The 54,980-nt window shown below is 61.3% G+C and carries 61 protein-coding genes, 2 tRNA genes and 1 riboswitch (2 of these 64 cut by a window edge); of the genes, 44 read left to right on the forward strand and 19 right to left on the reverse strand.

From position 1 onward, the window contains the following. The 13 genes from coaBC to H8S45_RS08930 all read left to right on the forward strand — a co-directional run. A protein-coding gene (coaBC, locus tag H8S45_RS08870; protein ID WP_054326667.1) for a bifunctional phosphopantothenoylcysteine decarboxylase/phosphopantothenate--cysteine ligase CoaBC crosses the window boundary here: on the forward strand, positions 1-119 show its end. Its footprint begins 1,087 nt before the window's first position; 119 of the gene's 1,206 nt are visible here — the last part of the coding sequence; its start codon lies beyond the left edge, outside the window; it ends in the stop codon at positions 117-119. 69 nt (positions 120-188) lie between these two features. Next, on the forward strand, positions 189-2,642 hold the full coding sequence (gene priA, locus H8S45_RS08875) for a replication restart helicase PriA (protein WP_243182425.1): 2,454 nt from the start codon (positions 189-191) through the stop codon (positions 2,640-2,642). 25 nt (positions 2,643-2,667) lie between these two features. Next, a complete protein-coding gene (locus H8S45_RS08880) occupies positions 2,668-3,270 on the forward strand; it encodes a GNAT family N-acetyltransferase (protein ID WP_054326668.1) in 603 nt (200 codons plus the stop codon). A 6-nt stretch (positions 3,271-3,276) separates the two neighbouring features. After that, on the forward strand, positions 3,277-3,783 hold the full coding sequence (gene def, locus H8S45_RS08885) for a peptide deformylase (RefSeq protein ID WP_054326669.1): 507 nt from the start codon (positions 3,277-3,279) through the stop codon (positions 3,781-3,783). Next, positions 3,780-4,703: a methionyl-tRNA formyltransferase gene (gene fmt, locus H8S45_RS08890; protein WP_054326670.1), complete on the forward strand. Its 924-nt coding sequence runs from the start codon at positions 3,780-3,782 to the stop codon at positions 4,701-4,703. Before def ends, fmt begins: the two co-directional genes overlap by 4 nt. A gap of 10 nt (positions 4,704-4,713) precedes the next feature. Beyond that, positions 4,714-5,421, forward strand: a complete 708-nt coding sequence (locus H8S45_RS08895; RefSeq protein ID WP_054326671.1) for a zinc metallopeptidase — start codon at positions 4,714-4,716, stop codon at positions 5,419-5,421. After that, positions 5,414-6,763, forward strand: a complete 1,350-nt coding sequence (rsmB, locus tag H8S45_RS08900) for a 16S rRNA (cytosine(967)-C(5))-methyltransferase RsmB (RefSeq protein WP_054326672.1) — start codon at positions 5,414-5,416, stop codon at positions 6,761-6,763. The genes H8S45_RS08895 and rsmB overlap by 8 nt, the downstream gene beginning before the upstream one ends. Next, positions 6,760-7,806, forward strand: coding sequence for a 23S rRNA (adenine(2503)-C(2))-methyltransferase RlmN (rlmN, locus tag H8S45_RS08905; protein WP_054326673.1), 1,047 nt, complete (start codon positions 6,760-6,762; stop codon positions 7,804-7,806). The genes rsmB and rlmN overlap by 4 nt, the downstream gene beginning before the upstream one ends. A 125-nt stretch (positions 7,807-7,931) precedes the next feature. Further along, positions 7,932-8,684 (forward strand): Stp1/IreP family PP2C-type Ser/Thr phosphatase, encoded by a 753-nt coding sequence (locus H8S45_RS08910; protein ID WP_054326674.1) that lies wholly within the window; start codon positions 7,932-7,934, stop codon positions 8,682-8,684. A 6-nt stretch (positions 8,685-8,690) separates the two neighbouring features. After that, on the forward strand, positions 8,691-10,733 hold the full coding sequence (pknB, locus tag H8S45_RS08915) for a Stk1 family PASTA domain-containing Ser/Thr kinase (RefSeq protein WP_054326675.1): 2,043 nt from the start codon (positions 8,691-8,693) through the stop codon (positions 10,731-10,733). 17 nt (positions 10,734-10,750) lie between these two features. Beyond that, positions 10,751-11,650 carry a ribosome small subunit-dependent GTPase A gene (gene rsgA, locus H8S45_RS08920; RefSeq protein ID WP_207724479.1) on the forward strand — a complete coding sequence of 300 codons (900 nt, stop codon included), beginning with the start codon at positions 10,751-10,753 and terminating at the stop codon, positions 11,648-11,650. Next, positions 11,620-12,279 carry a thiamine diphosphokinase gene (locus H8S45_RS08925; RefSeq protein WP_054326676.1) on the forward strand — a complete coding sequence of 220 codons (660 nt, stop codon included), beginning with the start codon at positions 11,620-11,622 and terminating at the stop codon, positions 12,277-12,279. The genes rsgA and H8S45_RS08925 overlap by 31 nt, the downstream gene beginning before the upstream one ends. A 160-nt stretch (positions 12,280-12,439) precedes the next feature. Then, complete coding sequence (locus H8S45_RS08930; protein ID WP_243182430.1) at positions 12,440-13,633, forward strand: pyridoxal phosphate-dependent aminotransferase; 1,194 nt, start codon at positions 12,440-12,442, stop codon at positions 13,631-13,633. A gap of 38 nt (positions 13,634-13,671) precedes the next feature. On the opposite strand, the gene H8S45_RS08935 is transcribed toward H8S45_RS08930, so the two are convergent. Beyond that, entirely contained in the window at positions 13,672-14,304 is a 633-nt protein-coding gene (locus H8S45_RS08935) for a GNAT family N-acetyltransferase (RefSeq protein WP_054326677.1), read from the reverse strand. A 249-nt stretch (positions 14,305-14,553) separates the two neighbouring features. Here H8S45_RS08935 and purB point away from each other — a divergent pair, with 249 nt between their 5' ends. From purB to H8S45_RS08975, 8 genes are all read left to right on the forward strand, one after another. Beyond that, on the forward strand, positions 14,554-15,984 hold the full coding sequence (purB, locus tag H8S45_RS08940) for an adenylosuccinate lyase (RefSeq protein ID WP_107631031.1): 1,431 nt from the start codon (positions 14,554-14,556) through the stop codon (positions 15,982-15,984). Between the two features lie 92 nt (positions 15,985-16,076). Then, positions 16,077-17,366, forward strand: coding sequence for a protein translocase subunit SecD (gene secD, locus H8S45_RS08945; protein WP_054326679.1), 1,290 nt, complete (start codon positions 16,077-16,079; stop codon positions 17,364-17,366). Positions 17,367-17,384: 18 nt separating this feature from the next. Continuing rightward, on the forward strand, positions 17,385-18,299 hold the full coding sequence (gene secF / locus H8S45_RS08950) for a protein translocase subunit SecF (protein WP_054326680.1): 915 nt from the start codon (positions 17,385-17,387) through the stop codon (positions 18,297-18,299). 91 nt (positions 18,300-18,390) lie between these two features. Beyond that, complete coding sequence (locus H8S45_RS08955) at positions 18,391-19,182, forward strand: sugar phosphate isomerase/epimerase family protein (RefSeq protein WP_054326681.1); 792 nt, start codon at positions 18,391-18,393, stop codon at positions 19,180-19,182. A gap of 99 nt (positions 19,183-19,281) precedes the next feature. Continuing rightward, positions 19,282-19,737 (forward strand): transcriptional regulator NrdR, encoded by a 456-nt coding sequence (nrdR, locus tag H8S45_RS08960; RefSeq protein ID WP_054326682.1) that lies wholly within the window; start codon positions 19,282-19,284, stop codon positions 19,735-19,737. 274 nt (positions 19,738-20,011) lie between these two features. After that, positions 20,012-21,031 carry a methionine ABC transporter ATP-binding protein gene (locus H8S45_RS08965; RefSeq protein WP_054326683.1) on the forward strand — a complete coding sequence of 340 codons (1,020 nt, stop codon included), beginning with the start codon at positions 20,012-20,014 and terminating at the stop codon, positions 21,029-21,031. Next, on the forward strand, positions 21,018-21,671 hold the full coding sequence (locus H8S45_RS08970) for a methionine ABC transporter permease (RefSeq protein WP_054326684.1): 654 nt from the start codon (positions 21,018-21,020) through the stop codon (positions 21,669-21,671). Before H8S45_RS08965 ends, H8S45_RS08970 begins: the two co-directional genes overlap by 14 nt. Before the next feature lie 92 nt (positions 21,672-21,763). Next, complete coding sequence (locus H8S45_RS08975; protein ID WP_107631023.1) at positions 21,764-22,612, forward strand: MetQ/NlpA family ABC transporter substrate-binding protein; 849 nt, start codon at positions 21,764-21,766, stop codon at positions 22,610-22,612. 89 nt (positions 22,613-22,701) lie between these two features. Here H8S45_RS08975 and fabD read toward each other — a convergent pair whose 3' ends face one another. Then, positions 22,702-23,619 (reverse strand): ACP S-malonyltransferase, encoded by a 918-nt coding sequence (fabD, locus tag H8S45_RS08980; protein WP_054326686.1) that lies wholly within the window; start codon positions 23,617-23,619, stop codon positions 22,702-22,704. A 145-nt stretch (positions 23,620-23,764) separates the two neighbouring features. Here fabD and H8S45_RS08985 point away from each other — a divergent pair, with 145 nt between their 5' ends. From H8S45_RS08985 to H8S45_RS09035, 11 genes are all read left to right on the forward strand, one after another. Beyond that, complete coding sequence (locus H8S45_RS08985) at positions 23,765-24,754, forward strand: beta-ketoacyl-ACP synthase III (RefSeq protein ID WP_242977843.1); 990 nt, start codon at positions 23,765-23,767, stop codon at positions 24,752-24,754. A gap of 16 nt (positions 24,755-24,770) precedes the next feature. Next, positions 24,771-25,718 carry an enoyl-[acyl-carrier-protein] reductase FabK gene (gene fabK / locus H8S45_RS08990; RefSeq protein WP_186949959.1) on the forward strand — a complete coding sequence of 316 codons (948 nt, stop codon included), beginning with the start codon at positions 24,771-24,773 and terminating at the stop codon, positions 25,716-25,718. Positions 25,719-25,731: 13 nt separating this feature from the next. Then, positions 25,732-26,460, forward strand: a complete 729-nt coding sequence (fabG, locus tag H8S45_RS08995) for a 3-oxoacyl-[acyl-carrier-protein] reductase (RefSeq protein WP_107631022.1) — start codon at positions 25,732-25,734, stop codon at positions 26,458-26,460. 75 nt (positions 26,461-26,535) lie between these two features. Beyond that, a complete protein-coding gene (gene fabF / locus H8S45_RS09000) occupies positions 26,536-27,768 on the forward strand; it encodes a beta-ketoacyl-ACP synthase II (RefSeq protein ID WP_207724480.1) in 1,233 nt (410 codons plus the stop codon). A gap of 2 nt (positions 27,769-27,770) precedes the next feature. Beyond that, positions 27,771-28,241 (forward strand): acetyl-CoA carboxylase biotin carboxyl carrier protein, encoded by a 471-nt coding sequence (gene accB, locus H8S45_RS09005; RefSeq protein WP_186949964.1) that lies wholly within the window; start codon positions 27,771-27,773, stop codon positions 28,239-28,241. Positions 28,242-28,314: 73 nt separating this feature from the next. Then, positions 28,315-28,740: a 3-hydroxyacyl-ACP dehydratase FabZ gene (fabZ, locus tag H8S45_RS09010; protein ID WP_054326691.1), complete on the forward strand. Its 426-nt coding sequence runs from the start codon at positions 28,315-28,317 to the stop codon at positions 28,738-28,740. Between the two features lie 13 nt (positions 28,741-28,753). Further along, positions 28,754-30,100 carry an acetyl-CoA carboxylase biotin carboxylase subunit gene (gene accC / locus H8S45_RS09015; RefSeq protein ID WP_186949966.1) on the forward strand — a complete coding sequence of 449 codons (1,347 nt, stop codon included), beginning with the start codon at positions 28,754-28,756 and terminating at the stop codon, positions 30,098-30,100. A gap of 15 nt (positions 30,101-30,115) precedes the next feature. Continuing rightward, positions 30,116-30,994 carry an acetyl-CoA carboxylase, carboxyltransferase subunit beta gene (gene accD / locus H8S45_RS09020; protein WP_054326693.1) on the forward strand — a complete coding sequence of 293 codons (879 nt, stop codon included), beginning with the start codon at positions 30,116-30,118 and terminating at the stop codon, positions 30,992-30,994. Then, positions 30,984-31,805, forward strand: a complete 822-nt coding sequence (locus H8S45_RS09025; protein ID WP_054326694.1) for an acetyl-CoA carboxylase carboxyltransferase subunit alpha — start codon at positions 30,984-30,986, stop codon at positions 31,803-31,805. The genes accD and H8S45_RS09025 overlap by 11 nt, the downstream gene beginning before the upstream one ends. Before the next feature lie 4 nt (positions 31,806-31,809). Then, complete coding sequence (gene acpP / locus H8S45_RS09030; protein WP_054326695.1) at positions 31,810-32,037, forward strand: acyl carrier protein; 228 nt, start codon at positions 31,810-31,812, stop codon at positions 32,035-32,037. Between the two features lie 142 nt (positions 32,038-32,179). Continuing rightward, the gene (locus H8S45_RS09035) at positions 32,180-32,746 is read left to right on the forward strand and encodes a hypothetical protein (RefSeq protein ID WP_186949968.1); all 567 of its coding nucleotides are present in this window, start codon (positions 32,180-32,182) and stop codon (positions 32,744-32,746) included. 49 nt (positions 32,747-32,795) lie between these two features. Here the strand turns inward: H8S45_RS09035 and H8S45_RS09040 are convergent, their stop codons facing one another. Both H8S45_RS09040 and typA read right to left on the reverse strand, forming a co-directional pair. Continuing rightward, positions 32,796-33,182: a RidA family protein gene (locus tag H8S45_RS09040; RefSeq protein ID WP_054326698.1), complete on the reverse strand. Its 387-nt coding sequence runs from the start codon at positions 33,180-33,182 to the stop codon at positions 32,796-32,798. Between the two features lie 43 nt (positions 33,183-33,225). Then, a complete protein-coding gene (gene typA, locus H8S45_RS09045; RefSeq protein WP_054326699.1) occupies positions 33,226-35,052 on the reverse strand; it encodes a translational GTPase TypA in 1,827 nt (608 codons plus the stop codon). A gap of 359 nt (positions 35,053-35,411) precedes the next feature. On the opposite strand from typA, the gene H8S45_RS09050 reads away from it, so the two are divergent. Next, a tRNA-Gln gene (locus H8S45_RS09050) sits at positions 35,412-35,485 on the forward strand. Between the two features lie 85 nt (positions 35,486-35,570). Here H8S45_RS09050 and H8S45_RS09055 read toward each other — a convergent pair. Together H8S45_RS09055 and sigK are read right to left on the reverse strand one after the other, a co-directional pair. Next, entirely contained in the window at positions 35,571-36,419 is an 849-nt protein-coding gene (locus tag H8S45_RS09055; protein ID WP_107631018.1) for an aldo/keto reductase, read from the reverse strand. A gap of 72 nt (positions 36,420-36,491) precedes the next feature. Beyond that, positions 36,492-37,187, reverse strand: coding sequence for an RNA polymerase sporulation sigma factor SigK (gene sigK, locus H8S45_RS09060; RefSeq protein WP_107631017.1), 696 nt, complete (start codon positions 37,185-37,187; stop codon positions 36,492-36,494). 147 nt (positions 37,188-37,334) lie between these two features. Between sigK and yajC the strand changes: the two genes are divergently transcribed. The 7 genes from yajC (at position 37,335) to H8S45_RS09095 (ending at position 41,369) form a co-directional block, all read left to right on the forward strand. Further along, on the forward strand, positions 37,335-37,667 hold the full coding sequence (yajC, locus tag H8S45_RS09065) for a preprotein translocase subunit YajC (protein WP_054326700.1): 333 nt from the start codon (positions 37,335-37,337) through the stop codon (positions 37,665-37,667). 62 nt (positions 37,668-37,729) lie between these two features. Further along, positions 37,730-38,143 carry a TIGR04086 family membrane protein gene (locus H8S45_RS09070; protein ID WP_054326701.1) on the forward strand — a complete coding sequence of 138 codons (414 nt, stop codon included), beginning with the start codon at positions 37,730-37,732 and terminating at the stop codon, positions 38,141-38,143. Between the two features lie 12 nt (positions 38,144-38,155). Beyond that, on the forward strand, positions 38,156-38,299 hold the full coding sequence (gene scfA / locus H8S45_RS09075; protein ID WP_078096990.1) for a six-cysteine ranthipeptide SCIFF: 144 nt from the start codon (positions 38,156-38,158) through the stop codon (positions 38,297-38,299). Between the two features lie 81 nt (positions 38,300-38,380). Next, the gene (gene scfB / locus H8S45_RS09080; RefSeq protein WP_147574209.1) at positions 38,381-39,751 is read left to right on the forward strand and encodes a thioether cross-link-forming SCIFF peptide maturase; all 1,371 of its coding nucleotides are present in this window, start codon (positions 38,381-38,383) and stop codon (positions 39,749-39,751) included. Positions 39,752-39,860: 109 nt separating this feature from the next. Continuing rightward, positions 39,861-40,334: a hypothetical protein gene (locus tag H8S45_RS09085; RefSeq protein ID WP_054326702.1), complete on the forward strand. Its 474-nt coding sequence runs from the start codon at positions 39,861-39,863 to the stop codon at positions 40,332-40,334. A 65-nt stretch (positions 40,335-40,399) separates the two neighbouring features. After that, positions 40,400-40,939 carry a hypothetical protein gene (locus H8S45_RS09090; RefSeq protein WP_147574210.1) on the forward strand — a complete coding sequence of 180 codons (540 nt, stop codon included), beginning with the start codon at positions 40,400-40,402 and terminating at the stop codon, positions 40,937-40,939. 85 nt (positions 40,940-41,024) lie between these two features. After that, entirely contained in the window at positions 41,025-41,369 is a 345-nt protein-coding gene (locus H8S45_RS09095) for a TIGR04076 family protein (RefSeq protein WP_054326704.1), read from the forward strand. 92 nt (positions 41,370-41,461) lie between these two features. On the opposite strand, the gene thiC is transcribed toward H8S45_RS09095, so the two are convergent. The 3 genes from thiC to H8S45_RS09110 form a co-directional block, all read right to left on the reverse strand. Next, the gene (gene thiC, locus H8S45_RS09100; RefSeq protein ID WP_054326705.1) at positions 41,462-42,784 is read right to left on the reverse strand and encodes a phosphomethylpyrimidine synthase ThiC; all 1,323 of its coding nucleotides are present in this window, start codon (positions 42,782-42,784) and stop codon (positions 41,462-41,464) included. A 161-nt stretch (positions 42,785-42,945) separates the two neighbouring features. After that, positions 42,946-44,136: a 2-iminoacetate synthase ThiH gene (gene thiH, locus H8S45_RS09105; protein ID WP_054326706.1), complete on the reverse strand. Its 1,191-nt coding sequence runs from the start codon at positions 44,134-44,136 to the stop codon at positions 42,946-42,948. A 39-nt stretch (positions 44,137-44,175) separates the two neighbouring features. After that, the gene (locus H8S45_RS09110; RefSeq protein WP_054326707.1) at positions 44,176-44,940 is read right to left on the reverse strand and encodes a thiazole synthase; all 765 of its coding nucleotides are present in this window, start codon (positions 44,938-44,940) and stop codon (positions 44,176-44,178) included. A 99-nt stretch (positions 44,941-45,039) separates the two neighbouring features. Here H8S45_RS09110 and mscL point away from each other — a divergent pair, with 99 nt between their 5' ends. Further along, on the forward strand, positions 45,040-45,456 hold the full coding sequence (gene mscL, locus H8S45_RS09115) for a large conductance mechanosensitive channel protein MscL (RefSeq protein WP_054326708.1): 417 nt from the start codon (positions 45,040-45,042) through the stop codon (positions 45,454-45,456). Positions 45,457-45,508: 52 nt separating this feature from the next. Here the strand turns inward: mscL and thiF are convergent, their stop codons facing one another. Then, complete coding sequence (gene thiF, locus H8S45_RS09120; protein WP_054326709.1) at positions 45,509-46,144, reverse strand: sulfur carrier protein ThiS adenylyltransferase ThiF; 636 nt, start codon at positions 46,142-46,144, stop codon at positions 45,509-45,511. Positions 46,145-46,149: 5 nt separating this feature from the next. Continuing rightward, positions 46,150-46,344 (reverse strand): sulfur carrier protein ThiS, encoded by a 195-nt coding sequence (thiS, locus tag H8S45_RS09125; protein WP_054326710.1) that lies wholly within the window; start codon positions 46,342-46,344, stop codon positions 46,150-46,152. Between the two features lie 73 nt (positions 46,345-46,417). Next, positions 46,418-46,520: riboswitch (TPP riboswitch) on the reverse strand. Between the two features lie 87 nt (positions 46,521-46,607). Here thiS and dinB point away from each other — a divergent pair. Further along, a complete protein-coding gene (gene dinB, locus H8S45_RS09130) occupies positions 46,608-47,831 on the forward strand; it encodes a DNA polymerase IV (protein WP_054326711.1) in 1,224 nt (407 codons plus the stop codon). A 20-nt stretch (positions 47,832-47,851) separates the two neighbouring features. Here dinB and pdxR read toward each other — a convergent pair whose 3' ends face one another. From pdxR to H8S45_RS09165, 7 genes are all read right to left on the reverse strand, one after another. Next, positions 47,852-49,258 (reverse strand): MocR-like pyridoxine biosynthesis transcription factor PdxR, encoded by a 1,407-nt coding sequence (gene pdxR / locus H8S45_RS09135; RefSeq protein ID WP_054326712.1) that lies wholly within the window; start codon positions 49,256-49,258, stop codon positions 47,852-47,854. 34 nt (positions 49,259-49,292) lie between these two features. Further along, positions 49,293-49,670 carry a DUF5655 domain-containing protein gene (locus H8S45_RS09140; protein ID WP_242977842.1) on the reverse strand — a complete coding sequence of 126 codons (378 nt, stop codon included), beginning with the start codon at positions 49,668-49,670 and terminating at the stop codon, positions 49,293-49,295. 74 nt (positions 49,671-49,744) lie between these two features. Further along, on the reverse strand, positions 49,745-50,236 hold the full coding sequence (locus H8S45_RS09145) for a GNAT family N-acetyltransferase (protein ID WP_054326713.1): 492 nt from the start codon (positions 50,234-50,236) through the stop codon (positions 49,745-49,747). 37 nt (positions 50,237-50,273) lie between these two features. Then, entirely contained in the window at positions 50,274-51,218 is a 945-nt protein-coding gene (locus H8S45_RS09150; protein ID WP_054326714.1) for an AEC family transporter, read from the reverse strand. After that, entirely contained in the window at positions 51,211-51,675 is a 465-nt protein-coding gene (locus H8S45_RS09155; RefSeq protein ID WP_054326715.1) for a MarR family winged helix-turn-helix transcriptional regulator, read from the reverse strand. The genes H8S45_RS09150 and H8S45_RS09155 overlap by 8 nt, the downstream gene beginning before the upstream one ends. A 114-nt stretch (positions 51,676-51,789) precedes the next feature. Then, positions 51,790-52,686: a 4Fe-4S dicluster domain-containing protein gene (locus H8S45_RS09160; RefSeq protein WP_256435198.1), complete on the reverse strand. Its 897-nt coding sequence runs from the start codon at positions 52,684-52,686 to the stop codon at positions 51,790-51,792. Between the two features lie 237 nt (positions 52,687-52,923). Continuing rightward, entirely contained in the window at positions 52,924-53,772 is an 849-nt protein-coding gene (locus H8S45_RS09165) for a glycoside hydrolase family 25 protein (protein WP_159068082.1), read from the reverse strand. A gap of 122 nt (positions 53,773-53,894) precedes the next feature. Between H8S45_RS09165 and H8S45_RS09170 the strand changes: the two genes are divergently transcribed. Then, positions 53,895-54,308, forward strand: a complete 414-nt coding sequence (locus H8S45_RS09170) for a putative ABC transporter permease (RefSeq protein ID WP_054326719.1) — start codon at positions 53,895-53,897, stop codon at positions 54,306-54,308. 80 nt (positions 54,309-54,388) lie between these two features. On the opposite strand, the gene H8S45_RS09175 is transcribed toward H8S45_RS09170, so the two are convergent. Continuing rightward, a tRNA-Gly gene (locus H8S45_RS09175) sits at positions 54,389-54,462 on the reverse strand. Positions 54,463-54,653: 191 nt separating this feature from the next. On the opposite strand from H8S45_RS09175, the gene H8S45_RS09180 reads away from it, so the two are divergent. Beyond that, positions 54,654-54,980, forward strand: partial view of a hypothetical protein gene (locus H8S45_RS09180; RefSeq protein WP_107631004.1) — the 5' portion only. 558 nt of this gene lie beyond the right edge of the window; 327 of the gene's 885 nt are visible here — the first part of the coding sequence; it begins with the start codon at positions 54,654-54,656; its stop codon lies beyond the right edge, outside the window.

Genomic DNA, 54,980 nt, shown 5'->3' on the forward strand with positions numbered 1-54,980 from the left:
ACGTCGCGACGCTCCTGTTTGCGGATGGGCGGCGCGAGACCCCGCCTCTGATGAGCAAGGAAGCGCTCGCGGACGTGATTTTGGACCGGCTGCTCGCGATGCGGCAGGCGCGGGCGTGACCGCCCGCCGCGGGGATGGGATGCGTGTCCCCGCATGGCGGATATCAGGCGCATAAGGAGGCGTATCCATTGGCGGAAAAAATCTGCGCGGTCGCCGTGGATGCGGCGACCTATGCGATCGACAAGCTATATTCCTACCGTGTGCCGGACGAGCTGCGGGAACAGGTGCGGATTGGCACCCGTGTTCTCGTGCCGTTCGGCTTTGGCAATAAACGGGCGGAAGCGGTCGTACTCGCGTTCCGGAAGGACGACGGCGGGCATCCGCTCAAGCCCGTGGTGGAGGTGCTGGACGACGCGCCGGTGCTGGACGCGCGGCAGCTCAAGCTGGCCGCGTGGATGCGTGAGCGGCTGTACTGCACCTATTTCGACTGTGTGCGCGTCATGCTGCCCGCCGGGCTGTGGTTCAAGCGGAACGAAACCTACACGCTTGCGCCGGATGCCGACCTCGCCGCGCTGCGGGCGCGCGAAGGCGAGGCGGGCGCGGTGCTCGCGCTGTTCGACCGGCCGGGGCAGACGCTTGCGGCCTCGGATATCCGGCAGCGGCTGGGCGGCAGAAGCATGACCCGTGTGCTGGACGCGCTGGCAGGCGAGGGCGTGCTGACCTATCGCAGCAATACCGCCCAGCGGTCGGGCGATAAGACCGAACGGATGCTTTCCCTGGACGTGGAGGCCGGCGCTGCGGCGGCTCGGATCGGCCGGCGTAGCCCCGCGCGGCTGGATGTGGTGTCCATCCTTGCGGATGGCGGCTGGATGAGCTGGAAAGAGCTTTGCTACATGACGGGCGTATCCGACGCCGCGCTGCGCGATATGGTCAAAAAAGGGCTGCTGCGTATGCGGCACGAGGAGCGGCTGCGCGCGCCGGATTTTTCCGAGGTGCCGAAAGCCGCGCCGCCGGTGCTAAGCACGCAGCAGCAGCAGGCGTTCGACGGGCTTGCCGCGCTTCTGGACGAAAGGACGCCGCGCGCCGCGCTGCTGTTCGGCGTAACGGGGAGCGGCAAGACGCAGGTTTACCTGAAGCTGATTGCCAGAGCGCTGGGGCAGGGACGCGGCGCGATCGTGCTGGTGCCTGAAATCGGGCTGACGCCGCAGGTATTGCGCCAGTTTGCGGCTCAGTTCGGGGATGAGGTTGCGGTGCTGCATTCCGCGCTTTCGGTCGGAGAGCGGTACGACAGCTTCAAAAAGATACAGTCCGGCCGCGCGCGCGTGGTGATCGGCACGCGGTCGGCGGTGTTCGCGCCGGTGAAAGACCTCGGCATCCTGATTATCGACGAGGAGCAGGACGGGGCGTACCGGTCCGAGCAGTCCCCGCGCTACCACGCGCGGGACGTAGCCAAGTACCGCGCCGCGCAGGAGAACGCGCTGCTCGTATTCGGCTCCGCGACCCCGTCGGTCGAGACCTATTACGGCTCCCAGCAGGGGAAATATCCGGTGTTTACACTCAGCGAGCGGTTCCTCGGCGCGGGGCTGCCGGATGTGCTGATCGCCGATATGCGCGGCCTGGCCCGAGAGGGACGGGGGGGCGTGATCGGTCCGCAGTTGGAAAGCGAGCTGATCGGCGCGCTCGGGCGGGGAAAGCAGGCGATCCTGTTCCTCAACCGGCGCGGCAACAGCCGCGTGATCGGCTGCGCGATCTGCGGCTGGGTTCCGGAATGCCCGTCCTGTTCAACCAGCATGACCTATCATTCGGCCTCCGGACGGGCGATGTGTCATTACTGCGGGGCGTCGGTCAGGATCACCGGAAGGTGTCCGGCCTGCGGCGGGGAAAGCCTGTTTACCGAAACGCCCGGCACGCAGAAAGTTGAGCAGGAGCTGCATGAGAAATTCCCAGCCGCGCGCGTGCTGCGTATGGACGCGGACACCATGCACACCAAGGGCGCACATGAAAAGCTGCTTGCGCAGTTCGCCAAGGGCGAGGCGGATATCCTGCTCGGCACCCAGATGGTGACCAAGGGGCTGGATTTTGAAAACGTCACGCTGGTCGGCGTGCTGGACGCGGACCAGAGCCTGTATGCGCAGGATTACCGCGCGCGTGAGCGCACGTTTTCGCTCATCACGCAGGTGGTGGGGCGCGCGGGACGGCGGTTCGATACCGGAAAGGCGGTCATTCAGACTTACAGCCCCACGCATCCGGTCATCCTGGCTGCAGCGCGGCAGGATTATGAGGCGTTTTTCGAGCGCGAGCTGGAAACCCGCCAGGCGCTGCGGTGTCCGCCGGTATGCGACCTGACCGTGCTGACCGCGGCGGGTGAGGTCGAGCAGCAGGTGTTGAAAAGCCTGCTCGCCCTCAAGGCCCGCCTGCAAAGCCTGATGGAAGGGCAGTACGCAGATGTAAAGGCACCGGTGCTGGGGCCGGCGGCGGCGCAGGTGGTGCGGGTGATGGGGCGCTACCGCTATCACCTGACCATGCGCGCGAGGAACACCGCGCGGTGGCGCTCGCTGATCGCGGGCGTGCTGCGCGAATTCCTGCTTGACAGCAAAAACCGCGGCGTGACCGTGTTTGCGGATGAAAATCCGGACTTGTAGCACGCCGCGCAGGAGAGAAACGATTATGGAACAACAATGGACCATCCGGCTGTCAGCGCCACAGGACGCGGCCGCGCTGCTGGATATTTACACGCCGTACATCACGGATACGGCCGTAACCTTTGAATATGACGTACCCACGGCGGAGGAATTCGCCGCGCGGGTACGGGAGATATCCGCCTGGTACCCCTATCTGGTGTGCGAGCGGGCGGGGGAAATCGCGGGCTATGCCTATGCGCACCGCCTGCGCGAGCGGGCGGCATACGACTGGGCCGCCGAACTGTCCGTATATCTGGCGCGCGGGATGCAGGGGAAAGGGCTGGGTACTATGCTGTACCGCTGCCTGATCGAGCTGCTTGGGCTGCAGCATTTGCGCGGCCTGTACGGCTGCGTCACGCTGCCGAATGAAAAAAGCGAGCGGCTGCACAGAAAGCTTGGCTTTGTGGACGCGGGGATATGGCGCGCGTCGGGCTGGAAGGCTGGCACATGGCATGATGTCGGCTGGTTTGAAAAGCGTCTCGGCGGCGCGGGCGCGCCCGAACCGGTGATCGCTTTCCCGTTGCTGGACGAAAAGAAGATACAGGAATGTTTGCAACGCTACACGGAAATGCTGAATATGGAGGAATGAAACGCTATGGCACTTCGTAAAATTCTGACGCAGGGCGACGAGCAGCTTTTGAAGCGCAGCCGCAAGGTGGAAAAGTTCGACGCGCGCCTGCATACCCTGATCGACGATATGCGCGAAACGCTCGAGAATTCGGGCGGCGTGGGGCTGGCTGCGCCGCAGGTCGGCGTGCTGCGCCGCGTGGTCGTGCTGCTGGACGTGAACCAGGAGCCGGAAGAGATGGTCGAGCTGGTCAACCCCGAGGTGGTTGAGCAGAGCGGCGAGCAGCGCATCGTGGAGGGCTGCCTGTCCGTGCCGGGCGTGTACGGCTACGTCACCCGCCCAACCTGGGCCAGGATCCGCGCGCAGGACCGCGACGGCAACTGGTTCGAGCGCGAGGGCGAGGGCATCGTTGCCCAGTGCTTCTGCCATGAGACCGAGCATCTGGACGGACATCTGTTCACCGAAAAGGTGGAGGAGTATGTGGACATCGAGGAGCTGCAGCGCGAAGACGGGGAAGAGGGCGAGCCGGAATGAGGCTTGTGTTTATGGGCACGCCGGATTTCGCCGTGCCGAGCCTGCGTGCATTGCTCGACGCGGGGCATGAGGTGTGCGCGGTGTATACCCAGCCGGATAAGCCGCAGGGCCGCAGGCAGGTACTGACCGCGCCGCCGGTCAAGGAGCTGGCGCTCGCGCGCGGCATTCCGGTCTGCCAGCCCGCGACGCTGAAAAACGAGGACGAGCAGGAACGGCTGCGCGCGCTCGCGCCGGAGGCGGTCATCGTGGTGGCGTACGGCAAGCTGCTGCCGCGGGCAGTGCTGGACATCCCGCCGCGCGGGTGCATCAACGTACACGGCTCGCTGCTGCCGCGCTGGCGCGGTGCGGCGCCTATCCAGTGGTCGGTCATCGCGGGCGACGAAAAGGCCGGTGTGACCACCATGCAGATGGCCGAGGGGCTGGATACCGGCGGTATGCTGCTGACCTATGAGACACCGATCGGCGCGCGGGAGACCGCGGGCGAGCTGTTCGACCGGCTGGCACAGGCGGGCGCGGCGCTGCTGATCGAGACGCTGGAGCGGCTGGACCGTATCACACCCGTCCCGCAGGACGACAGCCGAAGCTGCTATGCGCATATGCTGGATAAGCAGATGGCGGTGATCGACTGGACCAAGCCCGCGCGCGCCGTGGACTGCCTGATCCGCGGGCTCAACCCCTGGCCGGTCGCGCTGACCACGCTCGCGGGCGCGCGGCTCAAGGTATACGCCGCCGAGCCGGTTTCCGGACACGGCCGGCCGGGCGAGGTGCTGGAAAGCGACCCGAAAAAGGGCCTCACCGTTGCGTGTGGCGAGGGCGCGCTCCGGCTGACCGAGATCCAGCCCGTTGGCGGCAAACGCATGGGATGCGCGGATTTCCTGCGCGGTCATGCGGTGGAGAAGGGAAACTTTTTAGGCAGATAAAGGAGTAGCTATGCCTTATTATGGTTTTTACGGGATTGATATGTATTATATCGTGCTGGTCGTACCCTGCATCATCCTGGCATTCTGGGCGCAGGCCAGGGTAAAGAGCACGTTTAACCGGTATTCGCAGGTGCTTAACCGCCGCGGCTTGACCGGCGCGCAGGCGGCCGAGGCTGTGCTACGCCAGAACGGCGTGACCGGCGTGCGCGTCGAATGGGTGGCGGGCAAGCTGACCGACCATTTTGACCCGCGCACCAACACCATCCGTCTGTCGAACGCGGTGTATTCCTCCACCTCGGTCGCGTCGGTCGGCGTGGCCGCGCACGAGGCAGGGCATGCGGTGCAGTACGCGGTCGGATATTTCCCCATCCGTCTGCGCGCGGCCATTATTCCAGTGACGCAGTTCGGCTCAATGGCCGCGTTCCCGCTGATTATTCTGGGGCTGTTTATGAATTCGGGCATTCTGATCGACCTCGGCATCTGGGCGTTCGCGCTGTCGACCGTGTTCCAGCTGGTGACCCTGCCGGTTGAGGTCAACGCGTCCAACCGCGCGCTCGCTGCGATCGAGCAGGGCGGCTTGCTGACCGAGGACGAGTATCCGATGGCAAAGAAGACGCTGACCGCCGCCGCAATGACCTATTTCGCGGCGCTCGCCGTATCGTTCGCGCAGCTGTTGCGCCTGCTGCTGATTTTCGGGGGACGGAACCGCCATGATTGATAAGCGTCCGCGCACCCCGCGCGAGGCTGCAGCATTTTCCCTGTTTTCCATGCAGGAGGAGGGCGCGTGGTCGGACGGGGCGCTGCACCACTACCTCGCCCGCGCGGGGCTGGCCGGCCGAGACGCGGCGCTGGCCGCGCGGCTCACCTACGGCACGGTGCAGAACGAGCTGCTGCTCGACTGGTACCTGCGGCAGTTTTCCAGCGTGCGGCTGAAAAAGATCGCGCCGCGCGTGCTGGCCTGCCTGCGCATGGGTCTGTACCAGCTCATCCTGTTGGACAAGATCCCCGCGCACGCGGCGGTATCCGAAACGGTCGCGCTGGTGCGGCGGTACTGCCGTGCGAACGAACGCACGACGTCGTTTGTCAACGCGGTGCTGCGCCGTGCGGCGCAGGTCGCGGAAGCCGGCGCGCTGCCGGCGCCCGACTGTCCGGATAAGGAGAGCTATTACGCGCTGCGGTACAGCCATCCTGAATGGCTGGTACGGCTGTGGTCGGCGCAGTTCGGCCTGAAGACAGCCGAGGCGCTCTGCCGTGCGGACAACGCGGACACGCCGGTTTCCGTACGTGTCAACACGATGAAAACCACGCCAGGGGCAGCCCGCCGCGAGCTGGAAGCGGCGGGGCTGACGGTTACGCCGCACCGCGACTTTCCGGAGATCCTGCTGTGTACCGGCGGGGATGCGGCCGCGCTGCCCGCGTTCGCCGAGGGGCGTATCACCGTACAGGACGCGGCGAGCGCGTTAGCGGCCGCGGTGGCCGATCCCCAGCCGGGGGACGCCGTACTCGACTGCTGCGCCGCGCCGGGCGGCAAAAGCTTTGTCATGGCCGAACGCATGTGGGGTAAGGGCAGCGTCATATCCTGCGATATTTATGAACATAAGCTCAAGCGCATCCGGGCGGGTGCGGCGCGGCTCGGACTGCCGAACATCCGCACCACCCTGCAGGACGCCGCCGCGCCGCGCGCGGACTGGGTCGGCACGGCGGATGTGGTGCTGTGCGACGTGCCGTGCTCCGGTTTCGGCATCATCCGCAAAAAGCCCGAGATCCGCTATAAGGATCCGGCTGGACTGGAGGAGCTTCCCGCTTTGCAGGCGGCGATTTTACAGAACTGCGCGCGGTATGTGCGGCCGGGCGGCACGCTAGTCTATTCCACCTGCACGATCCTGCGGCGCGAAAACGAGGACGTGGTGCGCGCCTTTTTGGAGCACAACGCGGATTTCGCCGCTGTTCCGTGGGCGCATCCGGTGTGCGGCGCGCGGAAGGACGGGATGGCGACTTTGCTGCCGCCCGTACATGATACCGACGGCTTTTTCATTGCCAAGCTGAGGAGAAACGCATGACAGAAATCAAATCCCTGACAATCGAAGAGCTGAAAAACGCGCTGGCGGACATGGGCGAGAAGCCCTTCCGCGCGGGACAGATCTTCAAATGGCTCCACCAGGGGGTAGAGTCCTTTGAAGAGATGTCCAACCTGTCCAAGGACCTGCGCGCGCGGCTGGCCGAGCGTTTCGTGTTGACCGTGCCGCAGGTCGTGCGCAGGCAGGTCAGCCAGGTGGACGGCACGGTCAAATACCTGTGGCGCCTGCGGGACGGGGACTGCGTGGAGTCCGTGCTCATGCACTATGAGCACGGCGTGTCCGTGTGCGTTTCCACGCAGGTCGGGTGCCGCATGGGGTGCCGGTTCTGCGCGTCCGGACTGAATGGGCTTAAGCGCCACCTGTCCGCGGGCGAGATCCTGGACGAGATTCTGTTCATGCAGAAGGACAGCGGCGAAGCGGTATCCAACATCGTGCTTATGGGTACGGGTGAGCCGCTGGACAATTACGACAATGTGCTCAGGTTCCTGCATTTGGTGAGCTGTCCGGAGGGGGTAAATATTGGACAGCGGCATATCTCCTTGTCAACCAGCGGAATTGCTGATAAAATAGAGAGGTTAGCAGGGGAGAAGCTGCAGATCACCCTGTCCGTGTCGCTGCACGCGCCGGACGACGAGACGCGCTCCTCCATTATGCCGGTGAACGAGGCGTATCCGGTCGAGCGGCTCATGCGCGCGTGCCGGTATTATTTCGATACCACCGGCCGCCGTATTTCCTATGAGTACATGATGGCGCGGGATATGACCGACCGCATCTGGCAGGCCGAAAAGCTGGCAAAGCTGCTGCGCGGCCGGCCGGCGCATGTCAACCTGATCCCGCTTAACGAGGTGGCCGAAAGCCCGCTGCGGCCTTCGCGGCCGGAGGTCGTGCGCCGCTTTCAGCAGGCGCTGGAAAACCGCGGCGTGACCGCGACCGTGAGGAGGCGGCTCGGTCCGGATATCGACGCGGCCTGCGGCCAGCTCCGGCGCAGGGAGCTTGGCCGGACAGCGGCGGACGGCGCAGAATAAACGGTTTGCCCGCAAAAGCGCGTCCCGTGCGGGGGCGCGGGGATCGGGGATGCGGATGAGGAGCGTGCGCATCCCCTGTAAACGGGGGCTGCGGCTCCCTGTCAAGACGCAGGAGGTGTTCTGTTGTGGAATGGTTCGGCTTGACCGATAAGGGGCGCGTGCGTCCGACCAACCAGGATATTTACCAGATCGAGGTGCGCGAGCCGAGCGAGTCCGCGCTGCTTGTGGTGTGCGACGGTATGGGCGGCGCGAACGCTGGCAACGTGGCGAGCCGCTTTGCCGCGCAGGTGTTCGTGGAGGAGGTGCGGCCCCAGTTGGATGGTGAGCTGGGGGAAAAAACGCGCCAGCAGGCGTTGACCGCGGCGCTCGACGCCGCAAACGGCACGGTGTTCGCCCTGGCGGGGCGGCAGCCCGAATTCCGCGGCATGGGTACGACGCTGGTCGCGGCGCTCGTCAAAGGGGAGCAGGCGACTATCCTCAACGTGGGGGACAGCCGCGCTTACCTGTTCGACGGGGAACGGCTGCGCCAGATCACCGAGGACCATTCCTATGTGGAGGAGATGCGCCGCCAGGGCCGTATCACCGAGGCGGATGCGCGCACCCATCCGCAGAAGAACCTGATCACCCGCGCGGTCGGCGTGGAACCGGACGTTGAGGGCGACCTGTTCGAGGTGCGCTTGAAGGAGGACGAGGTTCTGCTGCTTTGCTCGGACGGGCTGAGCGGCATGGCAGAGGACGCGCAGATCGCGCAGACCATCCGCAGCGCGAAAACGCTCGCGCTGGCGGGCGACGCGCTGCTGACCCTTGCGCTGGAAGGCGGCGGCCGCGACAATATCACCGTTGCGCTGTTCACCCGCGGCGCGGGAGAGGAGGCGTGACCGCATATGGATAAATACATCGGCAAACTGCTCGGCGGCCGGTACGAAATCATCGACGTGGTCGGCGTGGGCGGAATGGCGGTCGTCTACCGCGCGCGCTGCCATGTGCTCAACCGCTATGTGGCGGTCAAGATCCTCAAGGACGAATATGCCAGGGATCCGGATATCCGCAAGCGCTTTTCCATCGAGTCGCAGGCGGTCGCCAAGCTGTCGCACCACAATATTGTGTCGGTTTATGATGTCGGCAGCGACAACGGCACGGATTATATCGTCATGGAGCTGATGGAGGGCGTCACGCTCAAGGAATACCTGCAGAAAAAAGGGCATCTGCCTTGGCAGGAGGCGTTGTTTTTCGCGCAGCAGATCTGCCGCGCGCTGGTACACGCCCATTCCCGCGGCATCATCCATCAGGATATCAAGCCGCAGAACGTTATTATCCTGCGGGACGGCACCGCCAAGCTGACCGACTTCGGCATTGCCTCCTTTGCTACAACACAGGAGACCCGCGTCGTGCAGGAGGCCATCGGCTCGGTGCATTATATCTCGCCCGAACAGGCTAAGGGTTCCAAGATCGATTACCGGACGGATATCTACTCGCTCGGCGTCGTGATGTACGAAATGCTGACGGGCAAGCTGCCGTTTGAGGGCGAAACCGCGCTGCAGGTCGTTATGCAGCACCTGAACGCGGTGCCGCTTGCGCCGAGCGAGCGGCAGCCCGACGTTCCCAAGGGGCTGGACGAAGTCGTGATGCACGCGATGTGCGCGAATATCAGCAGGCGCTATACGTCGGCCGAAGAGCTTCTGGCCGACCTGGACCGACTGAAAGACGATGCGAACGCGCAGTTCCATTACAGCTGCGTGCCGGACGAGGCGGGCGAAACGCAGGTGCTGGGCCGCGAGGTGCAGCAGGCGGCGCGCCGCACGCCGGTATCGCCTGAGCGCGATCGGACAGGCGGTCGGGATCGCCGCGCACCGGCGCCCGAGCCGGAGCCGGAAGGCTTTTTCGAACGCTTGGCGGAGCGGCCGGGGCTGGCCGCGGGCATCGCGGTGGCTGTGTTTGCGGTGATCGCGCTGCTGGTGACGGGCATCCTGCTGTTCACGGGCGGCAACGGGGAGCAGAAGATCAGCGTTCCGGCGCTTGTGGGCCGTGATATCGAGGAGATCCTGGCGGATACCGAAGTGACCGGAAACTTCACGATTAAGGAAGCGGACAAGCGCGTTGCATCCAACCGGCCGGTGGGCGAGGTGCTGGAACAGGACCCGGGTACGGGCGAAAGCGCGGTCAAGGGTACGATCATTACCGTTACCGTATCCGCGGGCGGCGATAATGTGCAGAACACCTATAAGATCGTCGATTTCAAGGATAAAACGCTCGAATATGTGCAGGCCGCGCTGGCGGAGGAGGATATCACGCTCAAGACCGCCGAGGAGCCGTCGGACGAAGTGGAAAAGGGAAAGGTCACGCGAACCGACCCTGCCGCAGGGAAGGAGCTTGCGCGGGGCGCGACGCTGACCGTCTATATCAGCACCGGCAAGGAAGAAAAGGAGACGCAGGTACCCAACCTGTTCGGCATGACGCAGAGCGCGGCGCAGAAGGCGCTGGAGGAAAAGGGTCTCGCGCTCGGCTCGGTCAGTCCGGTTGAGAGCGATGCCGCGGCCGGCACGGTCATCTGGCAGTCCGTGGAAAAGGATTCCACGGTCAGCGAGGGTACCGTGGTCAACATCCAGATCTCCAAGGGCAGGACGCAGACGCCCGAGGGGGAGCCGGATAAGCCGGACGATAATCCGGACAGCGGCGAAACGGACAACGGAAGCGAGCCCGAGCCGCAGGAGCCGCAGGTCGGCTACGCGAGCGTTTCGGTCGCGCTGCCGGACAACACGGATATGGCGCATGTGGTCATTTCGGTGGACGGTATGGTGCAGTACGACCAGACGCATGCGACCGATTCGGGCAGCGTGACCGTCCGCGTGAAAGGCACGCCGGGACAGCATGAGGTCACGGTCAGCGTTGACGGAAACGCATCGACCTCCACCTACACGTTCAGTTGACAAAAGGGGCGTATTTTTTGATCGAAGGGATCATTCTCAAGGGCATCGGCGGTTTCTATTATGTGGATACGGCCGAAGGGCTGATCGAGTGCAAGGCGCGCGGCCGTTTCCGCAAGACGGTCGGCAAGCCGATCATTGGCGATCGGGTTATGCTGGAAATCCAGCCGGAGGATGGTACGGGCTACCTGACCGATATCCATCCGCGCAAAAACAGCCTAGTGCGTCCAGCGGTCGCAAACCTGGACCTGCTGGCGGTGGTCGCCTCCGCGGCCCCGCCGGTGACCGACCCGTTTTTGATCGATAAGGTAACGGCGATCGCGGTCCATAAGGGGATCGGTGCGCTGGTCGTCATCAACAAAACGGACGAGGACCCGGGGGACGATTTGTTCCGCATTTACGAAAAAAGCGGGATCGAAACGTTGCGCGTCAGCGCGCTGACCGGAGAGGGCATCGAGCGCCTGAAGGACCGCATCCGCGGCAGGGTGGCGGCGTTCGCCGGCAACTCCGGCGTGGGCAAGTCCAGCGTGCTCAACCGGCTGGACAGCGGCTTTGGCGCAGAGGTGGGTGCAATCTCCGACCGTATCGGCAGGGGGCGGCATACGACCCGCCATGTCGAGCTGCACCCTGTGGAGGGTGGTGGCTATATCGCGGACACGCCCGGCTTTTCCTCGTTCGAGACTGGACAGATGGATCTGGTGCTGGCCGAGGATCTGCAGTACGCGTTTCCCGAGTTCGTGCCCTATTTGGGCCAGTGCAGGTTTACCGGCTGCGCGCATGTAAAGGAAAAGGGCTGCGCGGTGTGCGCGGCGGTCCAGGCGGGGGAGATCGCGGAGAGCCGGCATGAGAGCTATGTCAAACTCTATGAGGGTGTAAAGGATCTGAAAGAATGGGAGCTTTTGAAAGGCGGCACGCGCTGATTTTCGCGGCCGCGCCGGAAACCGAATACGGCTATATCCGCGCGTTCCTGAAGGAGCATCCGGACGCGCTGATCGCCTGCGCGGACGGCGGCCTGCGCCATGCCCGCGCGCTCGGCCTGCATCCGGACTTCATGATTTCGGACTGCGACTCCATGCCGGAGGTCGAGGGGGCCGAGGTTGTGCGCCTGCGTCCGGAAAAAGACGATACGGACACGCAGGGCTGTCTGCGCGAGGTGTTCCGCCGCGGCTGCACCGAGGCGACGCTGGTCTGCGCGACTGGCGGGCGCATCGACCATATGCTCGCCAACCTGTCCCTGCTGGAGGAGGCGTATGCCATGGGTGGGCGCCTGACAGTGCTGGACCGGCAGAATCAAATCGTTTTGCATGAGGGCGGATGTCAAAAATTCAAAATGCCGCCGGAGTACGCCTATTTTTCGCTGGTGCCGCTCGACGCGGTTTTGACCGGCGTAAGTATCGAAAACGCCAAGTATCCGCTGCGCGACGCGGTCGTCACGAGGGCGGGAATGGTCACGATATCCAACGAAGCAATCGCGGACAGCTTTTCGGTAACCATTCGAGAGGGGCGCTCGCTTGTGATCTTTTCGCGCGACTGGACGCGCGTTTTGTGAAAAATTCACACCAAAACCGCCGCTAGGGGCGGTTTTTTTATCCCTTTCGTTTTTGCAATTTTTTGATAGCATACTTGCAAAATGAAAAAAGGAAGCATATAATAAGGATTGTAGAGAGAAACGGGAACAGACTTGTAAGGGAGAGTGCTGTATCGTGGCATTGAAGCCGATTTCCAAAATCGCCGCCGGCGTGCAGGCGTCCACCACGCTTGCGATTGATTCGCTGTTCAAGCAGATGAAAGCAGAGGGGAAGGACGTCGTCGGCTTCGGCGCGGGCGAGCCGGATTTCCCGACGCCCGAGCATATCAAGCAGGCGGGCATCGATGCGATCGAAAACAACTTTACCAAATATACGCCGGCCGCAGGACTGATGCAGCTCCGCGAAGCGGCGAGCTACCGCCTGAAGGCGGACTTTGGGCTGGAATACGCGCCCAGCCAGATCGTGGTCGCGTCCGGCGCGAAGCATTCGGTCTATGTGGCGCTGATGACGCTGTGCGACCTGGGCGACGAGGTCGTGATCGCGGCGCCCTACTGGGTCAGCTATTCTGAGATGGTCAAGCAGGCGGGCGCGGTGCCTGTGATTGTCGCCGCGGGCGAGGCCGAGGATTTCAAGATCACGGCGGCGCAGCTCGACGCGGCGATCACCGACCGGACCAAGGTGTTTATGCTCAATTCGCCCTGCAACCCGACCGGCATGGTCTATACGCGCGCAGAGCTGGAGGCGATCGCCGAGGTATGCTGCCGCCGCAACGTCTATGTGATCGCGGACGAGATTTACTGCAACCTGGTCTATGACGATATCGAGTTCGTATCCTTTGCTTCGCTGGGCGAGGATGTCAAGGAGCGGACCATACTGGTTAACGGCGTGTCCAAGAGCTATGCCATGACCGGCTGGCGCATTGGCTACACGGCCTCCAATCCGGAGCTGGCCCGTGTGATGGGCAATTACCTAAGCCATTCCACCTCGGCGCCCTCCACGATCTCCCAGCACGCGGCGATCGTGGCGCTGCGCGGCCCGCAGGAGGATATGCAGGCCATGAAACGCGCGTTTGAGAAGCGTCGGGATCATCTGGTCGGGCGTATGAACCGCATCGCGGGTGTTTCCTGCATCAAGCCGCAGGGCGCGTTCTATGTGATGATGAACATGAAAAGCTTCATCGGCAAGTCCATGTACGGGAAAACGATTGGGAGCGCGGAGGATTTCGCGCATCTGTTCCTGGAAAAAGGGCTGGTGGCGACCGTGCCGTGTACGGCGTTCGCGGCGCCTGGCTTTGTCCGCTGGAGCTACGCGACCTCGCTGGCCGAGATCGACAAGGGGCTGGACCGGCTGGAACAGTTCATCCAAAACGCATAATGACAGGAAAAGGGAGGACGGATGTCCTCCCTTTTGCATTATTCGAGCGGCTTGAGCAGGCGGTATTCCGTGAACGCGCCGCAGGTGTGAACCTGCTTGAGCTGGAAGCCGAAATGCAGGTAAATCGGCACATTCTCCCGTGAAAAGGTTTCGAGCGCGACTGTCTGGCAGCCCAGCGCCGCTGCGCGGGCGAGCGCGCCGTCCATCAGCTCGCGGGCGACACCTGTGCCACGGTGTGCCTTGGCGACAGCGAACTGCGCGATGTAGTACGGCCGGTTGCAATAGCGCCGGTACCAGTTCATGCTGTGTACGGCCATAACGGGCCGGCTGTTGCGTGTGAGCTGTGCGAGCAGGCGCTTGGGGATGCCGCGCAGCGCGCGGCCGCGCCGCAGCAGATAAATGATCTGCGCGAGCGGACCGAGCGGGGCGCGCCTGCACGGGTCGGTGCCGACCAGCGCGCCGGTGAGCGCACCGTCCGCAGTCTCGCAGACGAAAACATCGCCGTGTTCGAAGAAATAGTCCTGTCCGAGGCTGAGTATGGTCGGACCGACCTGGCGGGCGGTTTCCATATCCACGCCGGAAAACTGCTGCCGCAGCTCTTCCTTTTCATAAAACTGGTCGAACATCAGCGCGGCCAGCGCTGGAAGCTCGTCCTGACGGGCTTTTCTCATGTTGCACCTCCGGTTTGTGGCTGACTTGATGATAGCATGCAGGCCGTGGTCCGTCAAGCCGTGCCGCGGCGCTGTCAAATCAATGGCACGCACGGGGGATTTCTTTGTTTATTGTTACAATGTGTGCGCAAAACAAGGCGGTTTTGCTTGAAATGCGCGGGATGGGGTGATAAACTAAGAGCGGACTGTTTCAGTCCGTTCTTTTGTGTTTCCACAAAAAATGAAGATAGATCGGAAAGGACGACTGACATGAACAACGTGTACGAAAGCCCGCTTTCTTCGCGCTACGCTTCGGAGGAGATGCTGTATACCTTTTCCTCGGATATGAAGTTTTCTACCTGGCGCCGCCTGTGGGTGTCGCTGGCCAAGGCGGAGATGGCGCTCGGCCTGCCCATCACCCAAGAGCAGGTGGACGAAATGGAGGCGCATTTGACCGATATCGATTATGATACGGCCAAGGCGCGTGAGAAAGAGGTCCGCCACGACGTGATGGCGCACGTCTATACGTTCGGCAAGGCTGCGCCCAAGGCGGCGGGCATCATCCACCTCGGCGCGACGAGCGCCTATGTGGGCGATAACACGGATATCATCCAGATCCGCGCGGGCCTGCTGCTCGTGCGCAAAAAGCTGGCCGTGGTGCTGGACAAGCTGGCGCGCTTCGCGGACGCGCACAAGGCGCAGCCCACGCTGGGCTTCACCCACTTTCAGCCCGCGCAGCTCACCACGGTCGGCAAGCGCGCGACCCTGTGGATGAACGAGCTGCTGATGGATCTGGCCGAGGTTGAGTACCGCATTGAAAACCTGCGCATGCTGGGCAGCAAGGGTACGACCGGCACGCAGGCGTCCTTTATGGAGCTGTTCGACGGGGACGAGGGCAAGGTCAAGGAGCTGGAAGCGCGCATCGCGGCGGACTTCGGCTTCGCGGGTGTGGTGCCGGTTTCCGGACAGACCTACTCGCGCAAGATCGACGCGCAGACGCTGGCTACCCTGTCCGGCATCGCGCAGTCGGCGTCCAAGTTTGCCACCGACCTGCGTTTGCTGCAGCACCTCAAGGAGATTGAGGAGCCGTTCGAGGCGCACCAGATCGGCTCGTCCGCGATGCCGTACAAGCGCAATCCGATGAGGAGCGAGCGAATCTGCGCGCTGGCGCGCTATGTCATCACGGACAGCCTGAACCCCGCCTTTACCTCTGCTACCCAGTGGTTCGAGCGCACGCTCGACGATTCGGCGAACAAGCGCATCTCCGTGCCGGAGGCGTTCCTTGCGGTGGACGCGATTCTGAACATTATGATTAACGTGGTGTCCGGCCTGGTGGTATATCCCAAGGTCATCCACCAGCGCGTGATGAACGAGCTGCCCTTTATGGCGACCGAAAACATCATGATGGGCGCGGTCAAGCGCGGCGGCAACCGGCAGGAGCTGCACGAGCGCATCCGCGAGCATTCCATGGCCGCGGGCAAGCGCATCAAGGAGGAAGGGCTGGACAACGACCTGATCGACCGCATCGCCGCGGACCCGATGTTCGGCATGACGCGCGAGCAGATTATGGAGCACCTGGACCCGTCCGCGTATATCGGCCGCTGCCCGTCCCAGGTGGACGAGTTCCTCAGCGAGTGCGTCCGGCCGGCTATCGCGCCCTATCTGGACGGCGGGGACGTCACGGTGGAGATCAACCTGTAAGCGCGGTGGCCAGACACGGCAATATTGACTTTTCTGCGGTTTCGCAGTATACTAAATCAGTTGTGTAAGAAAACAAAGGAGGCTGTAAAACATTGAAAAAGAGTGTGATTTCTTTCATCGCAGTCATGCTCGTGATCGTTTTGCTCGGTCTTTGCGCGGTAATGGGCTTTACCGTTGCAGGGCGCACGATCATCCCTGCGGTGAATGATACCGAGCACGGCATCCGGCTCGGCCTCGATCTGGTGGGCGGTTCGCGCATCGTATATGAGGCGGAGCTGCCGGAGGGCTACGATACGGGCAACCTGTCCAGCGATATGGAAACGGCGCAGTCCATGATCCGTCAGCGCCTGACCAACAAGGGCTTCACCGAGGCGACTGTCGCGCTTTCGGGCGACAACCGCATCTCGGTCGAGATCCCGCAGATCACCAATCCTGAAGAAGCCGTGCAGACGTTGGGCTCGACCGCGCAGCTCGTGTTTATGGACGCGGACGGCAAGGAGTGGCTGACCGGCACAGATATCAAGCGTGCGACCGCCATGTACGGCCAGCCGACCGGCGCGGAACTGACGGACGAGCATTACGTCCAGATCGAGTTCACCGACGAGGGAACGCAGAAATTCTCCGAGGCGACCGCTTCGATCGCGGCGCGGAAAAATACGGACGGTATGAACTTCCTTGCCATCGTCATGGACGATCAGGCGATTTCCACACCGATGGTGGAGAACCAGCTGACGCAGAGTACCTGCGTGATCTCGGGCGGCAACTTCACGGCGGAAAGCGCCAAGGAGCTGGCGGACCTGATCAACGTCGGCCAGATGCCGTTCAGCCTCAAGCAGGTTGAGCTTCGCTCGGTTGGCCCGCAGCTCGGCGCGAACGCCCTGCAGACCTCGCTGCTCGCGGGCGCGATCGGCATTGTGCTGGTCTGCCTGTTCATGCTGATCGTTTACCGCATCCCGGGCCTGGTCGCCTGTCTGGCGCTCGGCTTCTATATTGTCATTGAAGCGGTCGTGTTCGGCCTGATCCGTGTCAACCTGTCCCTGCCGGGTATCGCGGGCATCATCCTGTCGATCGGCATGGCGGTCGATGCGAACGTCATTATCTTTGAACGCATCAAGGAAGAGCTGCGCGCGGGCAAGACCGTCAAGAGTGCTATCGACTCCGGCTTTAAGCGCGCGTTCACCGCGATCCTGGACTCCAACATCACCACGCTGATTGCGGCCGCGGTGCTGTTCTGGATGGGTACCGGCACAATCGTCGGCTTTGCGACCACGCTGGGCCTCGGCGTTATCATTTCCATGTTTACAGCCCTGACGGTGACCCATTTCCTGCTCAACCGCATGGTGGATTTCCATGTTCGCAGCCCCAAGGCTTACGGCGTTTAAGAAAGGAGGAGATAAATAATGAAACCCAAGTTTCCCATTCTGAAGAATTTCAAGATTTTTGGCATTATCTCCATCCTGCTGTGCGCGACCGGCTTGGTGGCTCTGATTGCGCTGCCGTTCGGCCAGAACTTCTTTAACCTGAGCATCGACTTTGCCGGCGGCACGGAGATGGAGTTCAACCTGCACAAGACGGTGGACCAGACGGTCCAGACTGAGGTGCGCGAGTTGTTTCAGGAGGTAACGGGCGTCGACCCGTCCTCGGTCACCTCGTCGGGCGACAGCAACGAAAACGTGCTGATCCGCTCTACCTCGATCGATTCGGAAAAGCGCGCGGCTGTCATCGACAAGATGGTCGAAACCTACAGCCTGGACAAAGATGGAAAAGATCTATACAACAATAACGACGTTTCCCCTTCGGTCGGCAGCGACCTACAGCGCGCGGCGTTCCTGTGCGCGGTAGTGGCGATCGTGCTGATGCTGATCTATATCACCATCCGATTTGAACTCACCAGCGGCCTGGCGGCGGTCACCTGCCTGATCCACGACCTGTTGATCATGCTGTCGGTCTATGTATGGTTCCAGATCCCGCTGGACACCGGCTTTATCGCTGCGGCGCTGACCATACTCGGCTATTCGATCAACGCGTCCATCATCGTATTCGACCGCATCCGTGAGAACCTGCGTGTGGCGCGCAAGGAGCCGTTTGAGGAGGTCGCGGAGCGCAGCGTCTGGCAGACCATGGGACGTACCATCAACACGACCCTTACCACGCTGTTCACAGTCGGCATGATCTTTGTTCTGGGCGTGCCGTCTCTCAAGCAGTTTACGCTGCCGCTGATCGTGGGCATCGTTGCGGGCGCCTGGTCGTCGATCATGCTGTCGGCAAGCTTCTGGTCGTTCTACCGCAAGCATTTCCGCAAGAAACGTATCTGAATAAAGGGAAAGAAGCGCGTACTGCGCGAAACAACGGACGGGGGTGCGGCGTGTATCCCCGTCCGGTTTTTTTGGAAAAGGAGGGACCCCCATGCGTCTGGGCATTTCGACTGCGTGCTTCTATCCGCAGCCGGTCGAGGAGATACTGCCCATCCTGGCCGGACTGGGCGTGCATGCGGTTGAGGTTTTCTTTAATACGGAGAGCGAGTTCTCGCCGCGCTTTTATGAGCAGTTGGGCGCGCAGGCGCGTCAACTGGGGCTGGATATCGTGTCTGTCCACCCCTACACCTCGCTGATGGAGGGGCTGCTCCTGTTCTCCGATTACCAGCGCCGCACAGAGGACGGGCTGATGCAGTACCAGCGCTATCTGGAATGCGCGGCGGCGCTGGGCGCGCGCTTTTTCACCTTCCACGGGGAGCGCGATATGGGGCATGCGGACGATCCGGCACGCTGGGCGCGCAAGTGCGAGGTATACCGCCGGCTGTGCGGGCTCGCAGCCTCCTGCGGCGTGACGCTCGCGCAGGAGAATGTGGCGTGGTGCCGTTCGCGCGACCCCGCATTCCTGAGCGCCCTGTACCGCGACGTTCCCGCGCTGCGGTACACGCTCGACATCAAGCAGGCGCACCGCGCCGGCCGTCACCCGAGGGAATTCATCGATGCAGTGGGGGAACGGCTGGTAAACATCCATATCAACGATTTCTCAGCCGAGCAGAGCTGCCTGCTGCCCGGGGCGGGAACGATGGATTACGCGGACTTTTTCTCACGCCTGCGCGCAGCCGGCTACAGCGGGCATGCGTTGATCGAGGTATACCGCTCGAATTTCACGGGACCGGACGACCTGGCGCGCGCCGTGAGCGTGCTTTCCCGCTTTTTGACGGTTTGACGGGGTAAATGCGCCCGCTATGGTTGACTTTTTTATACAAGGGGTGGTATAATAACCACAAATGATTCACATTTTATAGGATTGCGAGGGTGAAGCCCGATGAAATGTCCGTTTTGCGGCTATGAGGACAGCAAGGTAGTCGATTCGCGGCCGACCGACGAGGGGACGAGTATCCGCCGTCGGCGCGAATGTCTCAAATGCCTCAAGCGTTTTACCACCTACGAAACGGTCGAGCGCATGCCGCTCATGCTGGTCAAGCGGGACGGTACCCGACAGGCCTACGACCGCCAGAAGCTGTTGAACGGGCTGATGAAGGCCTGCGAAAAGCGGCCGGTTTCGCTCATGCAGCTCGAGCAGATCGTGGATAATGTGGAGCAGAAGGTGTTCGGCTCGCTCGAGAGTGAGGTATCCAGCAAGGTCATCGGAGAATTGGTCATGGAGCAGCTCCGCAAGGTGGACGAGGTGGCCTATGTGCGCTTTGCCTCGGTCTACCGCCAGTTCAAAGATATCAATACGTTCATGGAAGAGCTTAATACTTTGATTAAAGATAAATAAAAATCCTTGACAAATCCCGCAAAGAGCGGTACACTAATAACCAAGCAATATACTATAGAAATTGTAGGAAAAGGAGGAGACCGTAATGCTGGCACTGCGAATGTCCATGTGCATGATGTGCGGTTTTGCTCGTTTTTCTGCAATACAGCCGTAACAGGGCTGTTATGCTGCAAGCGGGCCGTATTTGTCATGCGGCGCGATGCGGTTCAGATGGAAAGCGAGCGGAAAGCAGGACTGCTTTCCGCTTTTATTTTGAAACAAGGGGGAATAAGGTTTGGAACAGGATGTTATTGTGCGAATCCAAAACCTGAATAAGACGTTCCGCGGGCGCGCGGGTACGGTTGTGGCGCTTGACGGTGTCAGCCTGGACATCAGACGCGGCGAGATATTTGGCATCATCGGCCTGTCTGGCGCGGGCAAATCCACGCTGGTGCGGTGCATCAATTTTCTGGAAAAGCCGACCGAGGGTACGGTCACGGTGGACGGGCAGGAGCTGGGGGCGCTTTCCAAAAAGGAGCTGCTGCAGGCGCGCCGCTCCATGGGCATGATCTTCCAGCAGTTCAACCTGCTGCAACAGCGCACCGCGCTGCAAAATATCTGCTTCCCGTTGGAAATCGCGGGGACGGGTAAGGCGGAGGCGGAAAAGCGGGCGCGCGAACTGCTCGATATCGTCGGCCTGAGCGACCGCGCGGGCAATTACCCATCCCAGCTTTCCGGCGGCCAGCAGCAGCGCGTGGCCATCGCGCGAGCCCTGGCGACCAACCCTAAGATCCTGCTCTGCGACGAGGCGACCAGCGCGCTGGACCCGACGACGACGCGCTCCATCCTCGCGCTGCTTAAGGAGATCAATCAGACGCTCGGCATCACGATTGTGGTCATCACGCATGAGATGGCGGTCATCGAGGAGATCTGTCAGCGCGTGGCGATCATCGATTCCAGCCGCATCGCAGAGGTCGGCACGGTCGATCGGGTGTTCACCCGCCCGCAGTCCGCGATGGCCAAGCAGCTGATCTATCCGGATGGCAGGCGGGAGCGCCTGGCCACGGGCAGGCATTACTGCCGCATCGTGTTTGATGGAAACTCGTCGTTTGAGCCGGTGGTATCCAACATGGTGCTGGAATGCAAGGCGCCGGTCAATATCATGTTTGCGGACACCAAGGATATCGACGGGAAGGCATATGGCCAGATGATCCTGCAGTTGCCGGAGGATGAACGCGCGGCAAAGCGGGCGCTGGCCTATCTGGAAACGCAGAACGTGCATGTAGAGGAGGGCGACGCGCATGCTTTCACCTGATTTCTGGGCGCAGGCCCTGTGGGAAACCTTGTACATGGTCGCGGTATCCACCGTGGTGTCCTATGCGATCGGGCTGCCGGTCGGCCTGCTGCTGGTGGTGAGCGATAAGGGCGGCATCCGCCCGATTCCGGTACTCAACACCGTGCTGGGCGTGGTTGTCAATATTCTGCGCTCGGTGCCGTTCCTGATCCTGGGCGTTATGATTACGCCGATGACGCGCGCGATCACAGGCTCCTCGATTGGCACGACCGCGATGATCGTGCCGCTGACCATGGCGGCCGCCCCCTATGTGGCGCGCATGGTAGAATCCTCCATCAAGGAGGTGCCGTTTGGCGTGATCGAGGCCGCGCAGTCTATGGGGGCAAGCCCGTGGCAGATCGTGTGGAAGGTGCTTGTGCCGGAGGCCAAGCCCTCGCTCATGGTCGGCGGCGCGATCTCGGTCGTCACTATCCTGGGCTATTCCGCGATGGCCGGCTTTATCGGCGGCGGCGGCCTGGGCGCAGTGGCAGTCACCTATGGCTATAACCGCTATCAGTTCGATATTATGCTGGTTGCGGTGATCATCATTGTCGTGGTCGTGCAGATCTTCCAGGAGGCCGGCCTTTGGCTGGCGCGCCGGCTGGATAAGCGCAACCGGTAAAGCAATTTGTTTTGTTATCATTAAATTAATGATATGGGGGCGGCGCTGCGGCCGCGCGCCGTCCCACCAATGAGAAAAGGAGAGAACTGATTATGAAAAAGAAAATCGCAGCTTTGCTTGCGGGCGCGCTGTGCCTGACAGCGCTTGCAGCCTGCGGCGGGAACAGCCAGGACCAGGACGCGGATAACGGCGGCGCATCGGATGACGCGGCAAAGACCATTACGGTCGGCGCGTCGCCCACGCCCCATGCGGAGATCCTGAAGGCGGCAAAGGACGTGCTGGCCGAGGCGGGCTACACGCTCGAAGTGGTGGAGTTCACCGACTATGTGACCCCGAACACTGCGCTGGTTGAGGGCGAACTGGACGCGAACTATTTCCAGCACATCCCGTACCTGAACAACTTCAATAAGGAGAACAACGGCGACCTGGTCCCCGCGATCGAGATGCACTATGAGCCGTTCGGCATTTACCCGGGCAAGACCGCGACGCTGGACGAAGTGGCGGACGGCGCTACCATCGCCGTGCCGAACGATGGCTCCAACGAGACGCGCGCGCTGCTGCTTCTGCAGGACGCGGGTCTGATTAAGCTTAAGGACGGGATCGACCCGACCTCGGACGCGACCAAGCTGGACATCGTGGAAAACCCGAAGAACCTGGATATCCAGGAGATCGCCGCGGAGCAGCTCCCGCGTTCGCTGCAGGACGTTGACCTTGCGGTCATCAACGGCAACTATGCCCTGCAGGCCGACCTGAACGCCAAGGAGGACTCGCTCATCACGGAAAATCCGGAGTATGCGCAGGTATACGTCAACGTGATCGCCTGCCGCAGCGGCGACGAGGACAGCGAAAAAATTCAGGCGCTGGCCGAGGCGCTGCAGAGCGATACGGTCAAGCAGTTCATCGAGGAAACCTATAAGGGCGCCGTGGTGGCGACTTACTAAAACAGGCCATCAGACAGGGAGGCAAAGCCGCCCCGTTTGGAGGATGGATCAAAAAAAGAACCGCTGGAAAGCGGTTCTTTTTTTGATTCTCATTCTGCTGCGGCCTGTACGCCCGCCATGTCCTGCACGGGCTTGCACGCCAGCTCCTTGCTGATCTTGCCCGCGAAGCCGGTGAGCGTTTTGCCCGGGCCGATCTCGCACGCGGTGGTAAGGCCCGCCGCCATGCCGTTGCGGACGAGCTGCGTCCAGCGCACGGGAGAGATCATGTGTTGCTCCAGATGCGCGGGCAGGTCGGCGCAGTCGAGTACGTTGCCGTCCAGGTTGGAGTAGATATCCATTCTGGGCGCGGAGAAAGTAAAGTCCGACACATAAGCGCGCAGCTCGGCCGCCGCCTTGGCCATCAGCGGCGTGTGGAACGCGCCGGAAACCGCGAGCGGGAGCGCGCGCCGCGCGCCGGCCGCCTTGCAGTTCTCAACCGCCTCGTCCAGCGCCTTGCGCTCGCCCGCGATGACGAGCTGGCCGGGGCAGTTGTAGTTGACCGGACGCACCAAGCCGCCTGTCACCTGGGCGCAGGCCTGCTCGATCGCCGCGTCGTCCAGCCCGAGGATGGCGGCCATGCCGCCGTCGATCGAGTCCGCCGCCTGCTGCATCAGTTTGCCCCGCATGGACACGATCCTGACGCCGTCCGTGAGCGACACCACGCCGGCTGCCGCGAGCGCCGTGTATTCGCCCAACGAGAAGCCCGCCGCGGCCTTGAAAGATACGCCGGCCTCCTGCAGCGCCGCGAGCGCGGCCATCGAGTGCGTAAAAATCGCGATCTGGCTGTTTTCCGTGCGGGAAAGCGCCTCCTTATCGCTGTCAAAGCAGAGCTTTGCAACGTCCAGGCCCGCCCCGTCGCTGGCCTCTTCAAAAACCAGCCGTGCGGCCTGCGAATTTTCGTACAGGTCCCTGCCCATGCCCGGGGCCTGCGCGCCCTGGCCGGGGAAAAATGCAAAACCGTATTCCATTTCGTTCCTCCAAATACCGATGCCAGACCTCGGAAAAGGTTGACATTTTCGTGTCCTTTTATTATAATAGTCAAGGATTACTTTGTCAATCAAACTATTGTCGCTTTTCCACGGTTTTTGGGAGAGCGATTTGATTTTAGGGAGCGTGGCTATCATCAACACTCAACTGATCGGCACGGGATCGTGCATTCCGGAGTTTGCCCTGACCAATGCGATGCTCGAGCAGATGGTCGACACCAGCGACGAGTGGATCGTCAAGCGCACCGGCGTGCGCGAGCGCCGCATCGCCAGAAACACCCGCACATGGGAGTTGGCGCTCGGCGCAGCGCAGAACGCGCTGGCGGACGCGGGAATCACGGCGGAGGAGCTTGACCTGCTCCTGGTCAGCACCTGCACGCCGGATACCAACACGCCCAACACCGCGAGCGTCCTGCAGGACAAGCTGGGCGCTCGCCAGGTTGGCGCGATGGATATCAACAACGCCTGCGCGGGCTTCATCTCCGCGACCGACATCGCGGACAGCTACATCCGGTCGGGCAAGGCGAAGACCGTACTCGTCGTTTCGGCGGAAACGCTGCACCGCATCACGGATTACACCGACCGCTCCACCTGCATCCTGTTTGGCGACGGGGCGGCCGCAGCGGTCTACCGCGCGACCGAGGACGCCGCCGTGGGCATCCAGTCCACGTTTATCGCGGCGGACGGCTCGGGCGCGGAGTACCTGTACATGGAGGCGCTGCCGGTCGAAGACCCGTTCGCGCCCGAGCGGACAGTCGACCCTAAGGCGCGCTTCCTGAAAATGCAGGGCGCGGCGGTCGTGCGGTTCACCGCGCGCGCGGTTCCGCTGGCAATCGATACCGCGCTGCAGCGCGCGGGCGTTTCGGCCGAGGAGATCGACTGGGTGGTGCCGCATCAGGCCAACCTGCGCATCCTGGACGTGATCGCCAAGCGCTACCATCTGCCGAAAGAAAAGGTCTATGTGAACATGGACCGCTTCGGCAACACCTCTTCGGCCAGTGTGCCGATCTGCCTGGACGAGATGCGCCGCAAGGGCCTGCTCAAAGCGGGCCAGACCATCGTCTGCACCGGCTTCGGCGGTGGGCTGACCTACGGCGCGTTTGTACTCAAACTGTAAAAGGGGAGCGAATCAAATGAAGACCAAGATCACAGAACTTCTCGGTATTGAATATCCGATTGTGCAGGGCGCGATGGCGTGGATCGCGGAGCACCACCTCGCGGCGGCGGTGTCCAAGGCGGGCGGCCTGGGCATCATCGCGGGCGGCGCGGCGCCGGTGGATTATATCCGCGATGAGATCCATAAGGCGCGCGCGATTACGGATAAGCCGCTGGGCATGAATATCATGCTGCTCTCCCCGAACGCAGACGACCTCGCCCAGCTCGCCATCGACGAGAAGATCGAGGTGCTGACCACGGGCGCGGGCAATCCGGGCAAATATATGGAAGGCTGGAAGAGCGCGGGCATCAAGGTGATGCCGGTCGTCGCGTCGGTCGCGCTGGCCAAGCGCATGGCGCGCGCGGGCGCGGACGCGGTTATCGCGGAAGGCATGGAGGGCGGCGGCCACATCGGCGAGCTGACGACCATGCCGCTTGTGCCGCAGGTAGTGGACGCGGTGGATGTGCCGGTTATCGCGGCGGGCGGTATCGCGGACGGCCGCGGCATGGCCGCGGCGCTCCTGCTGGGCGCGGAGGGCGTGCAGTGCGGCACGGTGTTCCTCGCGTCCGACGAGTGCTATATTTCGGATAAGTACAAGGAGCTTGTGCTCAAGGCGAGCGATATTTCCACGGTTGTTACCGGACGTCCGTCCGGCCATCCGGTGCGCTCGCTCAAAACGCCGATGGCGCGCAAGTGCCTGGAACTGGAGAAGATCGGCACCGAGCAGTCGCTGGAGGAGCTGGAGGCTGCGACCGCGGGTTCTCTGCGCAAGGCGGTGCAGGATGGGAACTATGAGGAAGGCACGTTTATGTCCGGCCAGATCGCGGGTATGCTCACCGAGCTGCGCCCGTGCGCGGATATCCTGCGCGGCATGACTGAGGGAGCGGAGCAGCTGCTCCGCTCCGCATATCAGCGTTTTGAATAAGGAGAGCGGGAACATGGGTGTTGCAATTGTAACTGGCGGCTCGCGCGGCATCGGCGCGGCCATTTCGGAAAAGCTGGCAAAGGACGGCTATGATGTTGTGATCAACTGTGCCTCCTCGGTGGAGAAGGCGGAGGGCGTCGCGGAGAAGTGCCGCGCGCACGGCGTCAAGGCGGTCGTAAAGCAGTGGGATGTCGCGGATTACGCGGCGTGCGAGGCGGCGGTCAAGCAGATCAAGGAGGAGCTGGGCGTGCCAGCGGTGCTGGTCAATAACGCGGGCATCACGCGCGACGGGCTGCTCGTCCGCATGAAGCCCGACCAGTTTGACGCGGTCGTTTCGACCAACCTGAAGGGGACTTTCAACATGACCCAGATCGTCGGCGCGATGATGCTGCGCGCCAAGGCGGGCAGCATTGTCAGCCTGTCGAGCGTGGTCGGTATTTCGGGCAATGCGGGGCAGGCGAATTACGCGGCTTCCAAGGCGGGCGTGATCGGCCTGACCAAATCCGCGGCCAAGGAGTTGGGGGCGCGCGGCGTGCGCGTCAACGCGGTGGCGCCGGGCTTTATCGAAAGCGATATGACCGACGTGCTGCCGGAGGATGTGAAGAAAGGCATGCTGGCGCAGATCGCCATGAAGCGCTGCGGCCGTCCGGAGGAGATCGCGGATATCGTTTCGTTCCTTGCGTCGGACGCGGCCTCGTATATCACCGGACAGGTCATCGTTGCGGACGGCGGCATGCTTTGACCTGCCGCACGGAAGCAGAAGGGCGGGACACGCGCAGGCGGCACGTCCCGGGAAAACGAGGAAGAAGGAGATGCTTTGATGGAACGGGTAGTTATCACTGGTATGGGTGCGGTCACGCCGGTCGGCAACGACGTCCAGACGTTTTGGGAGTCGCTCAAAGCCGGTAAGTGCGGTGTTGGGCCGATCACCAAGTTCGATGTATCGGAATTTAAGGTAAAGCTGGCCGCCGAGGTCAAGGACTTCGACGTGACGCAGTATGTAGATAAGCGCGAGGCGCGCCGGATGGACGTCAACTGCCACTTTGCGCTGGCGGCGGCGCAGCAGGCGGTCGATCAGGCGGGTCTCAGGGAAGGGAACTTCGATCCCTACCGCACGGGCGTGATTTACGGCTCGGGCGTGGGCGGCCTGCAGATCGCCGAGCAGGAGATCCCCAAGCTGAACGAAAAGGGGCCGGGGCGCGTGTCACCGCTGTGCATTCCGGAGATGATCGCCAACATGGCGGCGGCGTATATCTCCATGCGGTTCGGCTTCAAGGGCGAGAATTTCTGTCCGGTTTCCGCCTGCGCGACGGGCAACCATGCGATCGGCGAGGCTATGCGCGCCATCCGGCATGGCTATCAGGACGTCGTGGTCTGCGGCGGCACCGAGAACGGCATCATCCCGATCTCGATGGCCGGCTTCCAGAACATGAAGGCTGTGCATATGGGCGAGGATCCGGCGTGCGCCTCGATTCCGTTCGACGCCCGCCGGTCGGGCTTTGTGATGGGCGAGGGCGCGGGCTGCCTGGTGCTTGAGAGCCTGACGCATGCCCAGGCGCGCGGCGCGACGATCCTTGCGGAGATCGCGGGCTACGGCGCGACCGGAGACGCCTACCACATCACCAGCCCCTCTCCGGACGGAGAGGCCGCTTCGCGCGCCATCCTGGGCGCGATCACGGATGCAGGCCTGACCCCTGCGGATGTGGACTATATCAACGCGCACGGCACGTCCACCCCGCTGAATGAAAAGTATGAAACCATCGCCATCAAAAAGGCGTTTGGGGACGAGGCGTACAAGGTCAAGGTGTCGTCCACCAAGTCGATGACCGGCCACCTGCTGGGCGGCGCGGCCGCGGTTGAGGCGATCGCGTGCGTCATGGCGATCCGCGACGGTGTGGTGCCGCCGACCATCGGCTATCAGGAGGCGGATCCGGACTGCGATCTGGATATCACCCCGAATCGGGCGGTTGAAATGCCCGTGAACGTGGCGATTTCCAATTCGCTGGGCTTTGGCGGCCATAACGCCTGCATCCTGATTAAGAAGGTGTAAATATGGATATTAAGGAACTGAAAGACGTTGCCATCGAGCTGATGGATGCGCTCAAGGCCAAGGGCCTGGGCGAGGTAGAGATCGAGCTGGACGACGTGAAGCTGAAGATCAAATCCGCGCCTCCCGCGCCGGTTGTGGCGGCTCCCGCGGCGCCGGTGGTGGCAGCGCCGGCGGCTGCCCCCGCTGCCGCGTCGGAGGACGAGGCGCCCGCCGCGGCTGCAGCCGAGGACCTGCCCGAGGGTACGCCGGTCAAGAGTCCGCTGGTGGGAACGTTCTATTCCTCCCCGTCTCCGGACGCGCCGCCGTTCGTGCTGGTCGGCCAGAAGGTCAAGGAGGGCGACACGCTGTTCATCGTGGAAGCGATGAAGACCATGAACGAGATCAAGTCCCCGTGCGACGGAACGGTCGTGCGCATTCTGGCGCAGCCGGGCGATATGGTCGAGTATAACCAGACCATCGTTGTGATCGAATAAGGGAAACGGCAGCCGGTCCGCCGCGGGACGCGGCAGGAAAGGGCTTGCGTTTTCACAGGAGAGGGATTATAATATGCTGAACAAAGAACAGATCATGGAGATCCTTCCGCACCGCCCGCCCATGCTGCTGGTGGACGAGATCCTCGAAATGGACGAGGAGCACGCGGTAGGCACGCTGCACCTGACGGGCGACGAGTTTTTCTTCCAGGGCCACTTCCCGGGCAACCCGATCATGCCCGCCGTGTTCCGGCTGGAGGCGCTGGCGCAGGTCGGCGGCGTGGCGCTGCTGTCCATTCCGGAATTCAAGGGGAAGACCGCGGTGTATACCGGTATTGATAAGGCGAAATTCCGCGCCATGGCCAAGCCGGGCGATACGCTCCGGCTGGAGGTGCGGTTTGTCAAGCGTCGCGGCCCGATGGCGGTCGCCGAGGGCGTAGCCTGGGTCGGCGACCAGAAAGCCGCCGAGGCGGAAATCAAGTGCATGGTCATCATGGACTAAGGCAGGGGAAACAATGTTTCAAAAGGTACTCATCGCGAACCGCGGCGAGATCGCGGTCCGCATCATACAGGCTTGCCGCGACCTGGGCATTATTTCGGTCGCGGTATATTCCGAGGCCGACCGCGAGGCACTGCACGCGCAGATCGCGGATGAAGCGGTGTGCATCGGGCCGGCGCGCGCCTCGGAAAGCTATCTGAATATGGAGAACATCATCTCCGCGGCGCTGGCCTCGGGGTGCCAGGCGATCCATCCGGGCTTCGGCTTCCTGTCGGAAAATCCGGATTTCGCCGAGCTTACCACCCAGGCCGGACTGGCGTTCATCGGGCCGACCTCGGCCACCATCCGTCTGATGGGCGATAAATCCGAGGCCAAGCGCAACGCCATCGCGGCGGGCGTGCCGGTCGCGCTCGGCACGGACGGGCCGCTGCGCGATTTCGACGAGGCGATCAGCGAGGCCGAGCGCATTGGGTATCCGGTTATGCTCAAGGCCGCGTCGGGCGGCGGCGGCAAGGGGATCCGCGTGGCGCACAGCGTTCGGGAGCTGAAGGACGCCTACGACAGCGCGGCGGCGGAAGCGGTCGCCAATTTCGGCGACGGGCGCCTGTATATGGAAAAGTACATCCAAAATCCGCGCCATATCGAGGTGCAGATCATCGGGGACAATTTCGGCAACGTGGTACACCTGTTCGAGCGCGAATGCTCGGTGCAGCGCCGCCATCAGAAGCTGATCGAGGAAAGCCCGTCCGCGTTCGTCACACCCGAACTGCGCGAAAGGATGACCAGGGCCGCGGTCGATCTGGCCAAGCGCGTGGGCTACCGCAACGCGGGTACGATCGAATTTCTGGTGGATAGTGACCGCAACTTTTATTTCTGCGAAATGAATACCCGCATCCAGGTAGAGCATCCTGTTACCGAACAGGTGACCGGTGTGGACCTGGTGTGCGAGCAAATTCGGGTCGCGGCGGGCCGGCCGCTCTCGTTCGCGCAGGAGGATTTGACGCTGCGTGGCCACGCGATCGAGTGCCGCATCAACGCCGAGGACCCTGCCCGCAATTTCGCGCCCTGCCCGGGGACGCTGGTGTCCATGCACCTGCCGGGCGGACCGGGCGTGCGCATGGATACGGCGGCCTATCAGGGCTATCAGATACCGCCGTTTTATGATTCCATGATCGGCAAGCTGATCGTTTACGGCGCGGACCGGAAGCAGGCGATCGCGCGCATGCGCCGCGCGCTGGCCGAGACGCTGTTCGAGGGCGTCGTGACCGGTACGGATTACCAGATGCACATTCTGCGCTCCAAGGCCTTCGAGGAAGCGCAGTTCAACGTCAATTCGATCGCCAACGGCGATTTTGACCACTAATAAGGGGGGAACGGTATGGGACTGATCGACCTTTTCCAGAAAACGCGCGAAACCTCCATGGAGATGAAGCCGCAGGAGGAGGAAGGCGTCAAGGTAGTCAAATGCAAGGGCTGCGGCGCGGAGATCAAGGCATATGCTTACGGGAAAAACCTGTACGTCTGCCCGCACTGCGGCCGGTACGGCCGCCTGCTGGCGCGCACCCGCATCCGGCAGGTCGCGGATAAGGACAGCTTTACCGAGCTGTACGGCGACCTGGCGCCCGCGGACCCGATCGATTTTCCAGGCTATGCGGACAAGGCCGCGGAGCTGGCCGAAAAGGTCGGCATGCTGGACGCGGTCAAAACCGGCGTGTGCCGCATTGGCGGCGTGGAAACCTGCATCGGCGTGATGGACAGCCACTTCATGATGGCGTCTATGGGTTCGGTTGTGGGCGAAAAGCTGACCCGCCTGTTTGAATACGCGACCGAAAAAGGGCTGCCCGTGGTGGTTTTCACCTGTTCGGGCGGCGCGCGTATGCAGGAAGGGATGTATTCGCTCCTGCAGATGGCCAAGGTGTCCGCCGCGGCGCGGCGGCACTCGGATGCAGGGCTGCTGTATATCACCGTGCTTACCGACCCGACGACTGGCGGCGTGACCGCCTCGTTCGCGATGCTGGGCGACATCATCCTCGCCGAGCCGCGCACAACCATCGGCTTTGCGGGGCGGCGCGTGATCGAGGGAACCATCGGCGAGACGCTGCCGGAGGATTTTCAGTCCTCGGAGTTCTTGCTTTCGCATGGCTTCTGTGATAAAATAGTTCCGCGCAATCAACTGAGGGGAACTTTGGAGAACCTGCTCAAGCTCCACTGTGCGCCCAAGGGGAAGAAACGGCAGGTGTGGCGCCATGAAGAATAACAGGCCGGCAAGCGAAAAAATGCGCATCATACACGATACCAAGCGGCCTATGTTGAGCGACTATATCGAGACGCTGTTCGATGATTTCATCGAACTGCACGGCGACCGCTATTTCGCGGACGACCACGCGATCATGGCGGGCATCGGCTGGTTGAACGGCACGCCGGTAACCGTGATCGGCCACCGCAAGGGCCGCACGATTGAGCAGAATATGGACGCGAACTTCGGCATGGCCAATCCGGAGGGCTATCGCAAGGCGCTGCGCCTTGCGCACCAGGCGGAAAAGTTCCGCCGCCCAGTCATCAATTTTGTGGATACCTCGGGCGCATACCCGGGCGTGGGCGCGGAGGAGCGCGGGCAGGGCGAGGCGATCGCCCGCTGCCTTTATGAGTTTATCGAGCTGAAGACGCCGGTGATTTCAATTGTCACGGGCGAGGGCGGCTCGGGCGGCGCGCTGGCGCTGGCTGTGGCCGACCGCGTGCTGATGCTGGAAAACGCGATCTATTCGGTCGTTTCGCCGCGCGGCTGCGCGTCTATCCTGTGGAAAGACCCTACGCGCGAGGGAGAGGCCGCGGACGCGCTGCGCATCACCGCGCAGGACCTGTACGAATTCGGCATGATCGAGGGCATCATACCGGAGGGGCAGTCGGGCTCACAACTGATCCGCAACGTGGGCCGCGCGCTGCGCGACACGCTCGCGGAACTGGCGGCCGAGCCGGATATGGATACGATGCTGCAAAAACGGTATGAAAAATTCCGTAAGATCGGAGTTTTCAGACAAATAAAACAAGAAGAAATCGAAGGAGTGTAGACCCATGTTTGAAAAGATCTGCGAGCTGCTGGCTGACAAGTTTGACGCTGATGCTTCTACCATGACCATGGACACCAAAATCAAGGAGGACCTGAACGCGGACTCCCTCGACGTTGTCGAGCTGATGATGGACTTGGAGGAGAACTTTGGCATTACCATTTCCGATGAGGAAGCGACCCAGATGAGCACCATCGGCGATATCGTCAAGTATATTGAGGAGCATCAGGACTGATTTTGCCAAAGCGGAAAAAGGCTTCGGAACCCTATGGTTCCGAAGCCTTTTTTTGCTCTGCCGGACGCTGCCGGCTTTACCTGTTTTTTGTTGCAACAGGGGATGGTATCTGTTATAGTGAAAGAAAAGGGAGGAGATCGGGATGGAAGAGAATTTAGAGGGAATCCAGCGGCCGGTTTACCGGAACCTGCGGATCATCTGGCAGGTGCAGGTGATTGGCTTTGTGTTTTCGTTTTTTGATAACATTCTGGTCACGGTGGCCGGCATTGTTTTGCTTATCGTGCGGATTGTGCAGGTGCGCGCGCTGGCCGACGTATCGGATGGGATGGCGCGCGCATACCGTGTGCTGATCACCGGACTGGCGCTGACGGTTGGGTGTTCGTTGCTCGGGCTGCTGGCGTTCGGCTCGATACTGAGCGTTATCTTTGCGCTGGCCGCGCTGGCAGGGGCAATTGTACTGCTCGTTGCAGATTATTATTTTTTTTTCGGACTGGACGACTTGGCTGCCTTGCGCGGCTATGCTTATCCGCAGGGTCGTATCAAGCGGTGTTTCTGGCTGTCGCTGATTGGCGGGGTGGTCGTCGGAATCACAGAACAGTTGGGGGCGGCTTGGTTTGCAGAAGCATGCAATATTGTGATAACGGTTATCACGCTGGTGCTGCTCTGGCAGTACCTTGAGGCGGTCAAACAGGCCGAGCAGAACGCATAGCAAAAAGAGGACGGAAATTTTTCCGTCCTCTTTGCTTGTCCATCCGTCCTCAGCCTCTGACCGCGATGACTTCCACCTCGACCTTTGCGCCGAGCGGCAGCGCCGCGACCTGCACGCAGGAGCGCGCGGGCGGATTTTCGGGGAAATACTTGGCATACACGCCGTTGAACGCCGCGAAATCATTGATGTCGGACAGGAAGCAGGTGGTCTTGACCACACGGTCGAACGCCACGCCGCCCTGGGCGAGTACATAATGCAGGTTTTTCATGACCTGTTCGGTCTGCTCCTCGATGGTAGCGGCCTCGATCTTGCCGGTCTTAGGGTCGATCGGCACTTGGCCGGAGGTGAAGATCAGGTTGCCCGTGACAACGGCCTGGGAATACGGGCCGACCGCCTTGGGCGCGAAATCGGAATGAAGAACTTCTTTAATTGCCATGGTGGAAAAACTCCTTTATTGAAATGGTTTTGGTTGAACAGGATTATTTTTTGCCGCCCTTTACCTTTTTCAGGCGCTCGGTGTTGGACAGGATCTTTTTGCGGACGCGCACGCTCTTGGGCGTGATCTCGAGCAGCTCGTCGTCCGAAATGAATTCCAGCGCCGCTTCGATCGACATCTGGCGCGGCGGGATCAAGCGCAGCGCGTCGTCCGAGCCGGAGGCGCGCATGTTGGTGAGCTGCTTTTTCTTGCACACGTTGACCGCCATATCGTCTCCGCGCGGGTTCTCTCCAATGACCATGCCCTCGTACACCTGTGTGCCTGGGCCGATGAACAGCGGGCCGCGCTCCTGCGCGTTGAACAGGCCGTAGCCGACCGCCTCGCCGGTTTCAAACGCGATCAGCGAACCGGTGGTGCGCTTGGAGATATCGCCCTTATACGGCTGGTAGCTGTGGAACACCGAGGACAGCACGCCCTCACCCTTGGTATCGGTCAAAAATTCGGTGCGGTAACCGAACAGGCCGCGCGCTGGAATGAGGAATTCGAGACGCATGCGGTCCGCGCCCTTGGGGTTCATGGAGACCAGCTCTCCCTTGCGGTTCCCCATCTTTTCCATGATCGCGCCCACCGCGTCCTGCGGAACATCCGCGATCATGCGCTCGACCGGCTCGCAGGTTTTACCGTCGATCTCGCGGAACAGCGCTTTGGGCGCGCCGACCTGGAACTCGTACCCCTCGCGGCGCAGGTTCTCGATCAGGATGGACAGGTGCATCTCCCCGCGGCCGCACACGCGGAAGGAGTCCGTGGTGTCGGTCTCGTTGACGCGCAGGGACACGTCCTTCAAAAGCTCGCGGAACAGGCGCTCGCGCAGATGGCGGGAGGTGACGAACTTGCCCTCGCGTCCGGCAAACGGGGAATCGTTGACCGAGAAAGTCATCTCGACCGTCGGCTCGGAGATCTTGACGAACGGCAGCGGCTCGACCGTGTTCGGGTTGCACAGCGTTTCGCCGATGGTGACGTTTTCAATGCCTGAGAAGCACACGATTTCGCCGGCGGTGGCCTCGTCCACCGGCTTGCGCTCCAGTTCCTCGATGGTGTAAAGCGTGACCACCTTGGCATTGTACGGCTGGGTCGTGCCGTGGTAGTCGCACACCGTGACCTGCTGGCCCACCTTCATCGAGCCGCGCTCGATACGGCCAATGCCGATGCGGCCTACATAGTCGTTGTAGTCGATCGAGGAAACCAGCATCTGCGTCGGGCCGTCGGTATCCACCTGCGGGGCTGGAATGTGCTCCAGAATCTGTTCGAAGAGCGGGGTCAGGTCGGTCCCCTCGGCGTTCGGGGACATGGAGGCCGTACCCGCGCGGCCCGAACAGTAGACGATCGGGCTGTCGAGCTGCTCGTCGGTCGCGTCGAGGTTCAAAAGCAGCTCGAGTACCTCGTCGCCGATCTCGTTCAGGCGCGCGTCCGGACGGTCGATCTTGTTGACCGCAATGATGATCTTGTGGCCGAATTCCAGCGCCTTCTGCAAAACAAAGCGGGTCTGGGGCATGGGGCCTTCGGCTGCGTCCACCAGCAGGACGACGCCGTCCACCATCTTGAGGATGCGTTCGACCTCGCCGGAGAAATCGGCGTGGCCCGGTGTGTCAACGATGTTGATTTTGACGCCTTTATAGTGTACCGAGGTGTTTTTTGCAAGGATGGTGATGCCGCGCTCGCGCTCGATATCGCCCGAGTCCATCACGCGCTCCTCGACCACCTGGTTCTCGCGGAACGCGCCCGCCTGCTTGAGCATCTGGTCGACCAGCGTGGTCTTGCCGTGGTCGACGTGCGCGATGATGGCGATGTTGCGCAAATCGTTTCGGATCATGTATATTCCTCCATCAGCGGAAAATTTTCGTGCAGATATTATTATACTGTTTTTTTAGTGGTTTTTCCACTTGTTTTATCATCAAAAATAGTGCGATATAAAGGTATAAAACTGTCAATATTTGCGATTTCCGCACGGTTACGCAACGCTTGCGGCGGGGAACGGGAAGACGCGCCGGCCCTGCGTCCGCGCTTGCGGCTGGGATTGTAGTATGGACGGAAAAAACGCGCCCTATGCCGCGGCGGCACCCGCCTCGCCGGACGGAGCGAAAAAAATTAAAAAAATTTGGATAAAAGCTTGACTTTGCGGCAAAACCTATTGTATAATACTTTCTGTCAGTTTGACTGGCAAGCATTGATAGCCGAATTGTGTAAAGGTAGCACGACAGACTCTGACTCTGTTTGTGAGGGTTCGAATCCTTCTTCGGCTGCCACTGAAAAAGCAGCTTTCCTTTGCGGAAAGCTGCTTTTTTTCTGATTCAGACACAGGCTTGCGCGCGGGTCGTGCCGCCCTTTCCATTAATATACCAGGTGATCGGGGTCAAGTCCGGACCATCCGCAGCCGGTCAGGGCGTCCAACGTCCGCATATCTGCTTCGTCAAGCGAAAAATCAAAAAGCCGTGCGTTTTCCGCAATGCGGGCGGGCGTGACGCTTTTGGGAAGCGGGATCACGTCATGCTGCAGCGCCCAGCGCAGACAGAGCTGCGCGACCGAGCGGCCGTATTTTTCCGACATGGCCTGGATTTCTGGCACCTGGAATATGCGGCCCGAGCCAAGCGGGCTCCAGCCCTCGACGGCCATGCCGTGCGTGCGGCAGAACGATACGGTTTCCTGCTGCGCCATGCCGGGATGGAACTCGATCTGGTCAACCATGGGCTTGACCGTACAGGAGCGCAGGATGTTTTCGATATGCCTGGGCCGGAAGTTTGACAGGCCGATCGCGCGGACCTTGCCGGCCTGATACAACGCCTCAAACGCGCGCCAGGTTTCAAGGTTGACCTCCTGCCAGTTGTCAAAGTATTTGGGGTCGTGCGGCCAGTGGATCAGGTAAAGATCCACATAATCCGTTCCCAGCGCGCAGAGAGAGCGGTCGCATGCGGCGAGCGTGGAACGGTAGCCCTGATCGGGATTCCACAGCTTTGTGGTGAGGAAAAGCGCGCCGCGCGGGATGCCGGAGGCGGCGACGGCCTCGCCCACGGCCTGTTCATTGTGGTAGGCGGTTGCGGTGTCGATATGCCGGTATCCCGCGGCGAGCGCAGCGGCAACCGAAGCGGCCGCCTGACTGGCGGGCGTTTTCCATGTGCCGAAGCCGACACAGGGGATGGCGGTGCCGTTTGCAAGCGGGATGCGGTCCTGGATATGGTTCATGGCGCTGGCTCCTTTTTCACATCTTTTCCTCAGTATAGCATAAACCGCGCCGCGCGGCAACAAAAGGCGCCGCTACGCCTGTTTAAGCGCGTCGCGCAGCTTCTCCAGCGCCCGCTTTTCGATGCGGGATACATAGCTTCGGGAGATCCCGAGCTGCTTGGCGATCTCCCGCTGGGGCAGCGGGGCGGGCAGTCCCAGACCGTAACGCAGGCGGATGATCTCACGCTCTCGCGGGGAGAGACTGTGAGCGAGCGCTTGGTGCATGGCGTCATACCGGTCGTGGTCGTCAACCGCGGAAAGCCCGTCGTCCTCACAGCAGATTACGTCCTGCAGCGCGAGCGCGTTGCCGTCCCCGTCGGTGTCCAGCGCGTCCGAGAGCGACAGCTCGCCCGCGGATTTCCGCTTTTGGCGGAAGTGCATGAGCAGCTCGTTTTGGATACATTTGGAGGCATAGGTGGCCAGCTTGATGTTTTTATCCGGCTTGAAGGTGTTGACTGCCTTGATCAGCCCGATGGTGCCGATCGAGATTAAGTCGTCCTGTTCGGCGCTGGCGGCATAATATTTTTTGACGATATGCGCGACCAGCCGTAGGTTGTGCTCGATCAGCAGCGCGCGGGCCTTTTCATCCCCCTCCTCCTGCATCCGGCGCAGTAGCCGGCTCTCTTCTTCCGGCGTGAGCGGCTTGGGGAAGGAACCGTCTGCGCCCTGCACGCGCAGGACGAAGAAAAAGAATGCGCCGCCGAGCGCGAGCAGGGCGGGAAACAGCATAGGGCATGCACCTCGTTTCGGTTGGAATACCGCTACCCTATGCGCGCCGCAGGATGTCCTATGCCTGAGAAAATAGGGCTTGTATTTTGGCAAAATATCCAGTATAATATTAATACTAACGGCAAAATGCACGAGGAGGTGTAACAAATGCCAGGTGGACAGGAATACCTGAATGCAATCATGAGCTTTGCTCCGCTGGTCATTATCATCGTTCTGTTCTATTTCCTGCTGATCCGTCCGCAGCGCAAGCGCGACAAGGCGGAACGCGAGATGCGCAACTCGATTGCGGTGGGCGATGAGATTTCTACGATCGGCGGCTTCATTGGCCGTGTCGTCAACATCAAGGACGACGTGCTGATCATCGAGTCGTCGAACGACCGCACCAAGCTCAAGATTTACCGCTGGGCGATCCGCGGCAAGGAGGCCGAGCCGACCGAAACGGTCGAAGCCCCCAAGGATGCCAATAAGGACGCTAAGTAATATCCTTGATTCTTGCCGAATATGCTAAACTATCATATGTTCGGCGGGAGGATGCGTAAGCTATGAGAAAAACCAATGAGGGCCGGTCGCCGGCCGGCATTTTGTTGCCGTCCGCAGCGGCTGGCTTGTTGACAACCCTGTTTCTGATGCTGGTGGGAGCGGTTTTTGTCCAGCGCGGGACGCTGGAAGAAGGGCTGATCGCTCCGGTTGCCCTGGCCTTTCTGGCGCTTGGCTGTCTGGCAGCGGCGTTTATTTCCGCAAAGCGCGCCTCCGGCGGCAGATTCTTCTGGGCGCTCGGCGCGGGGATGTTGGTTTTTCTGATCCTGCTGGCCACAGGAGCCGCGCTGCTCGACCAGCCGGCACATATCGTACGTATTGCGATCAGCCTGCTCTGCGCGCTGGCCGCTTCGGCGCTCGGCGGCTTGGCGGGCGCCAGTATGCGCAAGAAAAAGCGTTACAGTCATTTGAAAAAGTAGGAGGGAATTATCATGAAGCATGTATCCACGCTGACCTCTGCCACCCTGAAGCAGACCGCGGCCCACGGCGGCTGCGGCGAATGCCAGACTTCCTGCCAGTCCGCCTGCAAGACCTCTTGCACGGTGGCCAACCAGAAGTGTGAACACGCGAAGTAACCGCGGGTTCCATGAAGTCAATCGCAAGGCGTGCCGGTCAAGGCGCGCCTTGTTTGCTGTATTATCGGAGGAAATAATAAAATGATCCATCGTTATGTGAAAAACGGGCTGCACTTCGTGCTGGATGTCAACTCCGGCGCGGTGCATGTGCTGGACGAGCTGTGCTATGCCGTGTCCGGTCTGATCGATGCCGATATGGCGGAAGCATGCCCGCAGGCGATCGTGGACGCATTGCCGCAGTATCCGGCGGAAGAGGTGCGCGAGGCCTATGGCGAGCTGTACGAGCTGAAGCGGGCTGGCCTGCTGTTTGCGGAGGACGACTATATCGATGTCAGCCGCTACATACCGGTCGGCGCGCCGGTCAAGGCGCTTTGCCTGCATGTCGCGCATGACTGCAACCTCAGGTGCAAATACTGCTTTGCATCCACTGGCGATTTCGGCCAGGGGCGCAAGATTATGCCGCCGGAGATTGCGAAAAAGGCGATCGATTTTGTGATCGCGCGTTCGGGAAAGCGGCATAATATCGAGGTGGACTTCTTCGGCGGCGAGCCGCTGATGGCGTGGGATACGGTTGTCCAGACGGTCGATTATGCCCGCAGTCTGGAGGAAAAGCATGGCAAAAAGTTCCGCTTTACCATCACCACCAACGGTTTGCTGCTTGATGCGGACAAGCAGGCGTATATCAACGAGAATATGGATAACGTCGTGCTCTCACTCGACGGGCGCCCGTCGGTCAACGATGAGTTCCGCAAGACCGTGTCCGGCGCGGGCAGCTATGACGTGATTGTACCTAAGTTCAAGGCGCTGGTCGATGCCCGTGATCCGGAAAAGGACTATTATGCGCGGGGTACGTTCACCTCGCACAACCTGGACTTTGCCGAGGACGTCGTCCATATTGCGGACGCGGGCTTCAACCGCCTTTCGGTCGAGCCGGTCACAGCGGACCCGGGCTGCGGCTATGACCTGACCGAGGCCGACCTGCCCCAGATAGAGGCCGAGTACGACCGCCTGACCGAGATCATGCTGGAGCGGAGAAAGGCGGGGAAGCCGTTCTCATTTTTTCACTTCATGGTCGATCTGGACCAGGGACCGTGCGTGGTCAAGCGGCTGCGCGGCTGCGGCGCGGGCTACGAGTATGTCGCGGTCACGCCGGACGGCGACATCTATCCCTGCCACCAGTTTGTCGGCAAGGAGGAATTCAAGCAGGGCAGCGTACTCGACCAGTCGTTCGATATGGACATCGCGGCCCGTTTTGCTGGCATGAATATTTATTCGCGCCCCAAGTGTCAGAAATGCTGGGCAAAGTTCTACTGCTCGGGCGGATGCTCGGCGGCAAATTACAATATGAACCACGATATGAACGATTCCTACGATCTGGGCTGCGAAATGGAGCGCAAACGCCTGGAATGTGCAATCTACTTGAAAGCAATGGATAAAATGTGCAATAATTGAGCACAGTGCCGATTAAGGTGAAGTTTTTGTAAAATTCGTTGCAGATGTGGTATATTGTGCCGTATAATGAATACTGTATTTTTCAGTGCTTCGTAAAGGAGATGATGGTATGCCGCATAATATCCGTGTAGCTGTAATCGGTGAGGATGAATATGTGCCGCGCCTAGTCCGCGCGATTCTGGACCGGCAGATCATCCCCGCCGGCAATATGTTCCTGTCCGAGCAGGACAAGGCGGCGGTCGAAGCGGCCGCGGGGCGCGGTGTGCAGCTCTGCGAAAGCAGCGCCGCGGCCGTGGTCAACAGCGAGATCGTGCTGGTCTGCGCATCCAGGCGTGAGATGGGGACCGAGCTTGCGCCGATTTCCCAGTGTACCCGCGGGCGGACGCTGGTCACCATCTGCGACAGCGGCGCAGTGGATATCGCGTTCGTCAAGGAGCGCGTGGTCTTTGGGACGGAGATCATCGCCGCTACCATCCACCGCGGCGAGGACGGCGGCCTGTATGCGACCTATGCGATCGACGACGGAGTGCGGCTGTTCCTGCACCAGCCCTGCCGCGATATGGTGGACGCGCTCTGCCGCTGAAGCGGGTTCTAAAAATTCCGAACCGAGAATATGTTGTTTCATGACCTTCCGTGAGGGGGAGACGTATGAAGAAACAGCATATTCTCGGTTTTTTTGATTCCCTGGTGCGCACGCCGGCGTTCCTGTTCCTGTGCGCCATGTTTTTGTGCGGCGCGCTGGCGGGCGGACTCACCGGCCTGCATGCCAGCGAGGGAGACAGTGCGGTCGAGCTGACCGCCATGCTTGCAGCGCTGCCGGGGCAGGCGGTGAAAAGCGTGCTGTGCGCGGTGCTATGGGTGGCGCTGCCGCTAGTATGCGTGCTGCTGCGTCCGGCGGCGTTTTTCCTGTCCGGACTGGCAGCGGCGCGCGGCTTTGTGCTTGCGCTGACCGTAGCGGTCGGCGTCGGGCGGGAGGAAAGCCTGCTGCTTTCGCTGTGCGCGGCCGGCATACCCGCTGTGCTCAGCGTTTCCGCCCTGCTGGCGGCCTGCGCGATGGTGTGGCAGAGCGGGGAAACGACGGGGCGGTATTCGCTGCGTACCTGCCGCACACCGTATGCGCTCTGTATCCTGCTGGCCGTCTGCGGCGCGCTGCTCCGCGTGGGCTTTGCCGCGCTGTGGAGCCTGTGACGCGTGGCGGGACCGGATATTTCCCGACGCGGGCTTGCCCGCGCTTTCCCTTTTATAGTACAATGGGAAAAGGAGGGATAAGGATATGAACAAGGTAAAAATCACGGTGCTGAAAACCACGCTGGATGAAGAGCTCGCGCGGGAGTATGGGGCCGAGGGGCTGAAGGCCTGCCCGATGCTCCGCGAGGGACAGGTGTTCTACGCTGATTACGCCAAGCCGGACGGGCTGTGCGACGAGGCGTGGAAAGCCATCTACCAGTATGTATTCGCGCTGGCACACGGCGCGGGAAAGGAAACGTTTTATTATGGCGACTGGATCCGCAAGCCGGGCGTAGCGATCTGTAGCTGCAACGATGGGCTGCGGCCTGTCATCTTCAAGCTGGAGGCGACGGAGGAGCGGTCGGAAATCGATTATACCCCCTGCCGGTAAAAAGGCTGCCGCGTGGGAAGCGTAAAAAACAGGCCGCGCCGCGGCCTGTTTTTCTTATCTTCTGGAAGGCGGGCCTGCCGGAACGGTCTGCATCAGCAAGCGCCCTTTTCGCTGCAGAACGCAATCTTTTTCCCTTCCAGAATGAGGTTGGTCGTGCGCACGGCGCACATTTTGCCGCACATCGAGCATTGGTGCCGTTCGCTCGGCGGCACCTGGTTGTAAAATCGCTCGGCCTTTTCCGGATCGAGCGCGAGCGAGAACTGTCGTTCCCAATCCAGCCGGTGACGGGCCTCGGCCATAGCGTTGTCGCGGTCGCGCGCGCCGGGCAGGCCGAGCGCGATATCCGCCGCGTGCGCCGCGATTTTGCTGGCAGCGATCCCCTCGCGTACGTCGTTCTCATCCGGCAGGCGCAGATGCTCGGCCGGTGTGACGTAGCATAGGAAATTCGCGCCGGCCTGCGCCGCGATTGCGCCGCCGATCGCCGAGGTGATATGGTCATAGCCGGGCGCGATATCGGTTACAAGCGGGCCGAGGACATAGAACGGCGCGCCGTGGCACAGGCGCTTCTGCAGTTTCATGTTGGCTGCGATTTCGTCCATCGCCATATGGCCCGGCCCCTCGACCATGACCTGCACATCGCGCGCCCAGGCGCGGCGTGTCAGGCTGCCCAGCTCGATCAGCTCGCTGAGCTGGCCCGCGTCCGAGGCGTCGGCCAGGCAGCCGGGGCGCAGCGCGTCGCCGAGCGAAATGGTCACATCGTATTGGCGCAGGATGTCAAGCACATCGTCGTAATACTCGAAGAACGGGTTCTCGTGGCCGGTCATCTGCATCCACGCGAACAGCAGCGAGCCGCCGCGCGATACGATATTCATTTTGCGCCCCTCGCGCATGAAGGCCTCGACCGCGCGGCGGTTGAGGCCCGCGTGGATGGTCATGAAGTCCACTCCCTCCCTGGCGTGCGCCTCTACCACGCGCAGGAAATCCTGCGCGGAGATCTCCAGCAGGTCCTTTTCCAGATACCCGATTGCATCATACATGGGTACCGTGCCGATCATGGCGGGAGAAAGGTCGATGAGCTGCTGGCGGAACGTATTGGTCTTGCCGTAGTTGGACAGGTCCATGATGGATTCCGCGCCCATATCGATGGCCATGCGTACCTTGCGCATCTCCATCTCATAATCCTTGCAGTCGCCCGAAATGCCGAGGTTGACGTTGATCTTGACACGGGTGCCGTCGCCCACCGCCTCCGCGGACAGACTTTTGTGGTTGATGTTGGCCGGAATCGCAATCGTACCCTTTGCGACGCGTTCCATGATGAACTCGACCGGACGGTTCTCCTTTTTGGCGACCGTTTCGATCTCCGGCGTGACGATGCCGCGCTTGGCGGCGTCCATCTGGGTTGCATAGTTTCTCATGGCTTGCTGATGCTCCTTTTCTTATATTGTCACCCGAACACGGCGTTTCCCAGACCGCCGCAGCATGCGGTGCGCTCTGTCCGCGGCGGCGCGCCGTGTTCCGGCGGCTGACAAAAGGCTGCGGGAGAAAGTCCCCCTCCCGTGTGGGATGCCTGCGGTGGTCAGACGTACAGATAATCGGCCATGACCGGCTGAAGCCCGTGCCGGCAGATGGCATCATAGACCTCCTCGACCGAGCGCTCGTCCGAGATTTCAAACTGCTCGTCGCCCTTTTCCTCGCCCGAATGGCCGCCGATACCCACATCGACGCCTGCTGAGATCTTGGTCGCGGCGATGCCGATGATGTTGTCACGGAAGTCCGCGCGCTCGCGCGTCGAAATCGTGATGGACGCGAACGGCATGAATATGCGGTAGGCGCACACGACCTGCAGAAGCTGCGGCTCGTGTACGTCCTTCGGCCCCACCTTGTCGTTGTTGATGATCGGCCGCAGACGCGGGCAGGAGAACGCGATCTCCGCGTGCGGGTACTTGCGCTGGATGAGGTGGGCGTGCAGGCCGGTCGCGAACGCGTCCCTGCGGAAGTCGGACAGGCCGAGCAGCGCCGCGAAGCCCACGCCGCGCATGCCGCCCATCAGCGCACGCTCCTGCGCGTTCAGGCGGTAGGGGAAGATGCGCTTATGTCCGCCAAGGTGCAGGGTCTTGTATTTGTCCGCGTCGTAGGTTTCCTGGAATACGGTCACATAATCCACGCCGCACGCATGCAGGTAGGCGTATTCCTCTACGTTGAGCGGATAGATTTCGACGCCGATCACACGGAAATACTTGCGCGCGCACCTGGCCGTCTCGCCGATGTAGGAAACCGGCGACATGGAGCGGCTTTCGCCGGTGAGCAGCAGGATTTCCTGCAGGCCGGTGGCCGCGATCGCCTGCAGCTCCCGTTCGATCTCCTTCGCGTCGAGCTTGGCGCGGCGGATCTTGTTATGGCAGTTGAAGCCGCAGTAGACGCAGTAGTTTTCACAGTAGTTGGCGATGTACAGCGGGGTGAACATCTGCACCGAGTTGCCGAAGTGCTTCCGCGTTTCGGCCTGCGCGCGCCGCGCCATCTGTTCGAGGAAAGGCGCGGCCGCAGGCGACAGCAGCGCGGCGAAATCCTCGGGCTGCAGCACATCACGCTGCAGCGCGCGCTGCACATCCGCGGCGGTGTAGCGGTTCGCGTCGTAGGCGTTCATACGGGCGATAACCCCGTCCTGTATTTCCGAGCCGATGTCGTCCATGCCGGGCTGGTACGCCATGTGGTCGGTTTCGGCGGTGATATAGCTTGCGGAGACGATCTCCGTCTTGTTGTCGTTCATGAAAAAGTTCCTTTCCTGCGGTTTTCGGGGGGACGCGGCTCAATCGTGCAAAAAGCCGGTCAGCGGGGAGGAGGCGGACGCGGTTTCGCGCACGCGCCCTAATCCGGCGAGATACGCCGTGCGGCCCGCTTCGATCGCCTGCCGGAACGCTGCCGCCATCGCCGGAATGTCGCCCGCGGTGGCGATCGCGGTGTTTGCCATGACCGCGGCCGCGCCCATTTCCATGGCTTCGCAGGCCTGCGAGGGGCGGCCGATGCCTGCGTCCACGATGATGGGCAGGTCGATCTCGTCGATCAGGATCTGGATGAATTCCCGTGTCGTCAGGCCCTTGTTCGTACCGATCGGCGCACCGAGTGGCATGACGCACGCCGCGCCCGCGCCGGCCAGGTCGCGGGCAACATTCAGATCAGGGTACATGTACGGCATGACGATAAAGCCCTCTTTGGCGAGGATTTCGGTCGCGCGTATGGTTTCCTGATTGTCGGGCAGCAGGTATTTGCTGTCGCGCATGATCTCGATTTTGACAAAGTCGCCGCAGCCACATTCGCGCGACAGGCGCGCGATGCGCACGGCCTCCTCCGCGTTGCGCGCGCCCGAGGTATTGGGCAGCAGGGTCACGCCCGAGGGGATATAGTCCAGAATGTTGGCCACGCCGCCTTCATTCGCACGGCGCAGCGCGAGGGTAATGATCTGTGCGCCCGCGTGATGTACGGCGGCGTTGATCAGGTCGAGCGAATATTTGCCCGAACCGAGGATGAAGCGGGAGGTGAATTCATGCCCGCCCAGAATCAGCTTGTCTGCCATAAAAAGCACTCCTTTTTTTGTGAATTTTTGCTTGACCGGCTCGAAAAAGGTCGATATACTATGAAAAGGGAGAAAAATAAAAGATTTTGAGGTGCCAGTATGAAAAAGTTTATTGAGGAATTCAAGTCCTTCGCGCTGCGCGGCAACGTGATGGATATGGCGATCGGTGTTATCATCGGCGGCGCGTTCACCAGCATTGTGACCTCGCTGACCGATAACCTGATTAACCCGCTCCTCGGCTTGGCGGGCAACACCGACCTGAGCGCGTTCACACTGCAGATTGCGGGAATCGAACTCAAGTACGGCGCGTTCCTGACCTCGGTCATCAATTTCCTGATTATGGCGTTCGTGCTGTTCTGCATGCTCAAGGCGGTCAACAAGCTGACCAGCCTGGGAAGAAAGCCGGACGCGCCCGCCGCCCCGACGACCAAGAAATGCCCGTATTGCTGCAGCGATATCCCGATCGCGGCGACCAAATGCGCGCACTGCGCCTCTGAGTTGCCCCGTGAGGAGTAAGCGCCGACCCCATCCGGAAAAAGGCCCGCAGGGCCTTTTTCTTTTTTGCCCGTTACGGTTCGTGCTCGCCTAGCAGCAGGCGCAGCGTCATGGCCGCCTGGTGCGCCGCGCAGACTGCGACACGCGGCGCCATCAGCCCCAGCCCGTCGGATACATCGCTCATTCCGTCCCCGCAGAGGTACAGGCGGCCGAACCGCCGTTCCGTGCGGATGGCGTTGGCCGAGCCGAAGCCTGCCATGCCGCTGCCGGAGACGATAGGGGTTTTCGGCTGCTGTTCGAGCAGCGTTTCGATCAGCATGGCTTTCTGGTCGGGGCGGTCGAACGCCTCGCATACCACGTCGCAGCCCGCGAACAGACGGGCGGCGTTTGCCGGAATGATGCGCTCGGTATACGTTTCGTAATTTAAGTATGGATTGATTGCCTCTAGTTGTTCCAGGAGGGCGAGTGTTTTGGGGATGCCGATGTCTTTCATGGTATAGTGCTGGCGGTTGAGGTTGGTCACATCGACCACGTCGAAATCGACAAGCACTAGCCGGCCGACCCCGAGCCGCGCGAGCGATACGGCGATATGGGAGCCGAGTCCGCCCAGCCCCGCGATGCCGACCGCGGCGCGGTCGAGCTGCGCCTGAACAGCGGCGCCGTGCCGGCCGGAGAGCGCGTCGTGCAGCTCTTTCTGTGTTAAAACCATCGTATTCAGCCTCCGCCCACGAACTGTACGATCTCGACCGTGTCGGCGTCGCACAGCGTCTCCTCTGCAAAGCGGCTGCGCGGGATGATATGCCCGTTCTTTTCCACCGCCACGCGCTGCGGGTCAAGGCCGCGCGACTGCACAAGGGCCTGCACGGTCAGTAACGCAGGGCAGGGCTGTGTTTGTCCGTTTACTTTCATCAAAATACCCCCTCTTTTCCGCAAGAAAAAATGCCTCGGTTTCACCATGCGGTAAAACCGGGGCATTTGAATGTTCTGCGATGCGACAGCTTCCCTACGATGGTGTTAACCAACAGGTTCAAAAGGTTAGGCTCTCGCCCTCTCAGCCGCTCATCACGGCACCCTTGCTTGCAAACTCAGTATAGACCTGATCGGATACGGTTGTCAAGACGGAATTTTCACGGTATAATAAAAGAAACAAATGTTCGGTGGGAGGGGATGCTGTGGAACGCACGATCCTGCACTGTGACTGTAACGCGTTTTATGTCTCGGTGGAGACGCTGCTCGACCCCACGCTGGCCGAAGGGCCGAGCGCGGTCTGCGGCGATCCGGAAAGCCGGCGCGGCATCATCCTTGCAAAAAATGAGAAAGCGAAAGCGTTCGGTGTACAAACGGCCGAGACCATCTGGCAGGCCAGGCGTAAGTGTCCAGACTTACGCCTGGTCGCGCCGCACCGGTCGGAGTATGTCAAATATTCACGCCGGTGCAACGAGTTGTACCTACAGTATACCGATCTGGTTGACCCGTTCGGTATTGATGAATCCTTTCTGGATGTAACCGGAACGGCACATCTGTTCGGCACGGGGGAGCAGATCGCGGACGAGCTGCGCCGCCGCATGCGCGTGGAGGTAGGGCTGACGATCTCGGTGGGCGTGTCGTTCAACCGCGCGTTCGCCAAGCTGGGCAGCGATTACAAAAAGCCGGACGGGACAACCGTGTTTTCGCGCGGGAATTACAAGGACAAGGTCTGGCCGTTGCCGGTCAGCGCGCTGCTGTATGTGGGTCGGCATGCGCTGGATAAGCTCAGCCGCCTGGGCGTGTATACCATAGGCGATCTGGCCGTGTGCGACCCTGCGTTCCTGCACGGCGTTTTCGGGAAAATGGGCGACACCCTGCTGTGCTACGCCCGCGGGGAGGACGACGAGCCGGTGCGCCCGTTTTACGAGGAGCGCGAGGTCAAATCCGTGGGGAACAGCATGACATTCGCGCATAATCTGGTGGGCGAGGACGAATGCCGGATGGGGCTGACCGCACTGTGCGACAATGTCGGCCGCCGCTTGCGGCGGCATGGGCTGGTGTGCCAGACCGTGCAGCTCGGCATCCGCGATCCGGAATTCCGCAACCGCTCGCGGCAGGTCACGCTGGAACGCCCGACCAATTCCACGCGCGCGCTGATCGATATTTCCATGGCCCTGTTGCGCGCGCACTGGCAGATCGGCAGGCCGATCCGGATGCTGTCGGTCACGGCGGCGAACCTGCTGCCCGAAGCGCAGTCGTGCGAGCAGCTTTCCCTGTTTGACGCAGCGGAAGCGCGGCAGGCGCGCGAAAAGCAGCGCCGGCTGGACCGGACGGTGGATGCACTGCGGGAGCGGTTCGGAGACCAGTCGGTGGTGTTCGCCCACTCGGTAAAGAAAGAGGATAAGGAAAAAGAAGAAAATAAGCCCTGACAGTATCAGGGCTTATTGCTTCAGCGGCCGTCCCAGGCCTGACGCAGAAGCGCGGCGGCTTCGTCGATCTGGCGCTCGGTCAGGCCGGCGTAGCCGAGCACCAGCGTGGCCCGCGGCGGCTTGACCGGCGGCGTGTAATAGGCGGACAGACCGTAGACCCGCACCCCGACCGCGCGTGCCCGGTTGATCAGCTCGCCTTCCAGCATGCCGCTGCGCATATGCAGCAGCAGGTGCAGTCCGGCTTCGGAGCGCGAAACCTCGTGCGGCAGGCCGGCCAGCTCCCGGTCGAGCGCGGCCATGAGCGCGTCGCGCCGCGCTTGGTACACCTTGCGGCTGCGGCTGATATGCCGTTCGAAGCCCCCCGTGCGCATAAACGCGGCGAGCGTATGCTGGTCAAAGCTGGGTACGGTGGAGGAATAGAGCGAGAACTGCGCGCGGTAGCGGGCCATGAGCGCGTCCGGCAGCACCAGATAGCTGATGCGCAGGCCGGGCGCCAGGCTTTTGGCGAAGGTGTTGACATACACCACGCGGCCTGCGCGATCCAGCTCGCCCAGCGCGGGGATGGGGCGGGAGGCATAGCGGAACTCACTGTCGTAATCATCCTCGATGATATACCGGTCCGGAGCGGCGGAGGCCCAGCGCAGCAGCTCGAGCCGCCGCGCCGCGGGCATGACCGTGCCGAGCGGGAAATGGTGTGAGGGCGTCAGGTAGACCACGGAGGCGTCGCTCGCGGCGAGCGCATCCGCGCGCAGGCCCTGCTTGTCCAGCGGGATCGGGCGCGCTGTGATGCCGTTCACCGCGAAGATCTGGTACAGCTTGCGGTAGCCGGGGTTTTCCAATGCGTACACACGGTCGCGGCCCAAAAGCTGGATGACCAGATGCATCAGGTATTCCGACCCCGCGCCCACCAGAATATTGTCCGGCGACACGTTGATTCCGCGAAAATCGTACAGGTAGCGAACGATCTCCGCGCGCAGCTCAGACGCGCCGCAGGGGTCGGTCACGCGCAGCAGGCGGTCGGAGTATTCGCTCAGCACGCTGCGCGATAAGCGCGCCCAGGTGGAAAACGGGAAGCAGCCGTTGTCCACGATGTTGGTGCGGAAATCATAACGGCAGACCGGCTCCGGAGCGTTACGCTGCGGTGCCTGCGCAGCCGCAACGCGGGGCGGGGCGGCCGGCACAGCGAGCTGACGCTGCACAAAATAGCCGCGCCGCGGCTCGGAAACCAGATAACCTTCGGCCAGAAGCTGGCTGTAAGCGGTTTCGACCGTGATCTGACTGATGCGCAGGTTGGCGGCGAGCTGCCGTTTGCTGGGCAGGCGTTCGCCGCCCGCGAGCGTGCCGGACATAATATCCGCGCGCACCGCGCGGTAGAGTTGTTCATACAGCGGGGTTTTGGCGTGCGGATCGAGATGATAGGTGAGCATAGAACCTCCTTGCAGGGTGTGGCCAAAAGTGGGCTTATTTGGCCGCCGCAAATGCGGCGGCTTCTGTTATCCAGCCCATCAGCTCCGCATCGAGCTGTGTCTCATCTGAGAGAAGTAGATGGTGCGTCCATCGGTTGGGGTACGGCTCGACCGCCATCCAGATGCGCGGTGAGGATATCCGGTACGGCAGCCCGATGCTGACCACGACAGACGGCTCGCCGACCTTGCGGCGCGGCAGGGAGACAAACGCAAACCCGTGCCGGTTTTCCAGGGTGATCTGGCTTTTCAGCACGCGGATATGGGTATCCGGACGGGCAGCCAGCACCTTGGCGGCAAAAGCCTGGTACAGTTCAAGCTCGCGCGGGCGGCGGTCAAAAAAACGCAGTACATCCATCGCAGAAAAATCCGGCATAGCAAATCCCTCCATGCTGGCATTGTTATCTTTACAATACCAGTATGAAGGGATAATGTCAATGATATATACGGTCACAGAACATGGTAGTGCGGGATGATATCCTCGTATCGGCCGTCCTTCCTGCGGAAGCCGCCGGGGATGATGCCGAGCTGTACAAAGCCGAGCCGCCGGTACAGCGCGAGCGCGGGCGCGTTGGTGCGGACGACCGCGTTGAATTGCAGCACACGGAAGCCGAGGTCCTTGGCGGCTTCCATGCAGTGCCGCACGAGCGTCTCCCCGATATGCTGCCCGCGCAGCCCGCTTTTTACGGCATAGCTCGCGTTGCAGATGTGGCCGCATCGGCCCACGTTGTTGGGATGCAGGATATAAAGGCCGACGGCCTGGCCGCTCTCCTGATCGACCGCAACGCCGGTAAAGGACTGCTCGCTAAAGAACGCCAGACCGGAGGGATGATCGAGCGTCTCGGTCTGCGGGAAAGCCATGCCCTCCTCGACGACCTCGTTCCAGATTGCGACCGCCGCCGCATTCAGCGACGGCTCAAATTTTTTGACAATAATATCCATGGTAAAGACTCCTTTTGGCTGCGTGCGGACACGGCGGTCAGACCAGTCCGAGCACGCGTACGATGTACAGCAGTACGGTCAGCGTCACCGCGCTGAACGCGGTGGTCACAACAACGATGGAGGAGGCGAGTTCCGCATCCCCGTGCAGCTTTTTCGCCATAACGTAGCCGGCCGGAGGGGCGGGCGTGCCAAGCATAATCAGGATGGTCACAAGCGCCTGCCCGCGGAAGCCCATCCAGACAGCAACCGGCAGGAACACGATCGGCAGGCCGACCAGCTTGATGAACGACGCAGCCGAGGTTGGTACGATCTTCTTGAACGCTTTGGCGCCCTCAAAGCTCGCGCCGATACTGAGCAGGGCGAGTGGCGTGGCGCAGTTTGCCAGCGCGTCGAGCGTTTTGGCCACCATGGCGGGGGACTCGACCTGCAGGAAAGAGAACGGCAGCGCGATCAGGATGCCGAGGATGATGGGGTTGGTGACTACGCCGTGAAGCGTGCGGCCCGCAAGCCCCTTTTTCTGAGAGGGTTCGGCGGCGCTCAGCGTGAGCGCAACGACCGAGAAAATATTGAACAGTGGTACGCTTGCCAGGATCATCAACGGCACCAGGCCGGCGTTGCCGTAAAGGTTCATCATAAAAGCCATGCCGAGGATCGCCTGGGAGCCGCGGAAAGCACCCTGGGTGAACGCGCCGACCATGGCCTTTTCGGGCAGCAGCAGGCTCGCGCCCGCCCAGATCACGAAGAACGAGAGCAGCGTCGCGCAGAAGCAGAACAGGAAAAAACGCAGGTCGAACTGCTCGGCGATGCTGTTAGAGGAGATGCTGCGGAAGAGAGAAATGGGCAGCAGCAATTTGAACACCAGGTTGTCCATATCCTTCATCGTGGCGGGAGAGAAAAAATGCCACCGCTGCAGCAGCTTGCCCAAAATAATCAGGACAAAAATTGGTACGGTGGCGTTGAGACAGAAAATCAGGTTATCCATTTGCGGCGCCCCCCATTCCGGCCTCTTCCTGCTGGAAGAAGTCCTGCAGCTTTTCCAGGCTCTGCGCCAGAATAGCAGCCTGCTCGGGCGAGAGCGTGTCCATGACCGACGCGATCATGCGGTCGTGGAACGCGCGGTGGTATTCGTAAGCCGCGCGACCCTTGTCGGTGAGCGTGACGTTGACCACGCGACGGTCGCTTTTGTCGCGCGAGCGCCGCACGAGATCTTTTGCCTCCAGCTTGTCGCAGGCCACGGTCAGGGTGGCCAGCGTGACGCCGATTGAGCGCGCGACCTCGCTCATGCGGATCGGCTCAAGCGCTCCGATTTTTTCGATGATATGGATTTCGGTGATCGAAACCGCGCTGCCCAGGCCTTCTGCCATGACGCGCTCCTCAATTTTATTGATGCGGCCGAACATATCGACCAGAAAGGAATTGAGCTGCTCTGCGCTGGCCATATATGCACCGCCTTTCCATCAGTTACTTATACTAACTAAATATTAGCATACCAAAACAAAAAAAGCAATAAAAAGGGCTTCCCTTTTGGGGGAAGCCCGAAAAAACAGGGAAGCTCAGTCCGCGAGAAGCTGCTGCTGCACGGGTTCAAAGCCCAGGCGGGCGATGGTGTCCGAAAAGCGCTCGCCCTGCCTGCCTTGGTCGCGGAACAGCGTCAGCGCGCGTTCGATGACCGCGAGCACCTCGTCCTTATCGGTGAAAATGCGGTCGAGCTTGCGGCCCATAGCGGTGCGCTTGCCCCAGCGCCCGCCGATATAGACCGCATAGCCCTGCACCTTGGCGCCGACCACGCCGAACGGACACTTCTGGTAGCAGCGCCCGCAGTGGTTACAAGCCTCGCTGTTGAAATCCAGCTTGCCGTCGCCCAGCTTGCTGGCGCCGATCGGGCAGGCCTTTTCAATTTGGCAGACCTTGCAGCCGCGGCACTTGTCCATATCGTGGGCGGGTACACGCTGGCCGATGACGCCAATATCGTTCAGGTCGGGCTTGACGCAGTTGTTCGGGCAGCCGCCGACCGCGATCTTGAACTTGTGCGGCAGGCGCTCCTCATGCCAGCCGATAAAAAACTTGTCGTGTATCTCGCGCGAGAGCGCATAGGTATCGATCAGGCCGTACTGGCAGGTTGTACCCTTGCAGGAAACGACCGGCCGGACCTTTGGGCCGGTGCCGCCGGTTTCCAGGCCGTGCTCCTTGAGGAACGCGCGCATCGGCTCGATATTGTCATAGGGGACATGCTGGATCTCAACGGTCAGGCGGGTGGTCATGGCGATTTCGCCGTTGCCGAAGCGCTCGGCGGCTTCGGCGATCGCGCGACTTTCCGCGGCGGTGATCTTACCGTTACGGGTGATGACGCGGCCGTTAAAGCAATCCTTTGTGTTCTTATCCCGCAGGAAGCCAAGCCCTTTAACGCGCTTGATATCCTCGGCGGAGGGGATCGTACCCGCTGTGTTCATAATATTCCTCCTTGTCCTGATGCGGTTGGGGCGCTGTGCGGCGCGCCGCGCCGGTACGCGGCGGCACATGTGAAAGGACCGCACACTGTCTTTGTTTTTATTGTAACAGGATTATGCGGGGATAGCAATTATAATCTCAAGCAGGCGTGGTAATATCAGCCTTTTACGGCATAGGCTCCCATGATTGGGGGATTTATAAAAAAACCAGCCTCCGCAGGAGGCTGGTTTGCCGGATGCTCATTCCGCGGGCAGGAACAGCAGGTTCAGGTCGACCGGCCCTTCGATGCCGGAAATCCGGCCCTCGTCCGTATACTGCCACATGGCAAAGCCGCCCGGAAGGGAGGGGCTTGCCGTATAGTCCGCATACCAGACCGGATAGTGGTCGAGCTTTTCCATATCGTACATATTGTGCGCCCAGTCGGTATTGACATAGATCATGGGCAAGTAGCCGGCCTTGTAAATGCGCCGGCAGAAAGCGAGCGCGTTCAGCGTCGCCTGTTCGCCGCTCAGGCCGTCCGTCCGCGTCTGACCCGCTGAGTATTCCTCCTGGTCGTATACAACCGGATACCCGACCGGATAGTCGCGGATCAAATCGAGCAGGTAATCGGCCTCCTCCTCGGCCTCGGCTTCGTTCAGGGCCTGGGAGTAAAGGTAGACGCCCACCTGCAGGCCGGCGTCCGCGGCGCCCTGGATATTTTTTTCAAACGTATCGTCCGGCACGAGCCGGCCGGTTTCATAGCCGCGGTAGGCGGCGCGGATGATGGCGAATTCCGCGCCCGATTCCTTGACCGCCTGCCAGTCGATTTCCCCTTGGAAGGTGGAAACGTCGATGCCCGGCGAGGCGATAATATTTTTTCCGCTGTCCTCATATGTATAGAACGGGCTGCCGGTCTGCAGCAGGACATGATCCACCTGGATATTGCGCAGGCCGAGCGCGTTTTTGATGATGCTGTGGTGGGCGTGGTATGCCACGAATATGGTTACTGCGGTAGACACGAGGAAAACAGCGGCCAGCGCCAACAGCAGCAGCCGCCTGGATTTTTTCGCGCGGCGCTGCGGCCGGCGGGGGTAAAGAGGCTGACTCATAGACACTCCTTGAAGCATTGGTTAGGATATAAGGCATTATACCACAGGGAATTTTGTTTTTCCACAAAAAACGCAGGATTTCGACGATCAGGCGGTTAGACAGGCGGCAGGAGGGGGAAGAAATGAAGCGATCGGTTGTGGAGCATGCCGTGTTCGGCGTGTTGGGCGGCTTGGTCTACATGGGGATAGAGGTGTTGTGGCGCGGCCGCAGCCATCCGACCATGCTGCTGCTGGGCGGCGTGTGCTTTGTCGTGATCGGGCGGCTCAACGAGCGGCAGGGCTGCGCGCCGCCGCTCTGGGCGCAGGCTGCGGCCGGCGCGGCGGCGGTGACGTTGCTGGAACTGGCGACGGGGCTGATCGTAAACAGGTGGCTGGGATGGAATGTGTGGGATTACAGCGATATGCCCCTCAATTTTATGGGGCAGATCTGCCTGCCTTACAGCTTGGCATGGCTGCTTCTGAGCGCCGTGGCCGCAAGGCTGGAGGACGGGCTGCACGCCCTGGCGAACCGCATATGGATAGCGGTATGGCGATAAGGGAATGCATCCCGACCAGCGCCGGAAGGGCAAGCCGGTAAAACAAGGCCCCCCTGTTTTCAGGGGGGCCTTTCGGGATATGGAGCGGATGATGGGAGTCGAACCCACCTATGCAGCTTGGGAAGCTGCCGTTCTACCGATGAACTACACCCGCGGATAACGCTTTTATTGTAACCGCCGGCGCGCTATTTGTCAAGAGCCGGATTGAAACGAAATAAAATTTGGGGGAGGCGGCCGGCAGGGCGGCGGACAAAAAAGAGCGGGGAAAGCATCCTTTCCTTTTGCCGCGTGGTATGCTATACTGTATGATAGTTGGAAATCACAGACCGGCGGAGAGGAGAGCTCATGTTCAAAAGAAGAAATAAACCGGCAAAGGCAGAAAGCGCGGTAGAAACGCGCAGGCGGGTGCGGCGGCGGCTGACCATCCGCGGCGTGCTGTCCTTTTTTATCATTCTGACGTTCATCCGTTCGGCTTTCATGCACCGCTATGAGAATATGTTCGTGGCGCTGCTCGCGCTGATCCTGTTCTGCGTACCCATGCTGATCGAGCGCAGCTTGGCAATCGATATCCCGCCTTTGATGGAGGGGATCATCTACTGCTTTATCTATGCGGCGGAAATACTGGGCGAAATCAACTCGTTTTATACGATCATACCCGGCTGGGACACCATG

Origin of the sequence: Agathobaculum faecis, assembly GCF_014287995.1 — a bacterium.
Taxonomy (GTDB): domain Bacteria; phylum Bacillota; class Clostridia; order Oscillospirales; family Butyricicoccaceae; genus Agathobaculum; species Agathobaculum ammoniilyticum.

What these genes read in the sequence shown, in the direction of transcription:
- H8S45_RS08880 (WP_054326668.1), top strand. Translation starts at nt 2,668, where the DNA reads ATGGAACAACAATGGACCATCCGGCTGTCAGCGCCACAGGACGCGGCC.
- def (WP_054326669.1), top strand. Translation starts at nt 3,277, where the DNA reads ATGGCACTTCGTAAAATTCTGACGCAGGGCGACGAGCAGCTTTTGAAG.
- fmt (WP_054326670.1), top strand. Translation starts at nt 3,780, where the DNA reads ATGAGGCTTGTGTTTATGGGCACGCCGGATTTCGCCGTGCCGAGCCTG.
- H8S45_RS08895 (WP_054326671.1), top strand. Translation starts at nt 4,714, where the DNA reads ATGCCTTATTATGGTTTTTACGGGATTGATATGTATTATATCGTGCTG.
- rsmB (WP_054326672.1), top strand. Translation starts at nt 5,414, where the DNA reads ATGATTGATAAGCGTCCGCGCACCCCGCGCGAGGCTGCAGCATTTTCC.
- rlmN (WP_054326673.1), top strand. Translation starts at nt 6,760, where the DNA reads ATGACAGAAATCAAATCCCTGACAATCGAAGAGCTGAAAAACGCGCTG.
- pknB (WP_054326675.1), top strand. Translation starts at nt 8,691, where the DNA reads ATGGATAAATACATCGGCAAACTGCTCGGCGGCCGGTACGAAATCATC.
- H8S45_RS08925 (WP_054326676.1), top strand. Translation starts at nt 11,620, where the DNA reads ATGGGAGCTTTTGAAAGGCGGCACGCGCTGATTTTCGCGGCCGCGCCG.
- H8S45_RS08935 (WP_054326677.1), bottom strand. Translation starts at nt 14,304, where the DNA reads ATGAGAAAAGCCCGTCAGGACGAGCTTCCAGCGCTGGCCGCGCTGATG.
- purB (WP_107631031.1), top strand. Translation starts at nt 14,554, where the DNA reads ATGAACAACGTGTACGAAAGCCCGCTTTCTTCGCGCTACGCTTCGGAG.
- secF (WP_054326680.1), top strand. Translation starts at nt 17,385, where the DNA reads ATGAAACCCAAGTTTCCCATTCTGAAGAATTTCAAGATTTTTGGCATT.
- H8S45_RS08955 (WP_054326681.1), top strand. Translation starts at nt 18,391, where the DNA reads ATGCGTCTGGGCATTTCGACTGCGTGCTTCTATCCGCAGCCGGTCGAG.
- nrdR (WP_054326682.1), top strand. Translation starts at nt 19,282, where the DNA reads ATGAAATGTCCGTTTTGCGGCTATGAGGACAGCAAGGTAGTCGATTCG.
- H8S45_RS08970 (WP_054326684.1), top strand. Translation starts at nt 21,018, where the DNA reads ATGCTTTCACCTGATTTCTGGGCGCAGGCCCTGTGGGAAACCTTGTAC.
- H8S45_RS08975 (WP_107631023.1), top strand. Translation starts at nt 21,764, where the DNA reads ATGAAAAAGAAAATCGCAGCTTTGCTTGCGGGCGCGCTGTGCCTGACA.
- fabD (WP_054326686.1), bottom strand. Translation starts at nt 23,619, where the DNA reads ATGGAATACGGTTTTGCATTTTTCCCCGGCCAGGGCGCGCAGGCCCCG.
- fabK (WP_186949959.1), top strand. Translation starts at nt 24,771, where the DNA reads ATGAAGACCAAGATCACAGAACTTCTCGGTATTGAATATCCGATTGTG.
- fabG (WP_107631022.1), top strand. Translation starts at nt 25,732, where the DNA reads ATGGGTGTTGCAATTGTAACTGGCGGCTCGCGCGGCATCGGCGCGGCC.
- accB (WP_186949964.1), top strand. Translation starts at nt 27,771, where the DNA reads ATGGATATTAAGGAACTGAAAGACGTTGCCATCGAGCTGATGGATGCG.
- fabZ (WP_054326691.1), top strand. Translation starts at nt 28,315, where the DNA reads ATGCTGAACAAAGAACAGATCATGGAGATCCTTCCGCACCGCCCGCCC.
- accC (WP_186949966.1), top strand. Translation starts at nt 28,754, where the DNA reads ATGTTTCAAAAGGTACTCATCGCGAACCGCGGCGAGATCGCGGTCCGC.
- accD (WP_054326693.1), top strand. Translation starts at nt 30,116, where the DNA reads ATGGGACTGATCGACCTTTTCCAGAAAACGCGCGAAACCTCCATGGAG.
- H8S45_RS09025 (WP_054326694.1), top strand. Translation starts at nt 30,984, where the DNA reads ATGAAGAATAACAGGCCGGCAAGCGAAAAAATGCGCATCATACACGAT.
- acpP (WP_054326695.1), top strand. Translation starts at nt 31,810, where the DNA reads ATGTTTGAAAAGATCTGCGAGCTGCTGGCTGACAAGTTTGACGCTGAT.
- H8S45_RS09035 (WP_186949968.1), top strand. Translation starts at nt 32,180, where the DNA reads ATGGAAGAGAATTTAGAGGGAATCCAGCGGCCGGTTTACCGGAACCTG.
- H8S45_RS09040 (WP_054326698.1), bottom strand. Translation starts at nt 33,182, where the DNA reads ATGGCAATTAAAGAAGTTCTTCATTCCGATTTCGCGCCCAAGGCGGTC.
- typA (WP_054326699.1), bottom strand. Translation starts at nt 35,052, where the DNA reads ATGATCCGAAACGATTTGCGCAACATCGCCATCATCGCGCACGTCGAC.
- H8S45_RS09055 (WP_107631018.1), bottom strand. Translation starts at nt 36,419, where the DNA reads ATGAACCATATCCAGGACCGCATCCCGCTTGCAAACGGCACCGCCATC.
- sigK (WP_107631017.1), bottom strand. Translation starts at nt 37,187, where the DNA reads ATGCTGTTTCCCGCCCTGCTCGCGCTCGGCGGCGCATTCTTTTTCTTC.
- yajC (WP_054326700.1), top strand. Translation starts at nt 37,335, where the DNA reads ATGCCAGGTGGACAGGAATACCTGAATGCAATCATGAGCTTTGCTCCG.
- H8S45_RS09070 (WP_054326701.1), top strand. Translation starts at nt 37,730, where the DNA reads ATGAGAAAAACCAATGAGGGCCGGTCGCCGGCCGGCATTTTGTTGCCG.
- scfA (WP_078096990.1), top strand. Translation starts at nt 38,156, where the DNA reads ATGAAGCATGTATCCACGCTGACCTCTGCCACCCTGAAGCAGACCGCG.
- scfB (WP_147574209.1), top strand. Translation starts at nt 38,381, where the DNA reads ATGATCCATCGTTATGTGAAAAACGGGCTGCACTTCGTGCTGGATGTC.
- H8S45_RS09085 (WP_054326702.1), top strand. Translation starts at nt 39,861, where the DNA reads ATGCCGCATAATATCCGTGTAGCTGTAATCGGTGAGGATGAATATGTG.
- H8S45_RS09090 (WP_147574210.1), top strand. Translation starts at nt 40,400, where the DNA reads ATGAAGAAACAGCATATTCTCGGTTTTTTTGATTCCCTGGTGCGCACG.
- H8S45_RS09095 (WP_054326704.1), top strand. Translation starts at nt 41,025, where the DNA reads ATGAACAAGGTAAAAATCACGGTGCTGAAAACCACGCTGGATGAAGAG.
- thiC (WP_054326705.1), bottom strand. Translation starts at nt 42,784, where the DNA reads ATGAGAAACTATGCAACCCAGATGGACGCCGCCAAGCGCGGCATCGTC.
- thiH (WP_054326706.1), bottom strand. Translation starts at nt 44,136, where the DNA reads ATGAACGACAACAAGACGGAGATCGTCTCCGCAAGCTATATCACCGCC.
- H8S45_RS09110 (WP_054326707.1), bottom strand. Translation starts at nt 44,940, where the DNA reads ATGGCAGACAAGCTGATTCTGGGCGGGCATGAATTCACCTCCCGCTTC.
- mscL (WP_054326708.1), top strand. Translation starts at nt 45,040, where the DNA reads ATGAAAAAGTTTATTGAGGAATTCAAGTCCTTCGCGCTGCGCGGCAAC.
- thiF (WP_054326709.1), bottom strand. Translation starts at nt 46,144, where the DNA reads ATGGTTTTAACACAGAAAGAGCTGCACGACGCGCTCTCCGGCCGGCAC.
- thiS (WP_054326710.1), bottom strand. Translation starts at nt 46,344, where the DNA reads ATGAAAGTAAACGGACAAACACAGCCCTGCCCTGCGTTACTGACCGTG.
- pdxR (WP_054326712.1), bottom strand. Translation starts at nt 49,258, where the DNA reads ATGCTCACCTATCATCTCGATCCGCACGCCAAAACCCCGCTGTATGAA.
- H8S45_RS09140 (WP_242977842.1), bottom strand. Translation starts at nt 49,670, where the DNA reads ATGCCGGATTTTTCTGCGATGGATGTACTGCGTTTTTTTGACCGCCGC.
- H8S45_RS09145 (WP_054326713.1), bottom strand. Translation starts at nt 50,236, where the DNA reads ATGGATATTATTGTCAAAAAATTTGAGCCGTCGCTGAATGCGGCGGCG.
- H8S45_RS09150 (WP_054326714.1), bottom strand. Translation starts at nt 51,218, where the DNA reads ATGGATAACCTGATTTTCTGTCTCAACGCCACCGTACCAATTTTTGTC.
- H8S45_RS09155 (WP_054326715.1), bottom strand. Translation starts at nt 51,675, where the DNA reads ATGGCCAGCGCAGAGCAGCTCAATTCCTTTCTGGTCGATATGTTCGGC.
- H8S45_RS09160 (WP_256435198.1), bottom strand. Translation starts at nt 52,686, where the DNA reads ATGAACACAGCGGGTACGATCCCCTCCGCCGAGGATATCAAGCGCGTT.
- H8S45_RS09165 (WP_159068082.1), bottom strand. Translation starts at nt 53,772, where the DNA reads ATGAGTCAGCCTCTTTACCCCCGCCGGCCGCAGCGCCGCGCGAAAAAA.
- H8S45_RS09170 (WP_054326719.1), top strand. Translation starts at nt 53,895, where the DNA reads ATGAAGCGATCGGTTGTGGAGCATGCCGTGTTCGGCGTGTTGGGCGGC.